This is a genomic window from Sandaracinobacteroides sp., assembly GCF_057137845.1.
This window is the reverse complement of sequence record NZ_DBNHFX010000116.1, coordinates 1-50,355: the sequence shown is the minus strand read 5'-3', so window position 1 is coordinate 50,355 and position 50,355 is coordinate 1. Positions and strand designations below refer to the sequence as shown.

The following is a 50,355-nucleotide window of genomic DNA, read 5'->3' as shown; positions in this document are numbered from 1 at the left end:
ACCAGAATTCCGCCTTTCATGCGCCGTCAACATAACTAGAACCGCCGGCTGCGGCGGCACCGATCAACAGGCGCTGGCGGGGATGCCCCGCCGACTGCGGGCAGGCCGGACCACGGTCTGCCCGTTTTGCAATATCCTGTGCCTGCACGGCGCGGCGGCATTATCTTGCGTTGCAAGGGTAGTTGATCCACAAACCTTGCATGACAAGGGACAGCAGCGATTCGGCCGACCAGACAGCGCGTTGGGAAGTGCAGTTGCGCAAGGGCGTCCTGGAATTCGCGATCCTTCTGACGCTGCGCGACCGCGAGCATTACGGCTTTGAATTGACGACCAGCCTGACATCGCGGGCGCAGATCGACGTTCCCGAAGGCACGATCTATCCATTGCTGCTGCGGCTGGCGAAAGACGGCTTGATCGAAGCCGAGTTGCGCGACGGTGAGGGCGGCGCCCCGCGAAAATACTACACGCTGACGGCCGACGGCCTTGCTTTGCTTGAAGCGATGATTCCGCGCTGGACGCGGCTTTCGTCCTCGGTCGACACCCTGCTTGCCGGAGAAAGACCATGACGGCGCCATTCGAGGATTCGGCGGCAGCCAGAATGTGGGATGCCTATTTCGCCGTGTTCGACCGCCACAGCGCCCCGCTTGGCGACGACGCCGATGCATTGCGCGCCGACCTTCAGCAGCATGTGCTGGACAGCATGGCCGCCCAGACCGGCCCGGAGGATCCGTTGCAGTGGCTGGAAGCTGCGCTTGCCCGCCTTGGCGCCCCGATCGACTATCTTCGCCCGTTGCTGGCCGACCATCACATCCAGCAGGCAACCCGCAGCTACAGCCCGCTGGCGGTGGGCAGGGGCTTGTTCCACACAGCGCTTGCAGGCGGCGGCCGGGTGGCGGGGGCAACGCTGTTTGCCATCGGCTATCTGTTCATCGCCGCGTTCATCGCAGTGGCGGTGTCGAAACCTTTTCTGTCGGACCGGGTGGGCCTGTTCCGCTACCCCGACGGCAGCATCGCGGCCGGGATCGTGGCAAGAACCGCCGAGGCCCAGGAACTTCTGGGGTGGTGGTCGATCCCGGTGTCACTGGGGCTGGCTGCGTTGATCTATCTTCTGCTGACAAAGGGCCTGCGCCGGCTGATGCGCCGGCCATGATCCCATCGGCGCCCGGTTCATTTATCCAAAAACATTGCAATACAAGGATTGCAAAATGAGAATCCGAGATCTCCGTTCCGGCGGTTTTCCATGGGGTTTTGTGCTGGGCACCTATGCCGGAAGCTGGGCGATCTGGATCGCCGGCTGGTATCTCGTCGGGCAACCCCGGCAGATCGATGCGCCGGGCGGCATGATGATGGTGGTGCTGGCAGGCTCGTTCGTGCCGGGGCTGGCTGCGGCCATCACAACGGCCTTCGAAGGCGGCGGCGCTTTGAAGGCATGGTTCCGGGCGTTCATCCATGTGCGATGCGGATGGCGGGCCTATGCCGCCGCGCTGGTGCCGTTCCCGGCTGCACTGCTTCTGCTGACTGCGGTATTCGGTTACACGCCGATCCCGGCGGCTTCCGGCGGCATGACGCCCGCGCTGTTTTATCTGACCATCTTCCCGGTTTCGATCCTGAACGGGCTTGCCACCGCCATCGTGGGTGCCGGCCCGGTCGGCGAGGAAGGCGGGTGGCGCGGCTATCTGCTGCCTCGCCTGATCGTGAAGCATGGGGAACTGCGGTCGTCGCTGGTCGTCGGCATGGTCTGGGCGCTGTGGCACCTGCCGATCATGGCCATATTTCCCGATTGGCGCGACGGCATTCCATTCTGGACCTACCTGCCGATCTATGTTGGCGGAGTGATGGCGCTGTCGTTGCTGATGACCAGGGTGTGGCGCATCGGTGGTGGCAGCCTGGTGCCGGTGATCTGGCTGCACGGGATCGTCAATGCGGCGGGTTCGATCGCGTTCAACCGCAAACTGTGGGAAAGTGGCTGGTCGGCGGAATTCGGGGCCGTTCTGTTTGGTGTGGCGGCGTTTGCGGCGGCAGCGGTGCTGTATGCGGTGAAGCCGCCGGTTCGCCGGTAACCTATGATCCTTGAGGAATCGACAGCGGCAGCGCGCTGCGGCAGGAATGTCGGCGCGCGCCGTTCCGGTGCGCCGACAGCCACCAAAGGGGAGAGAGATGTTCAGCCACATCATGTTGGGCGCCAACGACACGGCGAAATCCAAAACATTCTATGACGCCATCTTTGCAGCGATGGGTATTGCGCCCGGCGCCGAAGACGACAAGGGCCGGGTGTTCTGGATGACGCCGACCGGCATTTTCGCAATCACCAAGCCACTGGACGGCCAGCCCGCCTGCTGCGGCAACGGCTCGACCATCGGCTTTGCCATGGCCTCGCCCGAGCAGGCCGACGCATGGCACGCGGCGGGCGTGGCAGCGGGCGGCACGAGCTGCGAGGACCCGCCGGGCGTGCGCGACGGCGGTGCGATGAAGCTTTATCTGGCCTATCTGCGCGACCCGGCGGGCAACAAGCTCTGCGGGCTGTATCGGATGCCTGCCTGAACGACCTTGCGGCAGCGGCGGCTTTGGTTGCCGCTGCCGAACGGTTGGCAGGCTATTCCAGTTCCGGTTTCAGCGGGCGGCTGAGCAGCCGGTCGGTCACTTCGGCGACGCTGGCGCGGCCTGCCAGCAGATCGGCAACCGCACGGGCGATCGGCATCTCCACTCCGGCCGCATCCGCTGCCTCCTGCAATACCGGCGCCGTCATTGCGCCTTCGGCAATGCTGCGCTTGCCCGCCAGCGCCTGTTCCGCCGATTGCCCCTGCCCCAGCGCGATCCCCAGAGACATGTTGCGCGACTGCGTGGAACCGCAGGTAAGCACCAGATCGCCAAGCCCTGAAAGCCCGGCTAGCGTTTCCGGCCGCCCGCCACGCGCCACGCCGAACCTGGTCATCTCGGCGAAGCCGCGCGCGATCACCGCTGCGCGGGCGTTTTCGCCAAGCCCGGCGCCGATCACCACGCCGCAGGCGATCGCCAGCACATTCTTGACTGCGCCGCCGATCTCGCAGCCGACGACATCGTCCGACGCATAGGGACGAAACGACGGCCGGGCGAGGCGTTCCGAGAGTGCAACCGCCTGTTCCAGCGATGCGGCGGCCAGCGTCACGGCGGTTGGCAGGCCGCGCGCCGCTTCGGCGGCAAAGCTGGGGCCGGACAGCACGGCAAGATCGGAATGCGGCGCGGCTTCGGCGGCTACCTCGGCCATCAGCCGGTGGGTTCCCGCTTCGATGCCCTTGGCGCACAGCACCAGTGTCGGCCGGTGGGCAAGCGGCGCCTGCGCCAGCACACGGCCCAGAAACTGCGCGGGCGGTACCACCAGCCAGAGGTCCGCCATGCCAAGTGCGCCCGGATCGTCGGTCGCCCTGATGCGCGGCGACAGGCTGATCCCGTTCAGGAACAGCGGATTGCTGTTGGTCCGGTTCACTGCATCGACGACTTCGGCTTCGCGCGCCCACAGCAGCACATCGGCCGACTGCGCCATCACATTGGCAAGCGCGGTTCCCCAGGCGCCTGCACCAACGACTGCGATCATGCTTTCACTCCTGCTCCGCGTGCGGGTTCCGCAGTCGGATCCAGCGGCCAGCGCGGCCGCGCCTGCGGGTCTGGTTCGGGATCGAGGCCGGCCTGCATTCGTTCAAGCGCCGCCCATGCGATCATCGCCGCGTTGTCGGTGCACAAGCGCAACGGCGGGGCGACGAACGGCAGATCGTTGGCGCGCGCCACATCTTCGAGTGCGGCGCGCACGGCCCGGTTGGCGGCGACACCGCCCGCCACCACCAGCGCCGTCGGCCCGGCCATGCGGCGCAGGGCGATACGGGTGCGGTCGGCAAGGCAGTCGGTGACGGCGGCCTGAAAGCTGGCGGCAATGTCGGCCGGGCGGAACTGGCCGCTTTGGTGGGCGCGCAGCACTGCGGTTTTCAGCCCGGCGAAACTGAAATGCGGCTCTCGGGAACCGACCAGCGGGCGCGGCAGCGGCACGGCGCGGCTGTCGCCCTGCTGCGCCGCGTGCTCGACGGCGGGGCCGCCGGGAAAGCCCAGCCCCAGCATTTTCGCCACCTTGTCGAAGGCTTCACCCGCCGCATCGTCGATGGTGGTTGCAAGGCGGCGATAGCGGCCGACAGCTTCGACTGCGATCAACTGGCAGTGACCCCCTGAAACCAGCAGCAGCAGATAGGGAAAGCGCAGCGCCGGATCGACGAGGCGCGGCGACAGCGCATGGCCTTCCAGATGGTTGATGCCCCAGAGCGGCTTTGCGGCGGCAAAGGCAAGTGCCTTTCCGGCAACCAGCCCCACCATCACCCCGCCGACGAGGCCCGGACCGGCGGTTGCGGCGATCCCGCTCAATTCGCCGGGCTGCACACCGGCTTCGGCCAGCACGTCGCGCAGCATCGGGCCGATGCGTTCGGCGTGCGCGCGCGCCGCCAGTTCAGGCACCACGCCGCCGAACGGCCGGTGCGCTTCCTCCTGGCTGGCGATGCGCTCGGCCAGAATCCGGCGATCGGCCGTCACCAGCGCGACGGCGGTTTCGTCGCAGCTCGACTCGATGCCGAGCACCAGCGTCATGCGTTGCCGGCGTCGTCGCCTTCGCCGCCCTCGGCGCCTTCGCCGCCCTCGGCGCCTTCGTTCGTGTCGCCGTCGTTGTCGCTGTCGTCGTCGCTCTCGCGGATGCGGGCCGCCGACACCACATGTTCGGCGTCGGCGACGCGGAACAGGGTGACGCCCTGCGTTGCGCGGCCGGCGATCCGGATGTCGCCCACCGGCATGCGGATCAGCTTGCCCTGATCCGTCACCAGCATCAGTTGCTCGGTCGGCTCTACGGGGAAGCTGGCGACGACATGGCCGTTGCGATCCGAGGTGTCGATGTTGACGATCCCCTTGCCGCCCCGGTTGGTGCGCCGGTATTCGAACGCCGAACTGCGCTTGCCATAGCCGTTGGCGGTGATCGTCAGGATGAACTGCTCGGCCTCGGTCAGATAGGCGAACCGCTCGTCGTCCAGCCCCTCAAGCGGTGCCGGATCGGACTTCCATGCGGCCGACTTCAGATAATATTCGCGTTCCTCGGTGGTGGTGCCCACCCGGCGCAGGATCGAAAGCGAGATGACTTCGTCGCCCTGTTCCAGATCCATGCCGCGCACGCCGGTCGATGTCCGGCTCTGGAACTCGCGGACGGCCGTCGCTTCGAAGCGGATTGCCTTGCCCGACCGCGCCGCCAGCAGCACGTCCTGCGATTCATGGCAGAGCGCGACGCCGATCAGCCGGTCGTCCGAGCCTTCCTCGAAGCGCATGGCGATCTTGCCGTTCGAGGGCACGTTGGCGAATGCGTCCATGCTGTTGCGCCGGACAAGGCCGCGCGCCGTTGCGAACATGACGTGCAACTGGCTCCATTCGGCTTCGTCTTCGGGCAGCGGCAGCACGGTCTGGATGGTTTCGCCCGGTTCCAATGGCAGCAGGTTCGCCATCGCCCGCCCCTTGGACTGCGGCGTCCCCTCGGGCAGTTTCCAGACCTTCATCCGGTAAACCTTGCCGAAGGTCGAGAAGAACAGCACCGGCGCGTGCGTCATGGCGACGAACAGTTCGGTGATGACGTCTTCTTCCTTGGTCGCCATGCCGGTGCGGCCCTTGCCGCCGCGTTTCTGCGCACGATAGCTGTCGAGGCTGACCCGTTTGATCCAGCCCGAGTGCGTGACGGTGACCACCATGTCTTCGCGGGCGATCAGATCTTCGTCCTCGACATCGTCGGCCTGCACCAGTTCCGAACGGCGCGGCGTGCTGAACTGGTCGCGGACTTCGATCAGCTCGCCGCGCAGCACCTCGACGAGGCGCGCCCGGCTGGAAAGGATGTCGAGCAGGTCGGCGATGGTGGCTGCCAGCTCCTTCAGCTCGTCGCCGATCTCGTCGCGGCCGAGCGCCGTCAGCCGGTGCAGGCGAAGGTCGAGGATGGCGCGGACCTGTGCTTCGGAAAGGCGGTAGCCGTCGGCCATGTCGCCGGGCAGCGAGGCGTCGTCATCGATCAGCGCCACATAAGGGGCGATTTCGGCGGCGGGCCACGATTTCGTCATCAGTGCTTCGCGCGCGTCGGCGGGTGTCGGCGATCCGCGGATGATCGCCACCACCTCGTCGAGGTTCGAAACAGCGATCACCAGGCCCAGCAGCAGGTGCGCCCGGTCGCGCGCCTTTGCCAGCAGGAAGCGCGAACGGCGGCCGATCACCTCCTCGCGGAACAGCACGAAGGCTTCGATCACGTCGCGCAGCGAAAGCTGTTCCGGGCGACCACCGCGCAGCGCCAGCATGTTGACGGCGAAGCTGGATTGCGCGGGCGTGTGCCGCCACAACTGGTTCAGCACCACCTCGGGGACAGCGTCGCGCTTCAGTTCGAGGACGATGCGGACGCCTTCGCGGTTGGATTCGTCGCGCAGGTCGGAAACGCCTTCGACCCGCTTGTCCTTGATGGCGTCGGCGATCTTTTCCACCAGGCCGGCCTTGCCGACCTGATAGGGAATTTCCGTCAGCACCAGTTGCTGGCCCCGGCCCGCACGGTCTTCGAGGTCGTGGCGGCTGCGCATCATGATCGAGCCGCGCCCAGTGGTCATGGCGCTGGCGATGCCGTTGGTCCTGAGGATCAGGGCGCCCGTTGGGAAATCCGGCGCCGGGACATGTTCCATCAGCGCTTCCGAGGTGAGCGACCGGTCGTCGAGCCACGCGAGGCAGGCGTTCACCACTTCGCCCAGATTGTGCGGGGCGATGTTGGTCGCCATGCCGACGGCAATGCCGCCTGCGCCGTTCACCAGCAGATTCGGGAAACGCGCCGGCAGCACGGCAGGTTCCTGTTCCTGGCCGTCGTAGTTGGGGACGAAATCCACCGTGTCCTTGTCGAGGTCGTCGAGCAGGGCTTCGGCGGGCTTCGAAAGCCGGGCTTCGGTGTAGCGCATGGCCGCCGGCGGATCCGGGTCCATGCTGCCGAAGTTGCCCTGACCGTCGATCAGGGTGAGGCGCATCGACCAGTCCTGCGCCATGCGGGCGAGGGCGTCGTAGATGGCGCTGTCGCCGTGCGGGTGATATTTACCCATCACGTCGCCGACGATGCGGGCCGACTTGCGATAGGGCTTGTTGCTGGTGAAGCCGTTCTCGTGGCTGCCGAACAGGATGCGCCGGTGCACGGGCTTCAGCCCGTCGCGTACGTCCGGCAGGGCGCGGCTTACGATCACCGACATCGCATAGTCGAGATAGGAGGAACGCATTTCCTCGACGAGGTTGACGGGGGCGATGTCGCTGCCGGGGGCAGGAGGTTCGGTCGCAAGGGTGTCGGACATGCGATCTTCCCTAGTCGTCTGAAACGGGATTGGAAAGCGCGCGCGAAGGCGGCAGGATGGCGGCGCGACCACCCGACGGAGAATGATGCATGCGTTTTGGAACCACTGCCGTTGCCATACTGGCCCTTGCCGTCCCGGCTGCCGCCCAGAACAGCCATTGTGCCGCCCTGCCGGCATCCGCCCGCGTAGAGGTGCGCGGACCGGACAATGTGATTCCGGCGCAACTGACGCCGCGCGGCTTTACTTGCCCGCGCGGTTTCACCACGGAAAAGATCGGCCCCGTGACCCGCTGCCGCCAGCCCGGCCCGGCACGGGCGGAAACCCGCGAGCCCCGGCGCGACTGCTATGCCAGCCTGCAACTGGGTCCGGTGCGCTCGATCAGCGGGATGCAGCGGCCGACGTTGCAGTGCCCGACCAACCCGTCGATCGACAACATCGTCGCCGTTCGCGGCCGCAATGTCGGCTGGCAGGACATCACCCTGACCGCCCCGCCTGCGGCGGCGGTCTCGATCACGCACCTGCGCGCATCCGGCGGGCGCACGCCGGCGGCCGAGGATCCGGTGCTGAACGACTGTTTCCCGCATGATTGCCGGCTGATCCGCCTGACCACGCACAGTGCGACGCCCGCCCGCGTCGATCTGACGGTTGCAGCACCCGGCAACGCCGCCACCACCAGCTTCACCGTCCAGACCGAGGCGGCCTGCCCCGGTCGCTGATCAGCGCGGCAGATAGGCGAGCGGATCGAGCGTCCGCCGCCCCTGCCGCACCTGAAAATGCAGTTGCGGTTCGTCGACGCTGCCGCTGCTGCCGGCCCGCGCGATCGGCTGCCCGCGTTGCACACGGTCGCCCCGGTCGGCCAGCGCATCTTCCAGATGAGCATAGGCGGTGACGGTGCCGCCCGCGTGGCGCACCAGCATCATCAGGCCGAAACCGGCGATGGCGTCGCCCACATAGATGACTTCGCCGTCGGCGGCCGCCCTGACCGTGGCGCCACGCGTCGTCTTGATGTTGATGCCGTCGTTCACGCGTCCGCCGGCCTTTGGCCCGAAGCGCGACAGGATCACCCGCGCATCGACCGGCCAGGAAAGCGGCGGCACAGCGGCGACCGGTTGCGGTGCCGGGGGCTGCGGCCGTGGCGGCCCATCCGGGCGGGCGGCGACGGCCGGTGCCGAACCGGTGATCAGGTCGTCGATGTCGAGCTGGAACGACGCTGCGACTTCCTCGGGCGTGGCGCCGGGGCCGGGCCTTGGCCGTGGCTTTGCTGCGGGCCGGGCCGGGGCGGCGGCGGTGGGGATGAACAGCGCCTGCCCGATCTGGATGGTGGCGTCGCGGTCGATGCTGTTGGCGGCGGCGATCCGGCCCCACGGAACCCCATAGGCGTTGGCGATGGCGATCCCGGTTTCTCCGCGCTTGACGATGTGCCGCCTGCCGCCCGGCACGGCAGCGCCATCGGCGACGGCCGGCACCGCCCGCCAGCGCGGGCCGGAGGGTTTGGCGGCAGCGCGTTTGCCGGCCTGCGCCTTGCCGCGCGGCGGATAGCCGCGCGGAGGCGGCGGAGCCGAACAGGCCGCCACGGCAAGCGCCAGCAGGAAAACGGAAATCCGGGGGCAATTCATCCGCACGAAGCAGCCCTTAGAACAAAAATGCAGCGGTGGGGAATCGCTGGCAGGCGGCACCAGCCTGCCAATCCGGACGGGCCGGGCTGCACGGGCGACGGAATGCAGCGAAAATCCGCTGCGGGATGCCCGGTGGGGCCACAGCCTGTCGGAGAAATTTACAGGTCTGGCAAAGCGGGCTTGATTGCAAAATCGCAATATACTGGAATCACGCAGTATAATATTTTTGCGCAGGTTGGCACAGGACGTGCATCTCTTGGCGGGTTCGGCGGGGGCAACTGCCGACACGAGACAGGTTCGTCACCTGATCATGAGATCGTCACGGCGGGGGCGGCAGCGCGGGGGTGCTGCCGCCCCCTTGGTGTCAGAAGTCACCCGCCCGAGGATGGCGCTATAGGCCCAGTTTCGCCCGCGATTCGGCGGACGCCCAGTCCCGGTCGCCGGAATAGCGCCAGATTTCACGTCCGTCCGGGCCATAGAGGATGCTGATCGGCAGCCCCTTGGCCTTTACCTCGAACCCGAATTGCATGCGGCTTTCCAGCCGGGTTGCGAGGTTGGGGTATTTTTCGGGTGTGAAGGCGGTGCCGACTGCGCGCCAGCCCTCCATGTCCTGGCTGATCGGCACGACCAGCAGCCTTCCCCGGGTTTCGGCGGCCAGCCTGTCGAGGGTCGGCAGTTCCTTCAGGCAGGGGGCGCACCATGTCGCCCACAGGTTCACCAGCAGCGGCCGGCCGGGGTTCGCCTTCAGGATGTCGGCGATGGTTTCGGTGGCGCCATCCGGCCCGGTTTCCAGCGCCAGGCCGGGCGCGGCGGTTCCCGCATGGGACAGATCGAAGCCGGGGGCGGCTTTTTCTCCGGCTTGCGGGGCGGGCGGTTGCGCCTTAGGGCTTTGCCCGTCGCAGGCGCCGAGCGCCAGCAGTGCAAGGCAGGAATAAAGGGCAGACTTCATGGCATCCTCCGGCGACGAACAGGGCACGGGCACCGCAGGGCGCGCCAACGCGCTGTGGGGTGGCCGGTTCGAGGGCGGCCCGGCATCCGTGATGGCCGAGATAAATGCCTCGATCCCCTTCGACAAGCGCATGTGGCGGCAGGACATCCGGGGCAGCCGCGCGCATGTCGCCATGCTGGCCGATCGCGGCATCATCGATGCCGCTGCCGCCGCCGGCATCGCCGAGGGGCTGGCGGCGATCGAAGCGGAATATGCGCGTGACGGGGTTCCCGTCGATATCGCCCGCGAAGACATCCACATGACCGTCGAGAGCAGGCTTGCGGAAATCGTCGGCCCGGATGCCGGACGGCTGCACACCGCGCGCAGCCGCAACGATCAGGTGGCGACCGACTTCCGCCTGTGGGTGCGCGACGCGATCGACGGGCACCGCCACGCCATCCGCACGCTGGCCGCAGTGCTGGCGGCCCGCGCGACGGAACATCACGCAACGGTGATGCCCGGCTTCACCCACCTGCAGGTCGCCCAGCCGGTTACGCTTGGCCACCATCTTCTGGCCTATGTCGAGATGCTGAAGCGCGACCATGGCCGCTTCGGCGATGCGCGCGCGCGGCTGAACGAATGCCCGCTGGGGGCAGCGGCGCTGGCCGGCACCGGCTTTGCGATCGACCGGGCGCAGACCGCTGCCTCTCTGGAGTTCGACCGGCCGACCGCCAATTCGCTGGACAGCGTTTCCGACCGCGATTTTGCCATCGAGTATCTGACTTCGGCCTGCCAGACGGCGCTGCACCTGTCGCGGCTGGCCGAGGAAGTGATCCTGTGGGCCAGCCAGCCGTTCGGATGGGTGCGCCTGCCCGACCAGTGGTCGACGGGTTCCTCGATCATGCCGCAGAAAAAGAACCCCGATGCCGCCGAACTGGTGCGCGGCCATTCCGGCCGCATCCTTGGCCTGATGGCGGGCCTGATGGTGACGATGAAGGGCCTGCCGCTGGCCTATTCCAAGGACATGCAGGACGACAAGGAACCCGTGTTCGAGGCGCACGACCTGCTGGAACTGAGCCTTGCCGCCTGTGCCGGGATGATGGAAACCCTGACCTTCGTGCCGGATCGCATGCGCGCGGCCGCCGCCAGCGGCTATTCCACCGCGACCGACCTTGCCGACTGGCTGGTCCGCGAGGCCGGCGTACCCTTCCGCGAGGCACACCATATCACCGGGCGGGCGGTAAAGGCCGCAGAACAGGCCGGTTGCCAGTTGGACGGGCTGCCGCTTTCGGTGCTGGCCGCGATCGATCCGCGCATCGACGAACGGGTGTTCGATGTGCTGAGCGTCGAGGCCAGTGTATCCAGCCGCACCAGCCTTGGCGGCACCGCGCCCGCGAACGTGCAGGCCGCAGCACAGGCGGCAGCCGCCGGAATTGCCGCATGGGCCTGATGCGGGTGATCGTGGCCGGTGCGATGATGACCGGCCTTGCAGCCTGTGGCTACAAGGCGCCGCTGACGCGGCTCGATCCCGCAGACCCCGCACTGACCAAACCCGGGCGCAAGGCCGCACGCGCCGACGAACGCCAGCGCGTCGAAGCGGGGCTGGCGGTGCCTGCGAACGCGCGGCCCGCCCGTGTCGACGACCAGGAGGACCGGATGGGCAGGCGCGGCGACGATCCGTTTTCGATGCCGCCCGCAGGCACGCGCGGGGGCGGCGATCCCGCCTTTCCCGGCGACCCCGCCCCGAAAGACACCAGAACCCCTGAGCAGACGGCACCGCGACGCTGATGGACCATTTCCTGCTACGCAACGGCGAGATGTTCGCGGAAGACGTGCCGCTGGCACGGATCGCCCAGGAAGTCGGCACGCCGGTCTATGTATATTCGGCGGCGACGCTGCGCCGCCATGCGCGGGTGATGCGGGCGGCGCTGGCGGGCGCCGGCGATCCGCTGATCGCCTTTGCGGTGAAGGCGAACCCCAACATCGCGGTGCTGAAGCTGCTGGGGAAGGAAGGGCTGGGGGCCGATGTCGTTTCCGAAGGGGAAATGCGGCGTGCGCTTGCCGCCGGGATCCCGCCCCGCCGCATCGTGTTTTCCGGTGTCGGCAAGACCGATGCGGAAATGCGCGCGGCGCTGGAAGCGGGCATTCTGCAACTGAACGTCGAAAGCGAAGGCGAACTGGACCGATTGTCGGCGGTTGCCGCCAGCATCGGGCTGACGGCGGAAGTGGCGTTCCGGGTGAACCCCGACGTCGATGCCCACACCCACGCCAAGATCTCGACCGGCAAGGCCGAAAACAAGTTCGGCATACCGCTTGCCCGGATCGAGGCGCTGTATGCCCGCGCATCGTCGATGCCCGGCATTCGCCCGGTGGGGGTTGCAGCGCATATCGGCAGCCAGTTGTTCGATCTGGAGCCGCTGGCCGCTGCCTACGCCAAGCTTGGCGAACTGGTCGCGCGGCTGCGGGCGAACGGGCTGGCCGTCGAACGTGTCGATCTGGGCGGCGGGCTTGGCATCCCCTATGATCCGGCGATCGGCGCGCCGCCGACGCCTGCCGAATACGGCGCAATGGTGGAACGCGTAGTCGGCGGCTGGCCGGATCGCGATGGCGTTCGCCTGATCTTTGAACCGGGGCGGCTGATCGCCGGCAACGCCGGGGTGCTGCTGGCGCGCGTCGTCACCGTGAAGCAGGGCGAGGCAAGCTGCTTCGTGGTGCTGGACGCCGCCATGAACGATCTCATCCGCCCGACGCTCTATGGCGTATACCACGACATCCGCGCTGTCCGTCCGCGAGATGGCGAACTGGTGGCGACGATCGTCGGCCCGGTTTGCGAAACCGGCGATACCTTTGCGCAGGGCCGCCGCATCACGCCGGTCGAGGATGGCGACCTGGTGGCCTTGATGACGGCCGGAGCCTATGGCGCAACCATGGCCGGCACCTATAATTCACGGCCGCTGGTCGGCGAAGTGCTGGTCGAAGGCGACCGCTATGCCGTCGTCCGGCCACGGCAGACGCTGGAAGAACTGCTGGCGCTGGACCGCGTGCCGGACTGGCTTTGAATTTGGCGGCCATCTGGCCGGAATCGGGGGAATGCACGGATATGAAACCGGTCAGGAAGGCAGTTTTTCCGGTGGGCGGGATGGGCACGCGCTTTCTTCCCGCCACCAAGGCGGTGCCGAAGGAAATGCTGCCGGTCGTCGACAGGCCGCTGCTGCAATATGCAGTCGACGAGGCGCTGGCCGCCGGGATCGAGCAGATGATCTTCGTGACGGCGCGCGGCAAGGCGGCGATCGACGACTATTTCGACACTGCCTTCGAACTGGAAACGCTGCTGGCCGAACGCGGCAAGGACGCCGAGATGCGGGTGCTGGACGGAAGCCGTCTGGTGCCGGGCAGCATCGCCAGCGTGCGCCAGCAGGAACCGGCGGGGCTGGGCCATGCCGTCTGGTGCGCGCGGCACATCACCGGCGATGAACCCTTTGCCGTGCTGCTGCCCGACGAACTGCTGTGGAACCCGCAAGATCCCTGCCTGTCGCAGATGGTGCGGGCGCGCGATGCCGTCGGCGGGACGGTGATCGCGGTGATGGAAGTGCCCGACGAGCAGACGCATCGCTATGGCATCGTCGATCCGGGCCGGCAGGATGGCGCGCTGACCGTGGTGCAGGGCTTCGTCGAGAAACCGGCGCCGGGGACTGCGCCGTCGCGCCTTGCCGCCATCGGCCGCTACCTGATCGAGCCGGAGTGCATGGCCATTCTTTCGGAAGGGAAGCGCGGTGCGGGCGGCGAAATCCAGTTGACCGACGCGCTGGCGCGGATGATCGGCGACAAGCCGTTTCACGCACTTACCTATGCCGGCCGCCGCTTCGACTGCGGCGACAAGGCGGGCCACATCACCGCCAACATCGCGCTGGCGCTGGAACGCGCCGACATCGGCCCGGACGTTCGCGCATGGATCGAGGCGAACCTGCGCTAGGCGGCTGGCTGCGGGGGTTCCGCCTTCAGGGGTTCCACCTTCAGGATGGCGCCATCCGCACCGACGATGCGGACTTCGGTGCCGGGATCGGCGTCGGCGCCTTCGGCGATCCACTCGCTGTCGCCAAGCTGCACGCGGCCGCGCCCGGCACGGATCGCCTGGCTGACCACGCCGACCGAGCCTGACAGTTGTTCGGCGCGCCGGTTCAGCAGAGGGTTGTCGGCGGTGCCGCTGTTCCGGGGCTGCCAGCGCCTCGCCGCCAGCAGTGAAACCAGTATCCAGATGGCGAAAACCCCGAGCTGGCCATCGATCGTCAGGTTCAGGATGGCCGCCGTCAGCGCCGTCGCCAGCGCGGCGGCCGCGATCCAGATCAGGTAGGCGCCGGGCAGCAGCAGTTCCAGCCCGGCGGCAACGGCCGCCAGCGACAGCCAGCCCCACGGCGACAACAGGAAATCGCTGATCCCGTCCGGCACTGCCCTAGCCCTTGCGTCCGCCCGCCGGGACGCCGGCCAGCGCACCGGATTGCGCACCGGTCTGGCGCTGGCGGCTGTCATCGCCGACGGCTTTCACCAGTTCGGCGATGCCGCCAACCGATCCGATCACGCTGGATGCATCGAGCGGCATGAAGATGGTCTTGGCGGAAGGTGCGTTGGCGAACTGGCCGAGCGCATCGACATATTTCTGCGCCACGAAATAGTTGATCGCCTGCACATCGCCCTTGGCGATCGCATCCGAGACCATCGCCGTTGCGGCGGCTTCGGCCTGTGCTGCCCGTTCGCGCGCTTCGGCATCGCGGAAGGCGGCTTCGCGGCGGCCCTCGGCCTCGAGGATCTGCGATTGCTTTTCCCCTTCGGCGCGCAGGATGGCGGCGGCGCGCAGGCCTTCGGCTTCCAGTGTGACGGCGCGCTTTTCGCGCTCGGCCTTCATCTGCCGGGCCATGGCTTCCTGAATGTCGCGCGGGGGCTGGATGTCTTTTACTTCGACCCGCGTCACCTTGATGCCCCACGGCGCTGTCGCATGGTCGATCACGGTCAGCAGCCGGGCGTTGATTTCATCGCGTTTCGACAGGCTTTCATCGAGATCGAGGCCGCCCATCACGGTGCGCAGGTTGGTCTGGGTGAGGGCGGTGACCGCCGCCGTCAGGTTGGCGACTTCGTAGGCGGCCTTTGCCGCATCGAGCACCTGAAAGAACACCACGCCATCGACCGACACCAGCGCATTGTCGCGGGTGATGATTTCCTGCGTGGGAATCGGGAGAACCTGCTCCATCATGTTCATCTTCAGGCCCACCCTGTCGACGAACGGGATGATCAGGGTGAAACCGGGGCGCAGCGTCGTGGTGTAGCGGCCGAGGCGTTCCAGAGTATATTCATAGCCCTGCTTGACGATGGTGACGGAACGCACCAGCACCAGCACGGCAAGCGCCACCAGAAACAGCGTGAAGACAAGCGCACCCACGATCAAATCCCTTCATGCCAGCAGGCGTTGCCGGCATAGTGGGGGCAAAACCCGCACTTGGAAAGGGGAGCATGGATGACCGACTTCCGCCCGCACCGCACGGCATTGTATCTTCCGGCATCGAACGCGCGCGCGATCGAGAAGGCGCGGACGCTCGGCGCCGATGTGGTGATCCTCGACCTCGAGGATGCTGTTGCGCCTGACGCAAAGGATGGCGCGCGCGCAGCGGCGGTAGCAGCGCTGGAGGGCGGTTTTGGTGCGTCGCTGGCCGGACTGCGGGTGAACGGTTTCGGTACGCCATGGCAGGACGCCGATTTTGCCGCAGCGGCGCGATCGGCGGCAGCGTTCATTCTGGTGCCCAAGGTAGATAGTGCCGACGAGGCGCGGGCGGCGGTCGGGCGGGCGGGCGGCAAGCCGGTCTGGGCGATGATCGAAACGCCACGCGCGGTGCTGGCAGCCGACGCCATCGCCGATGTGGCGGGCGTTGCCGGGCTGGTTGCGGGGTTTGCCGACCTGACCAAGGACTTGCGCGCGAAGCCCGGCGCCGACCGGCAGCCGCTGCTCTATGCGGCAAGCCGCATCGTGCTTTGTGCGCGGGCGGCCGGCATTCTGGCCTTCGACGGGGTGTTCACCGGCATCGGCGACGACGCCGGTTTGGAGGTAGAGGCGCGGCAGGCGCTGGCGATGGGGTTCGACGGCAAGACCTGCATTCACCCCGGTCAGCTTGGCGTGGTGAACCGGGTGTTCACGCCGACCGCCGAAGAACTGCAACTGGCCGAGGGGCTGATCGCGGCGCACGAAGCGGCGATGGCCGAAGGGCGCGGCGTTGCCACGTTCCGCGGCAAGATGGTGGAAGCCCTGCACGTGCTGGAAGCGCAGCGGCTTCTGGCGATGGCGGGCGCGCTGGAAAATCAGGACTGAAGCGCGCCTGCATCGAGCCACGCCGGACGCAGCAGTTCGACGGGTTCGCCGGCAACCGTCAGCGGCCCGGCCAGATCCTCGGTCCGCAGCAGGGCCATTTGCACGTCGCCATGGCGGCCGCCGCGCAGGCGGCCCGCTTCCCGCGCTCCGGCGAAGATGGGCGCGTCGGCGGCGTACTGGCCTGACAGCCTGACCGGAAGCAGCCGTTTGCGAAGCCGGTCGCGGTGGTGCATCCGCGCGGTGTTTTCCTGCCCGGTGTAGCAGCCCTTGGTGAAGCTGACGCCGTGCAGTTCGCGGGCGTTGGTTTCCAGCCACAGCAGTTCGTCGTGGCCGATCTCGTCGGCGTCGGGCAGGCCGAGCGCCAGACGGTGCGCGTGCCACGAAGCCGCTGGCGCCGATTGCCCGGCCGGGGCGGCAAGGAACCGGCTGCCCGCCAGCGGTGTGCGCGGGTCGGCCGGGTGCGTGGATGCCTCGCCCCATTGCTGCCAGACGCCAAGCCCCGGTTCGGCGGCGATTCCGACCTGCCGGCGCAGGCGGAACATGCCCAGGCGCCGGACCAGCGCGTCGGCGTCGGCGGCTGCGACGTCCAGCAGGATGTCGGCGCCGTCCTCGAACAGGAATAGCTGGAACAGCGTCTTTCCCTGCGGCGACAATAGCCCTGCATAGAGCGGCGCAACCGTGGAAAGCGCAGGGACATCCTGTGTGACGAGGCCTTGCAGGAAGGGGCGGATGTCGGGACCGGACAGGCGCACGAGCGCGCGGTCGGCAAGCAGGGTAAGCGGCATGACAGGGGCAGACTAGGCCCACCGCGCGCAAACGCCAAGGCCGGTTTCGGGAAGCCAGAAATATCTGGAAAGCCGTTGTTCGCAGTGCCATGTAGTAGCGTGTGCGCGGCAGGCTCGCCGCAACAAGAGTGCATGGGAGTATCCAATGACCAGCGTGAACTATGCAGCAGGCCCCGACCTCAACGACGCAGCGGCCCTGGTGGTGTTCGTGGGCGAGGGTGGCGAGCTTTCTGCCGGCGCCAAGGCGGTGGATGCAGCAGGGGCAGGCCAGTTGGGCCGCGCGCTGAAGGCGGCGAATTTCACCGGTAAAAAGGGCAAGCTGGTGCTGCTGCTGGCGCCTGCCGGAATCGCGGCATCGCGGGTGCTGGTGGCAGGCATCGGCGAACCGGCGAAGGCTGATGCGCGCCTGTTCGAGGATCTGGGCGGCGACGTCGCCACCAAGCTGCTGACGACCGACGAGCATGTCGTGGCGGATTTTTCCGGCATCGCCGATCTTGGTGTGCCGACCGAAGTGGCGGCAGCGCATTTTGCCCATGGTGTCGAGCTGCGGAGCTGGCGCCTCGATACCTATCGGACCCGGCTGAAGGACGAACAGAAGCCGAAGCTTGCCGCTGTCACGCTGGCGGGCATCGGCGATGGCGCGAAGCCGCTGGTTGATCGCCTGCAAAAGGTGGCGCAGGGCGTTGCCTTCACCAAGGAACTCGTCACCGAGCCGGGTAACGTCATTTATCCCGAAAGCTTCGTCGAACGGGTGCGCGCCAAGGTCGAGCCGCTGGGCATCAAGGTGACGGTGCTCGACGAAAAGGACCTGAAGAAGCTGGGCGCCGGCTCGATGCTGGGTGTGGCGCAAGGGTCGGTCAGGCCGCCGCGCCTGCTGGCGCTGGAATGGAACGGCACCGGCAACCCGGATGCAACCCCGCTGGCGCTGGTCGGCAAGGGCGTCACCTTTGATACCGGCGGCATTTCGCTGAAGCCGGGGCCGGGCATGGAAGACATGAAGTGGGACATGGGCGGCGCTGGCGCCGTCGCCGGGATCATGGTGGCGCTGGCCGGGCGCAAGGCCAAGGCCCGCGTGGTCGGCGTGTGCGGCCTCGTCGAGAATATGCCTGACGGCAATGCCCAGCGGCCGGGCGATATCGTGACCTCGATGTCGGGGCAGACGATCGAAGTGCTGAACACCGACGCCGAGGGGCGGCTGGTGCTGAACGACTGCCTGACCTGGGTGCAGCGCACCTACAAGCCGAAAACGGTGCTGGATTTCGCCACCCTGACCGGCGCGATCATCATCAGCCTCGCACATCAATATGCAGGCGTCTTCAGCAATTCCGACGCGCTGTGGACGAAGCTCGATGCGGCGGGTAACGCGGTGAACGATCTGGTGTGGCGGCAGCCGCTGTCGGAAGTGGGCGGCCACTATGACCGGCTGCTGGATTCGACCATCGCTGACATGAAGAACCTCGGCCCGCGCGAAGGCGGTTCGATCACGGCGGCGCAGTTCCTGCAACGCTATGTCGACGAGGGCGTGGAGTGGGCGCATGTCGATATCGCCGGCACCGTCTGGCGGCCGAAGGGCGGGTCGCTGCACGACAAGGGCGCAACCGGGTTCGGCGTACGCCTGATCGACGAACTGGTGGCCCGCCACTTCGAGGGCTGAGCCGCGCCTTGGCCGTAGAGGTTGGTTTTTATCACTGCACGCGCGATCCGGCGCCGGTGGTGGCCGTGCGTCTGGCGGCGAAGGTCCATGCCAGCGGCCAGCTGCTGCTGCTGGTTGCGGACGGGGAACGGCTTGTTGCGATCGACCAGCATCTGTGGACGTTCGACGACGCCAGTTTTCTGCCGCATGGCGTTGCCGGCAGCGGCCACGACGACGAGCAGCCGGTGCTGCTGGCGCCTTCGGTGCCGGACCATGCGGCGAACGGCGCGCGGCTGCTGATGCTGGTGGAAACCGGCCTGCCCGCCGGGTTCGAGGGCTATGACCGGGTGTTGAACCTGTTCGGCGACGGCACGCCCGCCCATCAGCGCGCGCGCGCCGACTGGAAGGCGATCGGCGGCCGCGATGGCGTGGAACGGGTTTACTGGCAGCAGACGGAGCGGGGCGCGTGGGAGCGCGCCTGATCGCCCCGGCGCTGGCGCTGGCGCTGGCCGCGTTGCCGGTTGCGGCGGCGCCGATCGCCGACGGAACGCTGCTGCGCGCCGATGATCCGGCGCAGGTTGCCGACTATCTGCGCCAGATCGGCTATCGGCCCGACCTTACCACCGACCAGACCGGTGATCCGCGCATCGTCATCGGCTTTGCCGGAATGCAGGGCAGCATCTGGTTCAACGACTGCAACGAACAGGGCCGCCAGTGCGAGAGCATCCGCATGCAGGTGGGTTTGCTGACCGATCACAAACTTTCATTGCAGCAGGTGAATGAATTCAACGCGTCGTGGCGTTTCGCCACCCTGTCGCTAGACGAGGAGAGCGATCCGCTGCTCAATCATGATCTGTGGCTGGCGAAACCGGGCATTCCGGCGGGCGTGGTCGGCCGCACGGTGCAGCAGTTCGAAGCCGTCGCCGCAACACTGCGGGACATGGTGAACGCCCACGAGGCTGCGGGCAAGAAAGCGAAATAGCGGCCCGCCTGTCCTACATTCAGTAAACAATATACCAAATTGGTTATTTCACATGATGGAGATAGCCAATGAGGACTATTCTTTGTGCGGCCTGCCTGTTGCTGCTTGCCGGGTGCACCAGTGTTCCGATGCCGCAACCGGCAGGCCCGGCGCTGATGCTGATCGTCGGTGACTTGTCGGCCGCGGTCGAATCGGTGCTGGCGGCAAGCCCCGACGCCGCACCGGAGGCGCTGGCGCGGGCGGCGGCCCAAATCGATGCCGCGCGGGCGGAAGTGGTGGCGCGTCTGGCGGCGCCGGGCGATGGCCGGGGGCTTGGTGCGGCGGCCGCGATCGGGGCGCTTGGTGCGACCATCGCGCTTTGTGAAGACGGGCTGGCACGGCTGGGTGCTTTGCAACGGGCTGGCGCCGACACAGCTATACCCGAGCGCCGCCTTCGCCTGTCGTGCCTGCTGCCGCTGGGGCTGATGCGGGCGGCGGGCTGAACCGTTGGCCAAAGAAAAAGCCGGCGCGCTGGCCGGCTTTTTCGTGCCGGGCGGGCCGGCAGCAGCTTTACCGGATCATTCGTAATCCGGCCCGAGGTTCTGGTTGCGCGGCGGGGCGGCCGCCGTCACCCGCAGGGCCTCGGCCGACGCCGCAAGCGATCCGACATCGTCGGCCACATCGTCCTCGTCGATATGGACCTTCTGCAGGCTGGAGACGATCCGGTCGGAGAGCGCCTCTGGCGACACGGTTTCCTCGGCGATTTCGCGCAGCGCGACGACGGGGTTTTTATCGCGGTCGCGCTCGAGCGTCAGGTCTGCGCCGCCGGAAATCTGGCGTGCGCGCTGGCCGGCCAGCAGCACCAGCTCGAATCGGTTGGGCACCTTCTCGATGCAGTCTTCAACGGTGACGCGGGCCATCGACGTCTCTCCTGGGAACGGGAATATCGGGATGCCGGTAAATGCCGGGCAGGGCAGCGCAGATAGCCGCAGCACGGGCCATGGTCAAGGATTCTCGGGCTGTCGCACCTTGACCGCGATGCCGGTCGGCGCTAGTGGGCGCGGCTTCTCGCATTCGGCCCCGCATGCCCGGTGAAGCGGTGGCCCGAATTACCTGATGGTGGTTCGCGCGGGTCCGGGCTGGCCTTGGGTTTGCCGATGCGTCGGTGATCCGGGGCGCGCCGCAGGGGCAATTCCGCCCCCGGCCAGCGAAGGATGATACCATGTCGAAGCGCACAAGCGCCAAGTACAAGCTCGACCGCCGCATGGGCGAAAACGTCTGGGGCCGCCCGAAAAGCCCGGTCAACCGCCGCGAATACGGCCCCGGCCAGCACGGCCAGCGTCGCAAGGGCAAGATGTCGGACTTCGGTCTGCAACTTCGCGCCAAGCAGAAGCTGAAGGGCTATTACGGCGACGTCACCGAAAAGCAGTTCCGCAAGGTCTATGCCGAAGCGGTGCGCATGAAGGGCGACACCTCGCAGAACCTGATCGGCCTGCTCGAGCGCCGTCTGGGCATCATCGTCTATCGCGCCAAGTGGGCGCCGACCGTGTTTGCCGCGCGCCAGCTTGTGAACCACGGCCATGTGCTGGTGAACGGCCGCAAGTGCAACATCGCTTCGGCGCTGGTGAAGCCGGGCGACGTGGTCGAAATGTCGGCCAAGGGCCAGCAGATGGTGCTGGTGATGGAAGCCGCGCAATCGTCCGAGCGCGACATTCCGGAATATGTCGGCGTCGATGGCTGGAAGGCGACCTATGTGCGCGTGCCGACCCTCGATGAAGTGCCGTATCCGGTGAAGATGGAACCGAATCTGGTGGTCGAATTCTACAGCCGCTGATCCGGCTTCGACCCGTTCGGGACATGCAGAAAGGGCGGTGCGAAAGCGCCGCCCTTTTCGTTTGCGCAGCTTTTTCCACCATCTGCCAAGAAAAGGCTCCACAAAGGGGGGCGTTGTCCGGCATGATCGGCGGCGATGCTGCGCCAATATGAACTGGTCGAGTTGGTCCGGAGCTATGATCCGGATGCGGACGAGGATCTGCTGAACCGCGCCTATGTGTTTTCGATGAAGGCGCACGGCAGCCAGTTGCGCGCCAGCGGCGACCCCTATTTTTCGCACCCGATCGAAGTCGCCGGCATCCTGACCGACCTGAAGCTCGACGACGAGACCATCGCCACCGCCATCCTGCACGACACGATCGAGGATACCGTCGCCACGCCGGAGGATATCCGCCGGATGTTCGGTGCCAATGTCGCGCGGTTGGTGGAAGGCGTGACCAAGCTTTCGCGAATCGAGGCCCAGAGCGAAAGCGAACGCGCCGCCGAAAACCTGCGGCGGTTCCTGCTGGCGATGTCGGATGACATCCGCGTGCTGCTGGTCAAGCTGGCCGACCGTCTGCACAACATGCGGACGCTGAAGCATCTGAAAAACCCGGAAAAGCGCCGCCGCATCGCGCGCGAAACGATGGACATATACGCCCCGCTTGCCGAGCGCATCGGGCTGTATGGCTTCATGGACGAACTGAAGGAACTGTCGTTCGCCGAGCTTGAACCTGAGGCCTGCCAGTCGATCGTGCGGCGGCTGGAGCGGCTGCGCGCCGATGGCGGCGACGCCGTCAGCCGCATCGAGGCGGCGATCCGGCAGACGCTTGGAACGGCGGGCATCGAAGTCGATGACGTGCGCGGCCGGGAAAAGCAGCCGTGGTCGATCTTCCGCAAGATGCAGGACCGCGACGTCGCGTTCGAACAGCTTTCGGACGTGATGGCGTTCCGCGTCATCACCCGCAACACCGAGGATTGCTATCGCGCGCTGGGCGCCCTGCACCGTAGCTGGCCGATGGTGCCTGGCCGCTTCAAGGACTATATCTCTACCCCCAAGCGCAACGGCTACCGGTCGCTGCACACGACGCTGGTCGATCGGTCACGGATGCGGATCGAAGTGCAGATCCGCGACGCCGACATGCACGCGCGGGCCGAGTTCGGCATGGCCGCGCACTGGGCCTACAAGCAGCGGCAGGGTGCGGGCGGCACCCAGTATCCGTGGCTGACCGACCTGCTGGAAATCCTCGAAAGCGCGCAATCGCCCGAGGAAATTCTGGAACACGCCCGTATCGCCATGTTTCAGGATCAGCTTTTCTGCTTCACGCCGAAGGGCGAACTGGTGCAGTTGCCGCGCGGCAGTACGCCGGTCGATTTTGCCTATGCCGTCCACACCACGCTTGGCGATACCTGCGTCGGCGCGCGGGTGAACGGCAAGGTGGTGCCGCTGCGCACACGGCTTCGCAACGGCGATCAAGTGGAAATCCTGCGGTCGTCGGCGCAGACGCCCGATCCCGCGTGGGAGCAGTTTGCGGTAACCGCCAAGGCGCGTTCGGCGGTGCGGCGCCACATGCGGATGAAGCAGCGCGCCGCCCAGTTGAAAACCGGGGAAGCCCTGTTCCACGACGCCGTCGACCGGCTGAAGGTGGATATCGGATCGGAAGCGATCTCCGGGGCGTTGCGGCGGCTGAAACTGCCGGACCAGTCGGCGCTGTTCGTGGCGCTGGCGACCGCTGCCGTATCCGATGCGCAATTGATGGACGCGCTGGTGCCGGGGTCGGCGGCGCCACGGCGGGCACGGCGCGTAAAGGCGCCTGAACCTGCGGCCGGCGCAGTGCTGGCGGTGGGTAGCGCGCATTCGGGCAGCATGGAAATGGCGTCCTGCTGCATGCCGGTGCCGGGCGACCGCATCGTCGGTCTGCGCGTGCCCGGCCACGGGATCGACGTGCACCGGATCGACTGCCCGCTGCTGGCCGCCGCCGAGGATGGCGACTGGGTCGATCTGAAATGGGCGCCCGATGTCGGCTCGGGCACGGCGCGGATCGCCGTGGTGGTGATGAACGAACCCGGCGCGCTGGCGCAGGTGACGGCGATCCTCGGGCAGCAGGGGGCGAATATCGTAAACCTGCAACTGAAGGACCGCGACCGCGCCCACCATCGTTTCGTCATGGAAGTCGAGATCGACGACCTGAAGCATCTTCTGGATCTGGTTACGGCGCTGCGCGCGCCAAGCCTGGTTGTTGCAGCCGAGCGGTTGCAGCCCGATGTGCCGGTGCCGCAGCCCTTTCTCGAAGCCACGCAGCCCGGATAGCGCCGGTTCAGCGGGCGGGGCGGGCCTCTTGCGAAAGCCGCGTCATCAGGATGGCGGCGCGCTTCGCCTGCTTCCAGAGGCTTGGCACGTCGATCCATTCCTTTTCGGAATGGTCGCCGCCGCCCGACGGCCCGAAACCGACCAGACCGGAGACATCGGCTGCGACGAAGCCGATATCTCCGGCGCCGCGCTTCAGCGGGTCGAGTTCCGGCATTTCGGCCAGCCCGAGGTCGCGGTTGACGCCGTTCAGCGCCGCCAGCAGCGCGCGGTTGCCGGCGGTTGGCGCCATCGGCGGATAGCCTTCGTTGAAGCGGATTTCGGCGCCGGCTCCGGGGCTGTGGCGGGCGACGATCGCCTGCATCCGGCTGCGCACACGGTTGGTCTGTTCGGCGGACAGCGTGCGGAAATCACCCTGCGCCAGCGCGATGCCGGGGATGATGTTGGATTTCCCCGTCGCTTCGGCGCGGGTCGCCTCGTCGGCGAACGCGGCAGTGGTTCCCCCGGCTACCATGCCGACGTTGAACGTCAGGCTGGGTTCCGGAAGCTCGGTGCGGAACGTAGACAGGATGCGCGCCAGTTCAAAGATGGCGCCGTCGCCGGAATGCGCGCTGAAGATCTGGCTGGAATGGCCGCTGTTGCCGGTGGTTTTCAGTTCCCAACTGTTCGACGACCGCCGGGCGATCGATCCCATGTCGCGGCCGTCCTGCCGGGCCAGCCCCTCGAAGTCCAGCGCGGCGTCGGCGCGCTTTCCGGCTTCGATCAAACCAGCCCGCGCGGTTGCGTGCGGCTGGCCCGCGTCTTCCTCGTCGCCGGTCAGCCATATCTCGATGTTGGCGTCTTTCAGCGTGCCCGCCGCCTGCATCGCCTGCAACGCCGCCAGCATCACGATCACGCCGCCTTTGTCATCGCCGACGCCGGGGCCGCGCGCGACATCGCCTTCGCGGCTATAGCGCTGGAAGCTGCTGGACGGCTCGAACACGGTGTCGGTGTGGCCGATCAGCAGCAGCCGCTTGTTGCCGGGCTTGCCCTTGTGCGTTGCGACAAGGTGCCCGGCGCGGCCGACTTCGTCCATCGGCACCCAGCGCACGTCCATGCCCAGCGCTTCGAAATGCGGGCGAAGCTGGTCGGCAACCTTGCGCACCCCTTCGACGTTCAGGCTGCCGCTGTTCTGGTTCACCAGTCGTTCCAGAAGCGCCAGATTGGCGTCGCGGTTTGCATCGACGGCAGCTACGATGCGGCTTTCCGCCGGAGCGAGCGCCGCCGACGCGGCAGCGGCCTGAACGCCAAGCAGCAACGCTGCTGCAAAGCTTGCAAGACGATGGTTCCGCATGGGCCGTTCTCCTCTGGGTGTGTCGTCAGCTACCGGCGCTGTCGGTGATGGTGGAATCCGGGTGTGGCGCGGTCGCTGGCGCGTGGCCCGGCAGGTTGTGGGTTTCGCGCTCGATCATGCGGTGCACCACCGGGCGGTCGGCGCCTTGATGCAGCGCCAGGATTTCCCGGCTGTTGTCGGCGTCGGCCCTGGTGCGGCGCTCGTTGTGGCGCACATAATCGAGCCATGTCGCGACGCAGTATCGTTCGGTCCAGGATTGCGGATCCGCAAGGTCGCGCAGGAGCGACCATTGCCGTGCGCCGTCGCGGCGGCGGATACGGCGGCGCTCGCTCATCACCGACAGGAAGGCGGGGATGTCGGCTTCGCGGATGCGGTATTCGATCGTCACCACGATCGGGCCGCTGCGCGGGGTGATCGAGACTTCGGTATCAGGCTCGTGCCAGAGGGCAAGCGGATCGAGATCCTTGTCGAGCGTTCGCGGCAGGGGCCGCGCGAAGCCGACGAGCATCGTCAGCAGTTGCAGCACGGCGGCCGAAACCAGCGCCGCCTTTGTGCCTTGCGCTTCGGCGATGGCGCCGAATATCCACGCACCGAACGCCATGCCGCCGAACGCGAACATCTGGTAAAGCGCCAGCGCGCGCGCAACCACCCAGCGCGGCGCCGACAGTTGCACCGTGACGTTGAAGGTGGAAAGCGCGATCACCCACCCGGCCCCCGACAAGGAAAGCGCCGGAATCGTCGCCCACAATGTGCTGCTGACGCCGGTGACTGCGGTGCCGATGGCGAACGCCAGCGTCGCGCCGCTGACCATCTGCTCGGTCGTCATGATCGTGCGCAGCCGCCTGACCAGCATCCCGCCGGCAACTGCCCCGACTCCGAATGCACCCAGCAGCGCGCCATAGGTAAGCGGGCCGCCTGCGACGCGGTCGCGCGCCACCAGCGGCATCAGCGCGGAAAGGGCGGCTGCCGCCAGGCCGAACAGCAGCGCCCTGACCAGCACCACACGAATGACCGGCGACATCGCGACATAGCGGACGCCTGCCGCCATCGCGAGATCGATGCGTTCGGGCGGCAGTTCGCGCGGAGGCAGGCCCGGCCGCCAGCGCGCCAGCACGATCACCAGCCCCACATAGCTGAAGGCGTTCACCACGAAGGCGGCGGCAGCGCCGGCAGCAGCGACGATCGCGCCGCCGATCGCCGGGCCGAGGCTGCGGGCGATGTTGAAGCCGACCGAGTTCAGGGCAACCGCCTGCGGCAGTGCCGGCCGTGCCACCATGTCGCCGACCGAGGCCTGCCACGCCGGGCCGTTCAGCGCGGTGCCGCAGCCGATCAGGAAGGTGAAGCAAAGCAGCGTCAGCGGCGAAAGCCACCCGGCCCACGCAACAGCGGCAAGCGCCGTCGACACGACCAGCATCATCGACTGCGCGAACAGCATGACGCGCCTGCGATCGAGATTGTCGGCGAGCGCGCCCGCCAGCAGCGACAGCAGCAGGATCGGCAGCGTGACCGACGCCTGCACCAGCGCCACCGTCTGTTCCGAGGCGGACAGCGACATCATCAGCCACGACGCGCCGACCGACTGGATCAGCCCGCCGAAGTTGGACACCAGACTGGCGATCCAGACCGACCGGAAGATCGGATAGGAAAATGGCGACGCGGTGTCGTCCGCGCCTGCCTGCTGTTCAGCTATGCCTGCCATGCCCACCGGTTGCCGCATCCGGCGGGCAAAGCCAAGCGTTCGTCATGCGCTGCGGTTCAGCAGGCTGTGGCGGCGGCTATAGGCGAAATAGAACGCCAGGCCGACGATGTTCCAGATGATGAACCTGACGATGGTGAGCGTCGGCAGGCTGGTGAGGAGATACAGGCAGCCGACGATCGCCAGCGTGCCGACGAGGTAGGGCGCCGGGCTTTTGAACAGCCGCTGGGCATCGGGTGCGGTGCGCCGCAGCACCATCAGGCAGGCGCCGACCGCGATGAACGCCAGCAGCGTGCCGGCGTTTGCCAGCTCGGCAATTTCATCCAGCCGGAACACACCCGCGACTGCCGCGATCGAAATGCCGGTGATGATGGTGATGCGCGTCGGCGAACCGGTGCGCGGGCTGACAGTAGACAGGGCGCGCGGCAGCAGCCCGTCGCGCGCCATCACGAAGAACACGCGGCTTTGCCCGTACATCATCACCAGGATGACCGACGGCAGCGCGACGATCGCCGCCAGCGCGACCACCTTGGCCATCATCGGCTGGCCGAGCGTGCGAAGCACCAGCGCCAGCGGTTCCGGGGAATTGCCCAGTTCCTGATAGGGGATGGCGCCGACGGCGGCGATGCCGACCAGCATATACACCATGGTGCAGACCAGCATCGAGCCGATGATGCCGATCGTCAGGTCGCGCTTGGGGTTCTTGGCTTCCTCGGCCGAGGTGGCGACGGTGTCGAAGCCGTAAAAGGCGAAGAACACGATGGCAGCGGCGGCCATCACCCCGCGCTTCACGCCGTCCACCTCGGTCGAGCCGAAGCCGTAGGGCATGAACGGCTTCAGGTTGTTGCTGTCGAAGGCGGGCATGGCGAACAGGATGAACGCGCCCAGCGCCGACAGCTTGATGATGACGAGGATGATGTTGAGCGTCGCGCTTTCGCGGGTGCCGGCGATCAGCATGCCCATCACCGCCAGCGCCACGAGGACCGCCGGCAGATTGATGATGCCGCCGGCATGCGGGCCGACCAGCAACGCCTGTGGAAGGTCGATTCCGGCGGCCTGTATCCAGCCGACGAGATAGCCCGACCAGCCGACGGCGACCGTCGAGCAGGCAAGCGAATATTCGAGGATCAGGCTCCAGCCGACGACCCATGCCGCCGTTTCCCCCAGTGCGGCATAGCTGAAGGTATAGGCGCTGCCGGCAGCCGGGATCATGGTTGCGAGTTCGGTGTAGGCAAGCGCCGCGCAGGCGCACACTGCGCCGGCGATCGCGAACGCCAGTATGACAGCAGGGCCGGCCCGGTCGGCGCCGACGCCCGTAAGGGTGTAGATGCCGGTGCCGACGATCGCCCCGACGCCAAGCGCGATCAGGTGCGGCCATGACAGCGTCTTCTTCAGCGAGTGGCTGGCGTCGTGCCGGGTGACATCCGCCAGCGACTTCTTCGGTCCGAACATGTTCTCCCCTTCGTGTCTGCGTCAGGCGTTTGCGCCGAATTGGTTCTTCAGGTCCGACCAGATGGACCGGATGTGCTGATCGAGCAATGCGCCGAGGCGCTTTGCGTCGCGCGCCAGATAGGCCTCCAGTTGCTCGCCATGTTCCTGGTGCGCGCGCGTGCCGCGGCCGGCGGGTTCCAGATGCGCATGCACATAGCGTTCGGCCATGATGGCCAGCCGCTCGACCACCTGCGTCGTGATCAGCCGGTTCGCCGAGCGGGTAAGCGCCACATGGAATTCCCGGTTGCGGTTCGGCACGGCCGACTTGTCAGCGGCGGCTGCGCTGTCGAGTGCGTCGAAGGCTGCCTGCACTGCCGCCCTGTCGTCGTCGGTTGCGTCGGTGGCGGCCTTTCCTGCGGCCGATGGTTCGATCAGCAGGCGCAGTTCGAAAATCTCGTCCAGCTCGGGCTGCGACATCGGCCTGACGAAATAGCCCCGGTTGGGCTGGCCGGTGATCAGCCCGTCCTGTTCGAGCCGGGCCAGCGCCTCGCGCAGCGGGATCTTGCTGACGCCCAGTTCGGTTGCAAGCGCGTCCTGCCGGATCGGCGCCCTGTCTGGCAGGCGTCCGCTGACGATCTGGTCGCGCACGATCTCGAACACACGGTCCGACAGGGTGCGCACGATCAGGCTCAAGCGGGCGTCCTCCTCATTTCACCTGAAAGCCCATAAAGAAGGGATCGGCGCGGTCAATCCAGATGGTGTTGAAGCCGGTCTGGATCGCCGACCCCTCGATCGAGGGGATGATGGCAGGCAGCCCGCCGACGGTGGTTTCGGCCTCGACGGTGCCGGTGAAGCGGCTGCCGATATAGCTTTCATGGACGAAGCGTTCGCCCTGCTTCAGCCGCCCCGCCGCATGCAGATGGGCAAGACGCGCCGAAGTGCCGGTGCCGCAAGGGGAACGGTCGATCGCGCGGTCGCCATAAAAGACGGCGTTGCGCCCCGATGCGCCTTCGGTTTTCGGCTGGTCGGCCCACAGCACATGGCTGACGCCACGAATGGTCTGGTCGATGGGGTGGACCGGTTCACAGACGGCGCGCACCGCTTCGCGGACATGGCCGCTGGCTTCGACGATGCGCGACGCGCCCATTGCGTCCAGCCCGGCGTAGGCGCCCTGCGGTTCGACGATCGCATAGAAATTGCCGCCATAAGCAACATCGACCGTCAGCGGCCCGAGGCCCGGCACGTCGATCGGGATGCCGGTTGCAGCAACATAGGAGGGGACGTTGGTGATCCTGACCGAAGTGACCCGGTCGCCTTCGGTCTGGTAGGCGATGTCGATCAGCCCGGCCGGCACTTCCAGCCGCAGTTTGCCGGGGGTTGCAGGTGTCACCAGCCCGTTTTCCAGCGCGAACGTAACGATGCCGATGGTGCCGTGGCCGCACATCGGCAGGCAGCCCGAAGTTTCGATGAACAGGATGCCCATGTCGGCGCCATCGAGGGTGGGCGGATAGAGGAAGCCCCCCGACATCATGTCGTGGCCGCGCGGTTCGAAGCACAGGCCGGTGCGGATCCAGTCGAAGCGGGCCAGAAAGTCCTGACGGCGTTCCGACATGCTGGAACCACGCAGCAGCGGCGCCCCGCCCGCCACCAGGCGGACGGGGTTGCCGGCGGTGTGGCCGTCGATGCAGAAAAAGCTGTGGCGCATTGGCGGCGCCCTTACGCCGCGCGGGCCTTGCCGGGCAATGGCCGTGTCGCGGCGGCTTTTTCCACCATCGCGATCACTTCGGCCCGGCGCGCGCCTTCCAGCGGCTGGCGCGGCGGCAGCACGCGTTCCGACCCGCGCCCCATCACCTGTTCCGCAAGCTTGATCGCCTGCACCAGATCGGGGTCGGAATCGAGGTGCAGCAGCGGCATGAACCAGCGATAGATTTCCAGCGCGCGGGCATGATCGCCCCGGCGGAACGCCGCCACCAGTTCGACCGATTCGTGGGGGAAGGCGTTGGTCAGCCCGGAAATCCACCCCTGCGCCCCCAGATACAGGCCTTCGAGCGCCACATCGTCGAGGCCCGCGAACAGCGTGAAGCGATCGCCGAAGCGGTTGGCGATATCGGTGAAGCGGCGGGAATCGGGCGCCGATTCCTTCAGCGCAACGATGTTATCGATGTCGGCGACGGCTTCCAGCACCTCGTTGGTGATGCTGGTACGATAGGCTGGCGGGTTGTTGTAGAGCATGATCGGCAAGCCGGTCTTTTCAGCGACGGCGCGGAAGTGCGCTGCCAGTTCGGCCGGTTTCGGCACATAGACCATCGGCGGCAGCAGCATCAGGCCGTCGGCTCCGGCTTTTTCTGCTGCCTGCGCATAGAGGATCGCCCGGCGTGCATCATATTCCGAAACCCCGGTGACGACCGGCACGCGGCCCTTCGTCACCTCGACGATCGCCGACAGGACGGCGACCTTTTCCGCATATTCGAGCGAGTTGTTTTCGCCTACCGTGCCAAGGGCGATGAGGCCGTCGACACCGTCGCGGATCAGGTCGTCGACAACACGCTGCGTGTCGGCGATGTCGATCGAGCAGTCGGCGCGCACCTGCGTGGTGACGGCCGGGAAAACGCCAGTCCATCCGATTGTCATGGTCATCGTCCTTATTTGACTTTGAATATGGTATACGATAATAGAAACGGCATGGCAAGGCCACGGGAAGGCGCGCTGGATATTCTGGTTCTGGGCGGCGGTGTCGTCGGCCTTTCGTGCGCTGTCGTGCTGGCGCAGCGCGGCCATCGCCTTACCGTGCTTGAACCGGACGCCCGGCATCAGGCGGCGTCGTGGGGGAATGCCGGGCATATCGCCACCGAACAGGTGGCGCCGCTGGCTTCGTGGGCGACGCTCAGGTCGGCCTGGGGCAGGCGCTTTGCCGCTGGCGGGGCGATGGATCTGCCGCTGGCGCAGATCCGGCACTGGCTGCCGTTTGCGCTGTCGTTTCTGGCGGCTGCCGATCATCACCGTTTCGAAGATGGCTGCCGCGCACTTGGCGGCCTGCTGGGCGATGCGCTGCCCGCGTGGCGGCGGCTGGCGGCGTCAGTCGGGCAGCCGGAAATCCTGCGCGAAGAAGGCCATTTCGTGCTGTGGGAAAGCCCGGCCAGTGCGCAGAAGGGACGTAGCACATGGGCTGCGGCCGACACCGGCACAGCGGTTTTCCGTGACGCGACCGCCGACGAACTTGCGGCAATCACGCGCCTGACCGGCAGGCCGCTCGGCGGCGGCATCCGCTTTGCCGGAAGCGCGCAGATCGCCGATCTGCCGACGCTCGCCCGCGCGCTGGAGGCAGCGCTTGCGGCGGCTGGCGGCAGGCTGCTGCACGAAGCAGGACGGCTGGTGACCGAGGGCGGGCGTGCGTCTGTTCCCGGCCATCCGGCCGATCTGGTGCTGGTGGCGGCAGGCGCGTGCAGTGCGCCGCTGGTTCGCGCACTGGGCCACAAGGCGCCGCTGATCGCCGAGCGCGGATATCACATCCGCACCGAGGCGGGCCTGTGGCCGGCCGACATGCCGCCGCTGGTGTTCGAGGACCGGTCGATGATCGTCACCCGTTTCGGCCACGAGGTGCAGGCGTCGAGTTTCGTCGAGTTCGGCGATGCCGACGCGCCCGCAGATCCGCGAAAATGGCTGCGGCTTGAGGCGCACATGGAAGCGCTCGGCCTGCCGACCGACGGGCACTGGCGGCGCTGGTTGGGCGCCCGGCCGACGCTGCCCGACTATCTGCCCGCGATCGGCCGCTCGTCGCGGGCTGGCAATATGCTGTATGCATTCGGCCATCAGCATCTTGGCCTGACGCTTGCGGCAACCACGGCCGAACTGGTGGCGGCGCTGGCCGAAGGCCGGGAACCTGCAATCGATATTTCGCCCTTCAGGCTGGAAAGATTTGGATGACCGACATGGTGGGTGGATCGACGGCCGCGCATGAACTGGCAACGCTTGGCCCATGGGAGGGGCGCGCGCCACCAATCACCGTCGCCGAGCGCGAGGAGCGGCTTTCGCGCGCGCGGGCGAGCCTTGGGGCGCTTGGCGCCGATGCGCTGCTGGTGAACGCGGGCGCCAGCCTGCACTATTTCACCGGGCTTACATGGCGGCCAAGCGAACGCCTCGTCGCGCTGCTGCTGCCGGAACAGGGGCGGCCGATTCTGGTGTGCCCGGCGTTCGAACGTGGCAGCATGGAAGCGGAACTGGCGATCGATGCCGACATCCGCCTGTGGGAGGAAGACGAAAGCCCGACCGATCTGGTGGCCGATGCACTGCCCGCCGGTGCGGCGCTCGCCGTTGATCCGCTGCTGGATTATGGTGCGGCAAGGCGGCTTGGCGGGCGGCTGAAGCTGCTGGATGGCGCGCCGCTGATCGACGGGCTGCGGATGCGCAAATCCGCCGCAGAACTGGCGCTGCTGCAACAGGCAAAGACCATGACGCTGGAAGTGCATCGCCGGGCGGCGCGCATTCTGGCGCCGGGCATTCGTGCATCCGAAGTGAAGCGCTTCATCGATGCAGCGCACCGGGCGCTTGGTGCTGCCGGATCGACTTTCTGCGCCGTCCAGTTCGGGGAGGCGACGGCCTATCCGCACGGGCTGCCGATCGACCAGCAGCTTCAGGAAGGCGAGATCGTGCTGATCGATACCGGCTGCACCATCGACGGCTATCATTCCGATATCACCCGCACCTATGCCTTCGGCCCGGTCGACGACGAAGCGCGCCGCATGTGGGCGCTTGAGAAGCAGGCGCAGGCCGCTGCCTTCGACGCGGTCGTGCCGGGCAATCCTTGCGAAAGCGTCGATCGTGCGGCGCGCCGGGTGCTGGAAGCAGCCGGACTTGGCCCGGACTACCGGTTGCCCGGGCTGCCGCACCGCACCGGACACGGCATCGGCCTTTCGATCCACGAACCGGCCTATCTGGTGCGCGGCGACCGCACGCCGCTGGCGCCGGGGATGTGTTTTTCCAATGAACCGATGATCGTGGTGCCGGGGCGCTTCGGCATCCGGCTCGAAGATCATTTCTTCGTCACGGAAACCGGGGCGCAGTGGTTCACCGAACCGCAGCCGTCGATCGACCGGCCGTTCGGCTGAAGCGGGTCAGCCGCGCCTTGCCGTGCGGCGCGGCGGCGCAGCCGCCAAATGCCATTCCCCCGCCCCGGGCGTTGCCTTGACGCCTTGCAGCGTCGCGGTCTGGCCCCGTTCCAGCCTTGCCAGCATGCGCTGCGCGGCGCTGCCGCGCGGTTGCGCCCCCAGTTCGGCAAGCCCGCGCAACAGCAGCCGCCGACGCAGTTCGGCCGGCAGCGCCTCGGCATGCAGGATCAGCACACCAGCGGCCCATCGGGCGCGGCTTTCCCAGCATCGCTGTTCCGCCCAGTCCAGCGCGGCCGATGCTTCGGCAAGATTGGCGGCGGAAGCGGCCAGCCGGTCCGGTGACAGCCACACTGTTTCCCCGAGCAGCCGCCGGGCGGCCGTCCGGTCGAAGCGCGGGTCGTCGTTCGAAGGATCCTGCACCGGCGCCCACCCGGCGGCGGCAACGATCGCCTGAAGCGCGGTGCGGCGAGTGCCCAGCAGCGGTCGCAGCACCTGTACGCCCGCGATGCGGGTGCTGGCGCGGATACCCGACAGGCCGCCGATGCCGCTGCCGCGCGCCAGCCGCAGCAGCAGTGTTTCCGCCTGATCGTCGATGTGGTGCGCCGTCAGCAGCCAGTCGATGCCCAGATCCTTGCAGCACGCGCCAAGCGCCGCATAGCGCGCCAGCCGCGCATTCGCCTGCACATTGGCGCCGCCCTCGATCGCCAGTGTCAGCACCCTTGCCTGCAGGCCGAGGGTCTGCGCCAGCCGGACCACTTCGGCGCATTCGGCGCGGGCATCGGCACGCAGGCCGTGATCTACCGTCAGCACATGCGTTGCAGCGCCGAATGCCGCTGCCGCCAGCCACATCAGCGCCAGCGAATCGCCGCCGCCGGACACGGCGACCGCCAGTTTCGTGCCATGCCCGAAGCCCGGCTGGCCCAGCCGCAGCACTTCGGCGGCGAAGGCAGCGGCGGCTTCTGGTGCGGGAAGATCGGGCATCGCGGTCGCCGGATCGGCCTTCCCGCCCTCAGGCGGTGCGGAAGGCGTTGGTGATCGGATAGCGGCGGTCGCGGCCGAAGGTGCGCGGGCCGATCTTCACACCGGGCGGCGCCTGCCGGCGCTTGTATTCGGCAATATAGAGCAGCCGTTCGATGCGGCGGACGGTTTCCACATCGGCGATTCCGCGCGCCGCGATTTCGGTTGCCGAAAGTTCCTCCTCGACCAGACCGTGCAGGATCGGGTCCAGTACGTCGTAGGGGGGCAGGCTGTCGTCGTCGCGCTGGTTTTCCCGCAACTCGGCGGTCGGCGGCTTGGTGATGACACGTTCCGGCATCACCGGCCCGTCGCTGCCCAGCCCCAGCCTCGGCCTGACGATGTTGCGCCAGCGCGACAGCCGGAACACCGTCGTCTTGTAGGCGTCTTTCAGCACATTGTAGCCGCCCGCCATGTCGCCGTAGATGGTGGCATATCCGACCGAAAGCTCGCTTTTGTTGCCGGTCGTCAGCAGCATGTGGCCGAATTTGTTGGAAAGCCCCATCAGCGCCACCATCCGCAACCGCGACTGGGCGTTTTCCTCGGCGAGGCCCGTTGGTGTGCCGGCGAACTGCCCCGCCAGCATCATTTCGATGGCGCCGACGGCCGGTTCGATCGGGATGTTATCCAGCCGGACACCCAGCATCCGGGCGCAACCGGCGGCATCATCCAGGCTTTCGCGGCTGGTGAAGCGGCTGGGCAGCATCACACACCAGACCTTGTCGGCGCCAAGCGCATCGACCGCGACCGCCGCCGCCAGCGCGCTGTCGATGCCGCCGGAAAGCCCCAGCACCACGCCCGGAAAGCGGTTGCGGCCGACATAGTCGCGCAGGCCGACCAGCATGGCGTGGTAGATTTCCTCCTCGTAGCTGTCGGGCGGGGCGATCGTGGTTTCCACAAAGCCGCTGCTGCGCGACCATTCGACCGGCACGACGGCTTCGTCCCAGTCGGGCAGGCGGGCGGCCATGCGGCCATCGGCATGCAGGGCAAAGCTGCCGCCGTCGAACACCAGTTCGTCCTGCCCGCCGGTGCGGTTCACATAGAGCAGCGGCAGCCCGGTTTCGGCAACGCGCCTGCGGGCCAGTTCGAGGCGACGGCCTTCCTTGCCAAGCTCGAAGGGGCTGCCGTTGGGGACGATCAGCAGGTCGGCGCCCTGTTCCTTCAGCCGGGCCGAAACTTCCGGGCGCCACATGTCCTCGCAGATGGGAATCCCCAAGCGGACGCCGCGAAAATTCAGCGGTTCGGCGGGCGGGCCGGGCACGAACACGCGCTTCTCATCGAATACGCCATAGTTCGGCAGATCGGTTTTCAGGGCGACACCGGCAATCCTGCCCTGATCGAGCAGCACATGGCCGTTGTGCAGGCCGGAATCGGTTGCCCATGTGGTGCCGACCAGCATCGCCGGGCCGCCATCGGCGGACGCCTGCGCCAGCCGGTCGAGTTCCGCCATCGCTGCTGCATGCAGGGCGGGCTTCAGCACCAGATCCTCGGGCGGGTAGCCCAGCAGCGACAGTTCCGGCGTCACCAGCAGGTCGGCGTCGGCCGAGGCCGATCTTGCGCGCAATATGGCGGTGGCGTTCCCCGCCAGATCGCCCATCGAGGGGTTCAGTTGCGCGGCGCTGATGCGAAGCCTGTCTGCCATGGACCCAGCATTAGGCGAGCGCGCCGCCGCCCTCAATGGGCTGTGGCCGCCCTTGCCTTTTCGGCGGCAACATCGCGGCGCACCGATTCCAGGAGCATCGGCGCATCGAAGACGATCCCGTCGCGGATGGTCCAGCGGACGCCGCCGACCCGCTTCTGCTGGTTGGTCGCGTCGTCGAGGCGTTCATGGCCGGTGCCATACAGCGTCTTCAGGTTCTGCAACGGGTTCTCCGGCACGATCACCAGATCGGCGCGCATGCCGGGGCGGACCAGCCCGAAATCGGGTTCCAGACCCTTCGGTTCCATCAGCGTTTTCGCGCCGTTGGTGGTGGCGGCCTCGATCACTTCCAGCGGCGAGAAACCGGCTTCCTGCAGCAGTTCCAGTTCGAGGATGTAGCCGAAGCCCCAAGTCTGCCAGATGAACCCCGAATCCGAACCCGTCGTCACCCGCCCGCCCATGTTCTTGTAGTCGTTGATGAGGCGCATGAAGCGGCCATAGAAATTGCGCCACGTCACTTCGTTCGCCGTGGTCCAGTCGAAGAAATAGCTGCCGTGATTGTCGCGGTTGGATTCGAAGAAGCGCAGCAGCGACGGCGGGGTATATTCGCGGTGCCAGTCGGCGTTGCGGGCGCGCATCAGGTCGCGCGATGCGGAATAGATGTTGAAGGTCGGGTCGAAGGTGACGCCGTTTTTCTTCTGCTCCTCGAGGTAGGCGATCCATTCCGGCCCGCCCGGCTCGTAGATCTGGTCCCAGATGTCGGCGATGCCGCCAAAGCGCGCCTGCTCGTCGTTGTAATTATAGCTGTAGGGCGTGTCCTGGATCCGGCGGTTCTTCAGCAGGCTTTCGAAATGGCCGTAGAAGTGCGTCAGCGTGCCAAGCCCTGCTTCGCCTGCCTGCCTGCCGTTCAGTTCGACGATGTTCGGCTGTGACAGGTGGGCGACGGTGCCCAGCCCCTGTTTCTTGGCTTCGTCCATTGCGGCGCGGGTGATGGCGCCGGTTTCATCGCCGCGATTGAAGAACTTGATGCCGTCGATCCCCTGCGCCTTTGCCCAGCGCACCCAGGCGCGGGCCTTTTCCGGCGTGTTGGTCGGCCCTTCCTTCCAGCCGCTGCCCAGCGTCTGGTACACGAAGAAGCGGGGTGCGGTGATTTCTCCGGCGGCGCTGCGGCGCTTGTCGGCAAGCGAGCGCGCCGGATCCCAGAACAGCGACACCCCGCGCACCGTCGTCACGCCGTGGGCCAGCCACAGCCGATAGCCGTAGCTGGGGTCGGGCGCCTTTTCCGGGTCGCCGTTGTGGCCGTGCGTGTCAACGAAGCCGGGCAGGACATACATGCCGGTGGCGTCGATTTCGCGCGTGGCGCCGTGCGGCGGGCGATCTGCCTTCATTTTCAGGCCGGGGGTGCCCGCAGGAAGGATTTCGGCGATGCGTCCGCCCTTCACCACGATGTCGGCCGGGCCATAGGGCGGCCCGCCGTTGCCGGTGATGATGGTTGCCCCGCGAATGACCAGTGTCTCATAGGGGCCTTGCGCCTCCTGCCCGCGCGGCGGTGTCGGCAGCATGCCCTGCGCCGCAACCGGCGCGGCAGCAGCGAAGGCAAGGGCGATGGCGGCGATCCAGTTCTTCATTCGGTCGTTTGCTCCACTGCGGGCAGGCGCCATGTTCCGGCAAGGATCGGCTGATCCGGCAGGTAGGCGCGGAATATCAGGGTGAACAGCCGTCCCTTGGGCGCTGGCAGCCAGTTTGCGGCGTCGGCGGGTCTGTCGGGCTGGATCACCAGCGTCAGGCTGCCGTCGGCGTTCCGTTGCAGACCGGGCGAACGGTTGCCGACGGCATAGCGATCGATCGGGTTTTCGACATAGAACAGCCGGCCGTCGGCCAGCCGTTCGTAAAGCGACATGCTCCAGAAGGCGCGCACCGGCACATCGGCGGGGATGGTCAGCCGGTAGCGTTTCGAACCGTCGAGTTCCTGCCCCTTGCCGTCGATGACAGCAGACCAGTAGACCGCTTCGTCTGCCGGCAGGGCGCCAAGGCCCGCCAGCGCAATCGCCGAACGCAGGGCGGGCGTTGCGGCCGAAGTGCCGATCCCCGGCGGCGTTTTGGCCCAGCCGTCTCCGGTAGTGCGGGCGCCTGCTGCAATCGCCGATTTCATCCGCTCGAAGATGCGCGGCAGCATTGCGCGCCACAGCCATTGCCGCCACATCGGCAGCTTGTCGAACGCGTCGGCGCTGCCGCCATAGCCGGTGGCGGCAAGCGCGGCGTCTTGCAGGTGCGGGCTTTCGGCGATCACCGGATTCGCCCGCCTCAGCAGCATCGCCGGATCGGGCAGCACCGGCAGCGCAACGGCTTCCTGCGCCGGGCGCCGGCTGACTTCCGGCATCAGCAGTTCAAACCCGCTTTGCGCGGCGCGCGCGGCCTCGAGGTCGGCGGGTCCATCGACCAGCGTGCGCACCAGAAGCCATGCCTGCGGGGTGGTCAGGCGGTGCAGCCGGGCATTGCCGGCATCGGCGGGGGGCTTGTCGCCGTAATAGAACAGCAGTTCGCCGCCGGTTCCGCCGTCGCGCGTGCCGGCGACGACGATATTGTCGGTCTGCGCATCCATCACCGCGACCGAATGATAGCGGGCCGGCAGCGGCGGCATCTTCAGCCCGACCGGCCCGGCCGACAGGTCGAGGAAGGCCAGCGAATATAAGGTGTCGTTGTTCGGCGTGGTGACGAACCGGTCGCGCCAGTCCGACAGGTTGCGCCGGTGTTGCAGCCTGTTCGCGCCGTCCAGCCCCTGATGCCGGAAAAACAGCAGCGAATCGTTGCGGGTGCGGACGAAGCTGTAGACCGGATAGGCGCGGAGCGCCGCCTCGGTGGTTTGTGCAAGCGGCTGGCGCAGGAACAGGAACAGCCCGCCGGCGATGGCGGCAACGATGCCAAGTGTGACCAGCAGTTTGCGCATGGCGCGCGACTGTGCCTGCTTTTCCCGCCCGCGCAAGCCCCGATTGCCCAGGATGCCTCCACGATTGTCAGAGGGGACAAGCCTGCGACCACCGCGCATAACCGGCCGGATTGTCGGTTCCGAGGGGAGATTGTGAATGGGCACGGCCTATATCGTGAAAGCGCGGCGGACTGCGGGTGGCCGCAAGGGCGGACGCCTGCGCGACTGGCATCCGGCCGATCTGGCGGCGCAGGTGCTCGATGATCTGGTGGGCGCGCACGATCCCGCGCTGTTCGAGGACGTGATCATGGGTTGCGTGAACCAGTTCGCCCAGCAAAGCGCCAATGTCGCCCGCAACGCGGTGCTGTCGTCGAAACTGCCGGAATCGGTGCCTGGAACCTCGGTCGACCGCCAGTGCGGCAGCTCGCAGCAGGCGCTGCACTTCGCCGCCGCGACGGTGATGTCGGGCATGATGGATGTCGTCATCGCCGCCGGTGTCGAGAGCATGACGCGGGTGCCGATGGCCTTGCCGTTCAAGGCGGCGATGGACGCGGGCGCGGGCACCTATGTCAGCCCGGCGATGAAGGCGCGCTATCCCGGCGTGCAGTTCAGCCAGTTCGCGGGCGCGGAAATGATCGCCCGGAAATATGATCTGTCGAAAGATGATCTGGACATGTTCGGCTTTGATTCGCAGCGCAAGGGAGCGCAAGCCGCGCGCGCCGGCGCCTTCGCCGCCGAAATCGTGCCGGTTTCCGGCCTGGACACGGAAAACAACCCGGCGGTGCACGATGTCGATGAGGGCATCCGCTTCGAGGCGACGCTGGAGGCAACGAAGGCGGTGAAGCTTTTGAGCGAGGGCGGGCGGCTGACTGCGGCGACATCCTCGCAGATCTGCGACGGGGCGAGCGGCGTTGTCGTCGTGAACGAGGCCGGGCTGAAGAAGCTTGGCGTCGATCCGATCGCGCGCGTCCACAGCCTGACGGTGATCGGCGAGGATCCGGTTGTCATGCTGGAGGCGCCGATCAACGCGACGCGGGCGGCGCTGAAAAAGGCCGGCATGCGGATCGGCGACATCGACCTTTATGAAGTGAACGAGGCCTTTGCCTCGGTGCCGCTGGCGTGGCAGCGTGAACTGGGCGCTGATCCCAAGCGCCTCAATGTCAATGGCGGCGCCATCGCGCTTGGCCACCCGCTCGGTGCTTCCGGCACCAAGCTGATGACGACGCTGATCCATGCGCTGAAGGCGCGCGGGGGACGCTATGGCCTGCAGACCATGTGCGAAGGCGGCGGCCTGGCGAACGTGACCATCGTGGAGGCGCTGTGATGACCGACCGGCAGGAAACCAGCCTTGAAATCGCCGGCGGCATCGCCACGCTGACGCTGAACCGCCCCGACAGGATGAACGCCTTCACCGGCCGTATGATGCACGAGCTGATCTCGGCATTCGACGAGACCGACAGCCGCGACGACGTGAGGGTTGTGATCGTGACGGGGGCGGGCCGGGCCTTCTGCGCCGGCGCCGACCTGTCGGCAGGTGCCGCCACCTTCGACTATGAAAAGCGCACCGACGCCAACAACAGTCGTGCGGGCACCGGTTCGCCGATCCGCGCGGATGGCAGCGTCGATTATGCGCAGGAAGCCGTGCGCGATGGCGGCGGCCGGGTGACGTTGCGCATCTTCGAAAGCCTGAAGCCGGTGATCGGCGCGGTGAACGGTGCAGCCGTCGGCATCGGGGCAACCATGCAACTGCCGATGGACATCCGGCTGGCCTCGGCCGACGCCCGCTTCGGCTTCGTGTTTGCCCGGCGCGGCATTGTGCCCGAAGCCTGTTCGAGCTGGTTTCTGCCGCGTGTCGTCGGCATTTCGCGGGCGATGGAATGGTGCGCGACCGGGCGGGTGTTCGGCGCCGCCGAGGCGCTGGAGGCGGGCCTCGTCAGGCAGGTCGTGCCGCCTGAGGAACTGATGCCGGCGGCCATCGCCCTTGCGCGCGAAATCGCCGACAACACCGCGCCGGTTTCGGTTGCGCTGACCAGGCAGATGCTGTGGCGGATGCTGGGCGCCGACCACCCGATGGAAGCGCACAAGCTGGACAGCCGCGCCATCTATGCCCGTGGCCGCCAGGCCGACGCACGCGAAGGCGTGATGAGCTTTCTGGAAAAGCGCCCGGCCAGCTTCCCTGACCGGGTGTCGGCCGACATGCCCGACTTTTTCCCATGGTATGGCCCGCGCCCCTATGCATGACCGCGTGACAGAACGCGGCCCGGCGCCGCTGGCGCATCTGGGTGGCGCGGCGCCCGACGCGCCCGACTGGTTCGAAGCAGCGATATCCACCCCGTACGAGCGGCATCGGCTGCAAGTGGCGGGCGCCGAAGTCGAGTGGCTGGCGTGGGGCGACCGTGGCAAGCCCGGCCTGCTGCTGCTGCACGGCAACGGCGCCCACGCCGACTGGTGGCGGTTCATTGCCCCGTTCTTCGCGCAGACGCACCGGGTGGCGGCGCCCACCTGGTCGGGGATGGGCAATTCCGACCATCGCCAAAGCTATTCGCTGGATATTTTCGTCGAGGAAATGCTGGCCGTTGCCGCTGCTGCGGGGCTTGCCGATACCGGGCCGTTCACCGCAGTCGGGCACAGCTTCGGCGGCTTCCCGATGATGGCGCTGGCGAACCGGCCGGACGCGCCGCTGTCGCAGGCGATCATCATCGACACGCCGTTTCACCCGACGATGTCGCGCCGCCCGAGGCGGAGCGGCGGCGACGCCAGGCCGCACCATGTCTATCCGACGATCCCCGAAGCGCTGGCGCGGTTCCGCTGGGTGCCGCCGCAACCCACGGGCAATCTGTTCATCGCCGACTTCATCGCCCGCAATGCCCTGAGACCGGCCGACGGCGGCTTCGTCTGGAAGTTCGACCCGTTCCTCTGGAGCGACTTCAAGGCGCAAAGCGACCTCGATCCGCTTGCCGCGCCGCACTGCCCGGTGACGCTGATGTGGGGGGAAAATTCCGATCTGGTGACGGCAGGGCTGGTCGCCGACATGGCAAAGCGCCTGCCTGCGGGCAGCAGGCTGGTGCCCATCCCGGAAGCGCATCATCATGTGATGGTGGACCAGCCGCTTGCACTTGTTTCAGCCATGAGGGCGCTCATTGCATGACGATCGACACGACGTTTCACCGCATCGGCGACCTGATCGCCAGAAATGCCGAACTCAGGGGCGACCGGCCGGCCGTTACCGTTTCCGGTGAAACCCTGACCTGGGCGGAGCTTGCACAGCGCGCGGGGCAGGTGGCCGCCAGCCTGCAACGCGACGGCGTGCAACCCGGCAGCGCGATTGCGATCATCGCCTACACCAGCAATGATTATGTCGCGCTCTATCTGGGGGCGCTGATCGCCGGGGTGGCGGTGGCGCCGATGCCGCCCAGCGCGACGCCAGAACAGCTTGCAGCGATGGTGGCCGATTCGGCAGCGCCCATCCTGTTTCTGGACGATGCGAACGCCAAGGCGCTGGCCGCGATCGGTTTTTCCGCCCGCGTGCAGCGAATCGAGGCGCTGGACGAATGGCTGGCGGACGGCCCGCCCGCACTATTGGCGATCGACGACGCGGCACTGCTGCCGATGCCGTTCAACATCATTTATTCCTCGGGCACCACCGGCGTTCCCAAGGGGATCGTGCAAAGCTGGCAGATGCGCTGGAGCCACCTTCTGGGGGGCGCGGCATCGGGCTACGGCCCGGACAGCGTGGCGCTGCTGGCGACGCCCCTCTATTCCAACACGACGCTGGTGGCGGCGTTGCCCGCGCTTGCGTGGGGCAGCCATCTGGTGATGATGCCGAAGTTCGATGCGCACGGCTTTCTGGAACTGGCGCAGCAGTTCCGGGCAACCCACTCGATGCTGGTGCCGGTGCAGTATCGGCGGATCATGGATCTGCCGGACTTCGACCGTTTCGATCTTTCCTCCTATCAGTTGAAGTTCTGCACCTCGGCCCCGTTCGCCGCTGACCTGAAGGCAGACGTGCTGAAACGCTGGCCCGGCGGGCTGATCGAATATTGGGGCATGACCGAAGGCGGCGGCGGCACGGCGCTGCTGGCGCATGTTTACCCCGACAAGCTGCACACCATCGGCCAGCCGATGCCGGGCGCCGAAGTGCTGATCGTGAAAGACGACGGCACCGAGGCAGGCGTCGATGAAGTGGGGGAAATCATCGGCCATTCGGCGGCGATGATGACGGGCTATGCCAACCGGCCGGAGGCCTCGGCCGAAGCGATCTGGACCCATCCCGACGGCCGCCGCTTCATCCGCACCGGAGATCTGGCCCGCCGCGATGCCGACGGCTTCATCGAGCTGATGGGGCGCGCCAAGGACATGATCATTTCAGGCGGTTTCAATATCTACCCGATCGACATCGAACAGGTGATCGCGCGGCATCCCGCCGTGCGCGACGTGGCGGTGGTGGGCGTGCAGTCGCGCGCGTGGGGGGAAAGTCCCGTCGCCTTCGTGGTGGCGCCCGGCGCCGACCCCGAAGAAATCCGCGCGTTCGCCAACGGCCTGCTTGGCAAGGTGCAGCGGCTGGCGGCGGTGCAACTGGCGGATGAACTGCCCCGCAGCGCCATCGGCAAGATCATGAAGCGCGAACTGCGCGAACAGTTCACCGGCGAAATCCCATGAGTTTCGATGCGCTGCTGGCCGATGGCCGTACCGTTGCCGACCTGCTGATCGAGCGCAGGCAGCGGCTTGCCGTCGCCGAAAGCTCGACCGGCGGGCTGATCTCGTCGGCGCTGCTGGCGGTTCCCGGCGCGTCGGCCTTCTATCTGGGGGGCGGCATCATCTATACGCCGCGCGCCCGCCACCGCCTGCTGGATTTGAAGCGCGAAGATGTGCGTGGCCTGCGCGGCGCAACCGAACCCTATGCGCGGGCGCTGGCGATGCGGGCGCAAGGCAGGTTCAAGGCAAGCTGGGGGCTTGGGGAAACCGGCGCTACCGGCCCTTCCGGCAACCCCTATGGCGATCCGCCGGGGCACTGCTGCATTGCGGTTGCAGGGCCGCGCTTCGTCGTTGCGCAGACGATCGAGACGGCCAGCAACGACCGTATGGGCAACATGCTGGCGTTCGCGCGTGCAGCGCTGGCGCTGCTGCAAACCCGGATTATGGCCGACGACGCACCCGAAGGCGCCTGAGCCGAAACGAAAAGGGGCGCCCGACCATCGCCGGGCGCCCCTTGTCGTTTTCGGACCAAAGCTCAGGCTTCGGCGTCGCCTTCGGCTTCGACCGGCGCTTCGGCGGTCGCGCCCGGCTCGGCGTTCGGATCATAGTCCTCGGTGAAGCCGGCTTCCTCGCGCTCGAACAGGTCGGCCGTCACGTCGACGCCCTGTGCCTGCAGTTCGGCTTCTTCCGGCGAACGGGCGACGTTCACCTTGGCGGTGACGCTGACTTCCGGGTGCAGCACCAGCTTCACCTCGGAGATGCCGAGCGACTTGATCGGACGGTCGAGGACGACCGCCGACTTCGCCACCTTGTGGCCGGCTTGCGCCATGGCTTCGGCGATGTCGCGGGCCGAAACCGAACCATAAAGCGCGCCGGCGTTCGAAGCCTGCCGGATGAGGACGACGATCACGTCGACCATGGTCTTCGACTGGGCTTCGGCCGCGTCGCGGCGGTGGGCGTTGTCGGCTTCGATCTGGGCGCGCTGCGCTTCGAACTTGGCCTTGTTGGCTTCGGTTGCGCGCAGGGCCTTGCCGCGCGGCAGCAGAAAGTTGCGGGCAAAACCGGGCTTCACCGACACCACTTCGCCGATGCGGCCGAGCTTTTCCACACGTTCAAGAAGGATCACATCCATCGGTCGCGTTCCTTATTTCACGAGGTAGGGCAGCAGGCCGAGGTGGCGTGCGCGCTTGATGGCCTGCGAAAGCTCGCGCTGCTTCTTCGCCGAAACGGCGGTGATGCGCGACGGAACGATCTTGCCCCGCTCAGAGACGAAGCCCTGCAGCAGGCGGATATCCTTGTAGTCGATCTTCGGCGCATTGTTGCCCGAGAAGGGGCAGCTCTTGCGGCGACGGAAAAACGGGCGTGCCATGGTTTACCAGGCTCCTTCTTCGGTGCGCGGTGCGCGCTCGCCACGGGGGGCGCGTTCGCCGCGCGGGCTGCGTTCGGAACGCTCACCACGCTCGCCACGCTCACCACGGTCGGATTTGCGCATCATCGCCGACGGGCCGGCTTCCAGCGCTTCGACGCGGATGGTCTGGTAGCGGATCACGTCCTCGTTCAGGGCGACCTGGCGCTCCATCTCCTGCACGGCGGGGGCCGGTGCTTCGATGTTCAGCAGCACATAATGCGCCTTGCGGTTCTTGTGGATCCGGTAGGCGATGTTGCGCAGGCCCCAATATTCGGTGCCGGCAACCTTGCCGCCATTTTCGGTGATGATGTTGCCGAGTGCCTCGGTGATGGCTTCCACCTGCGCGGGGGCAAGATCCTGCCGCGCGAGGTAGACATGCTCGTAGAACGGCATGTGTCTCTCTCTTCTTCGGTGCCGATCGCTGGCCTCGCGGCGAATTCCGCGCATGGCCCCTCCGGCTTTCTTCGGGAGCGGCGCCCTTAGCGCAGCTTTGCCGCTGCGGCAAGGGTTGGCGGCCGGGAAGGGGGCAGCCCGCCGGGCCGCCCCCCAAGCTGTGGTCAGGCGCTGAGGACCGAGCGCGCCATCGCCGCCAGATGCGCGAGCATCGGCAGCGTCGGCACACCGGCGCTGCGGGCGCCGGCGATCGCCTGCGACAGCGTCGTGGCACGCCCGGCGTTGGCGGCCAGCCATTTTTCAACCGCTGCCAGCGGGTCGCCCGATGCAGGCGTAAGCTGGCGGATGAGGTCGAGGCGGATGGTCTCGAAGCCCCGAACGGTGCTGTCGGCCAGCAGCCGTTCCCAACTGTCGGCCGGTGCGAGGGTGCGCGCCGCGCCCTGCGCCCAGTCGACGCCAAGCGCTTCGCCAAGGCGGGTATAGGCTTCGGCGGTCTTTGATTCGTCGAGCGAAAGATCAGACGCAAGCGCCACCACGCCCGACGCGCCGGAAAGCGCGTGCAGGGTGGCGATCCAGTCGACCACATTCCCCGGCGCGCCTTCTGCCGCGAGGCGCTGGCGCACTGCCTCGACCTGCGCCTTTGGCTCGGGGCGCAGCAGGCGGTCGAGGCTGGGCAGCAGCCGCTTCAGCCCCGGCGCCAGCCGCTTCGACAGCGCCGTCGGGCTTTCGACGCCGCTGCGCCTGACCAGATCGCCGACCAGAATGCGTGTGGCGTCGGCGGCTTCGGCATGCAGCGCCAGCGCCCGCATCGCCGGCACGTCGGCCGCGTCGATCGCCTTCCACAGCCCCTCGAGGTCGAAGAGGGTGCGTGCGGCGACAAACGCCGCTGCGACGGTTTCCAGCGAGCAGCCGGCCTCGGCCGCCAGATCGTGGCCTAGGGTAAGCCCGCCCCGGTTGACGAGCAGGTTCGCCAGCATGGTGGCGATGATCTGGCTGCGCAACTGGTGGCTGCGAATCTCGTCGCCAAAGCGTTCGTGCATGGCAGGCGGGAACTCGCGGAACAGCAGGGCCTCGGTCAGCGGATCCTCGACCACCTTCGACACGAACAGCGCGTCTTTCAGTTCCATCTTGGTGTAGGACAGCAGGATGGCGATTTCCGGCCGGGTAAGCCCCTGCCCCAGACGCCGCCGCTCGTCGATCACCTGTGCGGTGGGCAGGCCTTCGATCTGCCGGTCCAGCCTGCCGGTCGCAGCCAGCAGCTCCATCAGCCGCACATGCGACTGCAACCGTTCGCGGGCGTGCGACTGTGCAACCGACAGCACCAGCGTCTGCGCGCTGTTGTCGGCAAGCACCAGCGCCGCCACTTCGTCGGTCATGGCGGCCAGCAGGCCGTTGCGTTCGGCCAGATCGATCCGGCCAGAACGCACGGCCGCGCCGAATGCGATCTTGATGTTCACTTCATGGTCCGAGGTGTCGACCCCGGCGGAATTGTCGACGAAGTCGGTGTTGATGCGGCCGCCGAGCAGCGCATACTCGATCCGCGCCGCCTGCGTGACGCCGAGGTTCGCGCCTTCGCCCACCACCTTTGCCCGCACGTCGCGGCCATTGATGCGGTGGGCGTCGTTTGCGCGGTCGCCGACGTCGGCGTTGGCTTCGCCCGAACCCTTCAGATAGGTGCCGATGCCGCCGAACCACAGCAGATCGACCTGCGCTTTCAGGATCGCCGACATCAGTTCGGTTGGCGCCAGTTCGGCTGCATCCACGCCCAGCAGTGCCTGGATTTCCGCCGACAGCGGAATCGACTTCTGCGAGCGCGGGAACACGCCGCCGCCCTTCGAGATCAGCTTTGCATCATAATCGGCCCACGAAGAACGCGGCAGTGCGAACAGGCGGGCGCGCTCTTTCCAGCTTTTGGCAGGGTCGGGGCTGGGGTCGATGAAGATGTGGCGGTGATCGAACGCACACACGACCTTCAGCGCCTTCGACAGCAGCATGCCGTTGCCGAACACGTCGCCCGACATGTCGCCGACACCGGCGACGGTGACCGGGTCTTTCTGGATGTCGATGCCCATTTCGGCGAAATGCCGCGTCACGGAAACCCAGGCGCCGCGCGCGGTGATGCCCATGCCCTTGTGGTCATAGCCGACCGAGCCGCCGCTGGCGAAGGCGTCGTCCAGCCAGAAATGCGCATCGGCGGCAAGGCCGTTCGCCGTGTCCGAGAAGGTTGCGGTTCCCTTGTCGGCGGCGACCACCAGATAGGGGTCGTCGCCGTCGCGGCGGAACACGTCGGCGGCCGGCACCACGCGCCCCTCGATATCCAGATTGTCGGTGATCGACAGCAGCGAGCGGATGAACACCTTGTAGGCGTCGCGCCCCTCGGTCGCCCAGGCGTCGCGGTCCTGTGCGGGGTCGGGCAACTGCTTGGGATAGAAGCCGCCTTTGGCGCCGGTTGGAACGATGACCGAGTTCTTCACCATCTGCGCCTTGACGAGGCCCAGCACTTCGGTGCGGAAATCGTCGCGGCGGTCGGACCAGCGCAGGCCGCCCCGTGCGATCGGCCCGCCGCGCAGGTGGATCCCTTCCACCCGTGGCGAATAGACCCAGATTTCACGCCACGGATGCGGTTTGGGCAGCCCCGGCACACGCGCCGAATCGAGCTTGAACGCCAGTGCTTCGGGACCTCCGGGAACGAAAGCGTTGGTGCGCAGCATGGCGCAGATCAGCCCGTCGAACAGCCGGAGGATGCGGTCTTCGTCGATCGCCTGCACAGCATCGAGCGCCTGTGCGAGCCGCTGGCGGGCGGGTTCTGCCGCCTTGTCGCTGGCGCGCGGCCCGAGGCGGGCACGGAACAGCGACAACAGCGCGAGCGTCGCCGCCTGGTTGCGCCGCAGCGTGTCGACGACCGTCTGGATCGAGTAGGAAATGCCGATCTGGCGCAGATACCGGAAACAGGCGCGCAGCCAGTTCGCTTCTTCGGCTGTCAGCCCGCACGACGGGATCAGGGCGTTGAACTGGTCGTTTTCCTGCACCCCGGTCAGCACCGCCTGCAACGCCGGGTTCACGACGGCACAGAACGACGCAAGATCGGCGGGGGCGTTCGGGCTGTCGAGGCGGAGGTCATGGACCCAGCCCAGCTCGCCGCCGGCCAGATCATAGGAAGTTTCCTCGACCACCCGGAAACCGAAGTTTTCCAGCATCGGCACCGAATCGGAAAGCGCGATGATTTCGCCCAGCCGGAAAATCTTCAGGCGGACGGTCGAATCGGCGTCGCCGGTGCGGCGATACAGAAAGACATGGCGATCATCCGGCGTCGAAAGCGCCGTCAGGCTGAGGATGTCGGCTGCGGCTTCCTCGGGCGTGAATTCGGCGCGATAGCCGGGCGTGAAGGCGCGGCCGTGCGTCAGCGCCAGCCGGGCAGCGCGAATCGGCTCGACATGGGTGGAAAGCGCTGCTTCCAGGCGGGCGTCCCAGCCGCGCGTCAGGTCGGTGAGGCACTGGTTCAGCCGGTCGGCGTCGGGCGCCTTCGAAAGCCCGTCCACCACATAATGCACGCGGGCCAGTCCCTCGGAGCGCAGTTCCGCATCGAAGGTGCCGATGGTGCCGCCCAGTTCCGCCACCAGCATGCGATCGACGCTCTGGCGCAGTTCGCCGGAATAGATTTCCCGTGGGAAATAGACGAGAATCGAAGCGCTTGCGGCGCGCGCATCCCAGCGCACGAACAGGTGCGGGCGCGGGCGGTCGCGCAGCGACAGCAGACCCCTTGCCATCGTCACCAGGTCGTCGTTGCCGATCTGGAACAGTTCTTCGCGGGGGAAGGTTTCGATCACATGCGCAAGCGCGCGCCCGGCGTGGCTGCGCGGCGCATGGCCGAGCTGTTCCGCTACTTCGGCCACCTTGCGGCGGACGAGCGGCACCCGGCGCGGGCTTTCGCGCAGCGCGGCGCTGGCGAACAGGCCGACGAAATGGCTGGCGCCCGCCACCTTGCCCTGCCCGTCGTAGCGGTGGACGGTGACGATGGTGAGCGGAACCGTCCGGTGCACGGTCGAGGTGAGGACCGACTTGCCGATCACCACCGGATCGGCGGAATCGGTGTCGTCGGGGGCCGGCCAGCGGGCGGCGTCTGCCAGAATGCCCAGCCGTTGCTTGCCGTCGGCAAAGCCGAGCAGGGTGAAATTGTCGGCGGCCAGCCATTCCAGAAACGCGACGGTTTCCGCCAGCAGGTGCGGCGCCAGCGGCGGCGGGTTGTCGTTCAGGCGGCGGGCGGCGTCGTGCAGCTCCTTCAGCATCGGCTGCCAGTCGGTGACGGCGCGGCGCACGTCGGTATAGATCGCATCCAGTTGCCGCGCGAGCTGGGTGCGGGTTTTCGCCGGCGCGCGATCGACGTTCATCACGATCAGGCTTTCGCGCGGCGCATCGGCATCGCCCAGCGCGACGACCTTGCCTGTCGCATCGCGGCGAACCGACAGAATCGGATGCACGAGGCGCTGGATATCAAGGCGGGCAGCGGCGATCGCCGCCGTTGCGCTATCGACGAGGAAGGGCATGTCGTCGGTGTTGAGGACGACCGCCATGTGGCGGCTGCCTGCTTCGCCCTCGGTGGTGCCGACATGCACCTTGTGGCCGTGCGGCGGGCGGTTGGCGAACGCCGCAAACGCCAGTTCGGCAAGCCGCGCCCGGTCGTCGGCGGAAAGCCCTTCCAGTTCGGATTCGGCGGCGCCGGCAAAAATCTGTTTTGCAAACGTCGCCCGCAGTTCCTTCGGGAAATCCCGCAGTTCCGCAAGTGCGTGGGAATCGGGCTGGTGGGCCGGCTTCGACATCAGATCACCTCTCGATGCGGCGGCTTGTGCCGCCTTGACGGTTGGCAATCGGGCCACAGGAACGCAGCCCGCGCATCCGTGCATCCTATGCGCCAGCAGGGCATGATGCCACAAGCAATCGGACTGCGGAACTTTGCGGCGAAAGCCGCAGAAA

At 67.2% G+C, this 50,355-nt stretch carries 46 protein-coding genes; 23 read left to right on the top strand and 23 right to left on the bottom strand.

Annotated elements, in window-relative coordinates; all coding sequences use genetic code 11:
• The first annotated feature begins 200 nt into the window (after positions 1-200).
• The 4 genes from AC16JP_RS06260 to AC16JP_RS06245 all read left to right on the top strand — a co-directional run bounded on the left by AC16JP_RS06260 (position 201) and on the right by AC16JP_RS06245 (position 2,541).
• A complete protein-coding gene (locus AC16JP_RS06260) occupies positions 201-566 on the top strand; it encodes a PadR family transcriptional regulator (protein ID WP_484339743.1) in 366 nt (121 codons plus the stop codon).
• Positions 563-1,150, top strand: a complete 588-nt coding sequence (locus tag AC16JP_RS06255; protein ID WP_484339742.1) for a hypothetical protein — start codon at positions 563-565, stop codon at positions 1,148-1,150. Before AC16JP_RS06260 ends, AC16JP_RS06255 begins: the two co-directional genes overlap by 4 nt.
• A 55-nt stretch (positions 1,151-1,205) precedes the next feature.
• Positions 1,206-2,060 carry a CPBP family glutamic-type intramembrane protease gene (locus tag AC16JP_RS06250; protein WP_484339741.1) on the top strand — a complete coding sequence of 285 codons (855 nt, stop codon included), beginning with the start codon at positions 1,206-1,208 and terminating at the stop codon, positions 2,058-2,060.
• A gap of 97 nt (positions 2,061-2,157) precedes the next feature.
• Positions 2,158-2,541, top strand: coding sequence for a VOC family protein (locus tag AC16JP_RS06245; protein ID WP_484339740.1), 384 nt, complete (start codon positions 2,158-2,160; stop codon positions 2,539-2,541).
• A gap of 52 nt (positions 2,542-2,593) precedes the next feature.
• Here the strand turns inward: AC16JP_RS06245 and AC16JP_RS06240 are convergent, their stop codons facing one another.
• From AC16JP_RS06240 to gyrA, 3 genes are read right to left on the bottom strand one after another with little or no spacing between them, the layout of a single operon-like run.
• Positions 2,594-3,571, bottom strand: a complete 978-nt coding sequence (locus AC16JP_RS06240; RefSeq protein ID WP_484339739.1) for an NAD(P)H-dependent glycerol-3-phosphate dehydrogenase — start codon at positions 3,569-3,571, stop codon at positions 2,594-2,596.
• Positions 3,568-4,602 carry a tRNA (adenosine(37)-N6)-threonylcarbamoyltransferase complex transferase subunit TsaD gene (tsaD, locus tag AC16JP_RS06235; protein ID WP_484339738.1) on the bottom strand — a complete coding sequence of 345 codons (1,035 nt, stop codon included), beginning with the start codon at positions 4,600-4,602 and terminating at the stop codon, positions 3,568-3,570. The genes AC16JP_RS06240 and tsaD overlap by 4 nt, the downstream gene beginning before the upstream one ends.
• Entirely contained in the window at positions 4,599-7,349 is a 2,751-nt protein-coding gene (gene gyrA / locus AC16JP_RS06230) for a DNA gyrase subunit A (RefSeq protein ID WP_484339737.1), read from the bottom strand. The genes tsaD and gyrA overlap by 4 nt, the downstream gene beginning before the upstream one ends.
• A gap of 89 nt (positions 7,350-7,438) precedes the next feature.
• On the opposite strand from gyrA, the gene AC16JP_RS06225 reads away from it, so the two are divergent.
• Positions 7,439-8,065 (top strand): hypothetical protein, encoded by a 627-nt coding sequence (locus tag AC16JP_RS06225; RefSeq protein WP_484339736.1) that lies wholly within the window; start codon positions 7,439-7,441, stop codon positions 8,063-8,065.
• Here AC16JP_RS06225 and AC16JP_RS06220 read toward each other — a convergent pair whose 3' ends face one another.
• Both AC16JP_RS06220 and AC16JP_RS06215 read right to left on the bottom strand, forming a co-directional pair.
• Positions 8,066-8,965 carry a peptidoglycan DD-metalloendopeptidase family protein gene (locus tag AC16JP_RS06220; protein WP_484339745.1) on the bottom strand — a complete coding sequence of 300 codons (900 nt, stop codon included), beginning with the start codon at positions 8,963-8,965 and terminating at the stop codon, positions 8,066-8,068.
• Positions 8,966-9,356: 391 nt separating this feature from the next.
• The gene (locus AC16JP_RS06215; protein ID WP_484339735.1) at positions 9,357-9,914 is read right to left on the bottom strand and encodes a TlpA family protein disulfide reductase; all 558 of its coding nucleotides are present in this window, start codon (positions 9,912-9,914) and stop codon (positions 9,357-9,359) included.
• A gap of 52 nt (positions 9,915-9,966) precedes the next feature.
• On the opposite strand from AC16JP_RS06215, the gene argH reads away from it, so the two are divergent.
• The 4 genes from argH to AC16JP_RS06195 are packed head-to-tail and all read left to right on the top strand — an operon-like array spanning position 9,967 to position 13,866.
• Entirely contained in the window at positions 9,967-11,343 is a 1,377-nt protein-coding gene (gene argH, locus AC16JP_RS06210; protein ID WP_484339744.1) for an argininosuccinate lyase, read from the top strand.
• The gene (locus AC16JP_RS06205; RefSeq protein ID WP_484339734.1) at positions 11,334-11,681 is read left to right on the top strand and encodes a hypothetical protein; all 348 of its coding nucleotides are present in this window, start codon (positions 11,334-11,336) and stop codon (positions 11,679-11,681) included. The genes argH and AC16JP_RS06205 overlap by 10 nt, the downstream gene beginning before the upstream one ends.
• Positions 11,681-12,952, top strand: coding sequence for a diaminopimelate decarboxylase (gene lysA / locus AC16JP_RS06200; protein WP_484339733.1), 1,272 nt, complete (start codon positions 11,681-11,683; stop codon positions 12,950-12,952). Before AC16JP_RS06205 ends, lysA begins: the two co-directional genes overlap by 1 nt.
• A gap of 41 nt (positions 12,953-12,993) precedes the next feature.
• Positions 12,994-13,866 carry a UTP--glucose-1-phosphate uridylyltransferase gene (locus tag AC16JP_RS06195; RefSeq protein WP_484339732.1) on the top strand — a complete coding sequence of 291 codons (873 nt, stop codon included), beginning with the start codon at positions 12,994-12,996 and terminating at the stop codon, positions 13,864-13,866.
• Here the strand turns inward: AC16JP_RS06195 and AC16JP_RS06190 are convergent.
• Together AC16JP_RS06190 and AC16JP_RS06185 are read right to left on the bottom strand one after the other, a co-directional pair.
• Positions 13,863-14,339 (bottom strand): NfeD family protein, encoded by a 477-nt coding sequence (locus AC16JP_RS06190; RefSeq protein WP_484339731.1) that lies wholly within the window; start codon positions 14,337-14,339, stop codon positions 13,863-13,865. The genes AC16JP_RS06195 and AC16JP_RS06190 overlap by 4 nt on opposite strands.
• A 4-nt stretch (positions 14,340-14,343) precedes the next feature.
• The gene (locus tag AC16JP_RS06185; RefSeq protein ID WP_484339730.1) at positions 14,344-15,324 is read right to left on the bottom strand and encodes an SPFH domain-containing protein; all 981 of its coding nucleotides are present in this window, start codon (positions 15,322-15,324) and stop codon (positions 14,344-14,346) included.
• A 75-nt stretch (positions 15,325-15,399) separates the two neighbouring features.
• Between AC16JP_RS06185 and AC16JP_RS06180 the strand changes: the two genes are divergently transcribed.
• Complete coding sequence (locus AC16JP_RS06180; RefSeq protein WP_484339729.1) at positions 15,400-16,245, top strand: HpcH/HpaI aldolase/citrate lyase family protein; 846 nt, start codon at positions 15,400-15,402, stop codon at positions 16,243-16,245.
• Here the strand turns inward: AC16JP_RS06180 and ygfZ are convergent.
• On the bottom strand, positions 16,236-17,030 hold the full coding sequence (ygfZ, locus tag AC16JP_RS06175) for a CAF17-like 4Fe-4S cluster assembly/insertion protein YgfZ (protein ID WP_484339728.1): 795 nt from the start codon (positions 17,028-17,030) through the stop codon (positions 16,236-16,238). The two genes, AC16JP_RS06180 and ygfZ, sit on opposite strands and share 10 nt — an antisense overlap.
• A gap of 145 nt (positions 17,031-17,175) precedes the next feature.
• Here ygfZ and AC16JP_RS06170 point away from each other — a divergent pair, with 145 nt between their 5' ends.
• The 4 genes from AC16JP_RS06170 to AC16JP_RS06155 all read left to right on the top strand — a co-directional run bounded on the left by AC16JP_RS06170 (position 17,176) and on the right by AC16JP_RS06155 (position 20,127).
• Positions 17,176-18,684 carry a leucyl aminopeptidase gene (locus tag AC16JP_RS06170; protein ID WP_484339727.1) on the top strand — a complete coding sequence of 503 codons (1,509 nt, stop codon included), beginning with the start codon at positions 17,176-17,178 and terminating at the stop codon, positions 18,682-18,684.
• Between the two features lie 8 nt (positions 18,685-18,692).
• Positions 18,693-19,145 carry a DNA polymerase III subunit chi gene (locus AC16JP_RS06165; RefSeq protein ID WP_484339726.1) on the top strand — a complete coding sequence of 151 codons (453 nt, stop codon included), beginning with the start codon at positions 18,693-18,695 and terminating at the stop codon, positions 19,143-19,145.
• Entirely contained in the window at positions 19,130-19,645 is a 516-nt protein-coding gene (locus AC16JP_RS06160) for a YbjN domain-containing protein (RefSeq protein ID WP_484339725.1), read from the top strand. Before AC16JP_RS06165 ends, AC16JP_RS06160 begins: the two co-directional genes overlap by 16 nt.
• Before the next feature lie 68 nt (positions 19,646-19,713).
• Positions 19,714-20,127, top strand: a complete 414-nt coding sequence (locus AC16JP_RS06155; protein ID WP_484339724.1) for a hypothetical protein — start codon at positions 19,714-19,716, stop codon at positions 20,125-20,127.
• Between the two features lie 75 nt (positions 20,128-20,202).
• Here AC16JP_RS06155 and rpoZ read toward each other — a convergent pair whose 3' ends face one another.
• A complete protein-coding gene (rpoZ, locus tag AC16JP_RS06150; protein ID WP_484339723.1) occupies positions 20,203-20,544 on the bottom strand; it encodes a DNA-directed RNA polymerase subunit omega in 342 nt (113 codons plus the stop codon).
• Between the two features lie 302 nt (positions 20,545-20,846).
• Between rpoZ and rpsD the strand changes: the two genes are divergently transcribed.
• Positions 20,847-21,458 (top strand): 30S ribosomal protein S4, encoded by a 612-nt coding sequence (gene rpsD / locus AC16JP_RS06145; protein ID WP_484339722.1) that lies wholly within the window; start codon positions 20,847-20,849, stop codon positions 21,456-21,458.
• Between the two features lie 135 nt (positions 21,459-21,593).
• Positions 21,594-23,747 carry a RelA/SpoT family protein gene (locus AC16JP_RS06140; RefSeq protein ID WP_484339721.1) on the top strand — a complete coding sequence of 718 codons (2,154 nt, stop codon included), beginning with the start codon at positions 21,594-21,596 and terminating at the stop codon, positions 23,745-23,747.
• Positions 23,748-23,754: 7 nt separating this feature from the next.
• On the opposite strand, the gene AC16JP_RS06135 is transcribed toward AC16JP_RS06140, so the two are convergent.
• Genes AC16JP_RS06135 through AC16JP_RS06110 form a run of 6 tightly spaced genes read right to left on the bottom strand, consistent with a single transcriptional unit; the run spans position 23,755 to position 30,835 of the window.
• Positions 23,755-25,077, bottom strand: a complete 1,323-nt coding sequence (locus AC16JP_RS06135; protein WP_484339720.1) for a M20/M25/M40 family metallo-hydrolase — start codon at positions 25,075-25,077, stop codon at positions 23,755-23,757.
• Positions 25,078-25,102: 25 nt separating this feature from the next.
• The gene (locus tag AC16JP_RS06130) at positions 25,103-26,776 is read right to left on the bottom strand and encodes an MFS transporter (RefSeq protein ID WP_484339719.1); all 1,674 of its coding nucleotides are present in this window, start codon (positions 26,774-26,776) and stop codon (positions 25,103-25,105) included.
• 42 nt (positions 26,777-26,818) lie between these two features.
• Positions 26,819-28,225 (bottom strand): amino acid permease, encoded by a 1,407-nt coding sequence (locus tag AC16JP_RS06125; RefSeq protein ID WP_484339718.1) that lies wholly within the window; start codon positions 28,223-28,225, stop codon positions 26,819-26,821.
• A gap of 21 nt (positions 28,226-28,246) precedes the next feature.
• Positions 28,247-28,897 carry a GntR family transcriptional regulator gene (locus AC16JP_RS06120; RefSeq protein ID WP_484339717.1) on the bottom strand — a complete coding sequence of 217 codons (651 nt, stop codon included), beginning with the start codon at positions 28,895-28,897 and terminating at the stop codon, positions 28,247-28,249.
• Positions 28,898-28,910: 13 nt separating this feature from the next.
• Positions 28,911-29,909, bottom strand: coding sequence for a 4-hydroxyproline epimerase (locus AC16JP_RS06115; RefSeq protein ID WP_484339716.1), 999 nt, complete (start codon positions 29,907-29,909; stop codon positions 28,911-28,913).
• A gap of 11 nt (positions 29,910-29,920) precedes the next feature.
• Positions 29,921-30,835 carry a dihydrodipicolinate synthase family protein gene (locus tag AC16JP_RS06110; protein WP_484339715.1) on the bottom strand — a complete coding sequence of 305 codons (915 nt, stop codon included), beginning with the start codon at positions 30,833-30,835 and terminating at the stop codon, positions 29,921-29,923.
• Positions 30,836-30,886: 51 nt separating this feature from the next.
• Here AC16JP_RS06110 and AC16JP_RS06105 point away from each other — a divergent pair, with 51 nt between their 5' ends.
• Positions 30,887-32,128, top strand: a complete 1,242-nt coding sequence (locus AC16JP_RS06105; protein WP_484339714.1) for an NAD(P)/FAD-dependent oxidoreductase — start codon at positions 30,887-30,889, stop codon at positions 32,126-32,128.
• Positions 32,125-33,309 carry a M24 family metallopeptidase gene (locus tag AC16JP_RS06100; protein WP_484339713.1) on the top strand — a complete coding sequence of 395 codons (1,185 nt, stop codon included), beginning with the start codon at positions 32,125-32,127 and terminating at the stop codon, positions 33,307-33,309. Before AC16JP_RS06105 ends, AC16JP_RS06100 begins: the two co-directional genes overlap by 4 nt.
• A 6-nt stretch (positions 33,310-33,315) precedes the next feature.
• On the opposite strand, the gene tilS is transcribed toward AC16JP_RS06100, so the two are convergent.
• The 4 genes from tilS to AC16JP_RS06080 are packed head-to-tail and all read right to left on the bottom strand — an operon-like array spanning position 33,316 to position 38,909.
• The gene (gene tilS / locus AC16JP_RS06095) at positions 33,316-34,290 is read right to left on the bottom strand and encodes a tRNA lysidine(34) synthetase TilS (RefSeq protein WP_484339712.1); all 975 of its coding nucleotides are present in this window, start codon (positions 34,288-34,290) and stop codon (positions 33,316-33,318) included.
• A 28-nt stretch (positions 34,291-34,318) separates the two neighbouring features.
• Positions 34,319-35,965 (bottom strand): NAD+ synthase, encoded by a 1,647-nt coding sequence (locus AC16JP_RS06090; RefSeq protein WP_484339711.1) that lies wholly within the window; start codon positions 35,963-35,965, stop codon positions 34,319-34,321.
• A 32-nt stretch (positions 35,966-35,997) separates the two neighbouring features.
• Entirely contained in the window at positions 35,998-37,590 is a 1,593-nt protein-coding gene (locus AC16JP_RS06085) for an amidohydrolase family protein (protein WP_484339710.1), read from the bottom strand.
• Positions 37,587-38,909 (bottom strand): DUF1254 domain-containing protein, encoded by a 1,323-nt coding sequence (locus AC16JP_RS06080; RefSeq protein WP_484339709.1) that lies wholly within the window; start codon positions 38,907-38,909, stop codon positions 37,587-37,589. Before AC16JP_RS06080 ends, AC16JP_RS06085 begins: the two co-directional genes overlap by 4 nt.
• Before the next feature lie 136 nt (positions 38,910-39,045).
• Between AC16JP_RS06080 and AC16JP_RS06075 the strand changes: the two genes are divergently transcribed.
• From AC16JP_RS06075 to AC16JP_RS06055, 5 genes are read left to right on the top strand one after another with little or no spacing between them, the layout of a single operon-like run.
• Positions 39,046-40,212 carry an acetyl-CoA C-acetyltransferase gene (locus tag AC16JP_RS06075; RefSeq protein WP_484339708.1) on the top strand — a complete coding sequence of 389 codons (1,167 nt, stop codon included), beginning with the start codon at positions 39,046-39,048 and terminating at the stop codon, positions 40,210-40,212.
• Positions 40,212-41,129: a crotonase/enoyl-CoA hydratase family protein gene (locus AC16JP_RS06070; protein ID WP_484339707.1), complete on the top strand. Its 918-nt coding sequence runs from the start codon at positions 40,212-40,214 to the stop codon at positions 41,127-41,129. The genes AC16JP_RS06075 and AC16JP_RS06070 overlap by 1 nt, the downstream gene beginning before the upstream one ends.
• Positions 41,130-41,133: 4 nt before the next feature.
• On the top strand, positions 41,134-42,036 hold the full coding sequence (locus AC16JP_RS06065) for an alpha/beta fold hydrolase (RefSeq protein WP_484339706.1): 903 nt from the start codon (positions 41,134-41,136) through the stop codon (positions 42,034-42,036).
• Positions 42,033-43,547, top strand: a complete 1,515-nt coding sequence (locus tag AC16JP_RS06060; protein WP_484339705.1) for a class I adenylate-forming enzyme family protein — start codon at positions 42,033-42,035, stop codon at positions 43,545-43,547. Before AC16JP_RS06065 ends, AC16JP_RS06060 begins: the two co-directional genes overlap by 4 nt.
• Positions 43,544-44,056 (top strand): CinA family protein, encoded by a 513-nt coding sequence (locus AC16JP_RS06055; protein ID WP_484339704.1) that lies wholly within the window; start codon positions 43,544-43,546, stop codon positions 44,054-44,056. The genes AC16JP_RS06060 and AC16JP_RS06055 overlap by 4 nt, the downstream gene beginning before the upstream one ends.
• 62 nt (positions 44,057-44,118) lie before the next feature.
• Here AC16JP_RS06055 and rplI read toward each other — a convergent pair whose 3' ends face one another.
• The 4 genes from rplI to AC16JP_RS06035 form a co-directional block, all read right to left on the bottom strand.
• Positions 44,119-44,715, bottom strand: a complete 597-nt coding sequence (rplI, locus tag AC16JP_RS06050) for a 50S ribosomal protein L9 (protein WP_484339703.1) — start codon at positions 44,713-44,715, stop codon at positions 44,119-44,121.
• Between the two features lie 12 nt (positions 44,716-44,727).
• A complete protein-coding gene (rpsR, locus tag AC16JP_RS06045; protein ID WP_140929080.1) occupies positions 44,728-44,952 on the bottom strand; it encodes a 30S ribosomal protein S18 in 225 nt (74 codons plus the stop codon).
• 3 nt (positions 44,953-44,955) lie between these two features.
• The gene (rpsF, locus tag AC16JP_RS06040; RefSeq protein ID WP_484339702.1) at positions 44,956-45,384 is read right to left on the bottom strand and encodes a 30S ribosomal protein S6; all 429 of its coding nucleotides are present in this window, start codon (positions 45,382-45,384) and stop codon (positions 44,956-44,958) included.
• 164 nt (positions 45,385-45,548) lie between these two features.
• Positions 45,549-50,201, bottom strand: a complete 4,653-nt coding sequence (locus AC16JP_RS06035; RefSeq protein ID WP_484339701.1) for an NAD-glutamate dehydrogenase — start codon at positions 50,199-50,201, stop codon at positions 45,549-45,551.
• Between the last annotated feature and the right edge of the window lie 154 nt (positions 50,202-50,355).

Bases quoted from the DNA above. Each gene is read 5' to 3' on its own strand.
- AC16JP_RS06115 (WP_484339716.1), bottom strand. From the start codon at position 29,909: ATGCGCCACAGCTTTTTCTGCATCGACGGCCACACCGCCGGCAACCCC.
- AC16JP_RS06125 (WP_484339718.1), bottom strand. From the start codon at position 28,225: ATGTTCGGACCGAAGAAGTCGCTGGCGGATGTCACCCGGCACGACGCC.
- AC16JP_RS06195 (WP_484339732.1), top strand. From the start codon at position 12,994: ATGAAACCGGTCAGGAAGGCAGTTTTTCCGGTGGGCGGGATGGGCACG.
- AC16JP_RS06100 (WP_484339713.1), top strand. From the start codon at position 32,125: ATGACCGACATGGTGGGTGGATCGACGGCCGCGCATGAACTGGCAACG.
- AC16JP_RS06080 (WP_484339709.1), bottom strand. From the start codon at position 38,909: ATGCGCAAACTGCTGGTCACACTTGGCATCGTTGCCGCCATCGCCGGC.
- AC16JP_RS06090 (WP_484339711.1), bottom strand. From the start codon at position 35,965: ATGGCAGACAGGCTTCGCATCAGCGCCGCGCAACTGAACCCCTCGATG.
- AC16JP_RS06035 (WP_484339701.1), bottom strand. From the start codon at position 50,201: ATGTCGAAGCCGGCCCACCAGCCCGATTCCCACGCACTTGCGGAACTG.
- AC16JP_RS06085 (WP_484339710.1), bottom strand. From the start codon at position 37,590: ATGAAGAACTGGATCGCCGCCATCGCCCTTGCCTTCGCTGCTGCCGCG.
- AC16JP_RS06070 (WP_484339707.1), top strand. From the start codon at position 40,212: ATGACCGACCGGCAGGAAACCAGCCTTGAAATCGCCGGCGGCATCGCC.
- AC16JP_RS06180 (WP_484339729.1), top strand. From the start codon at position 15,400: ATGACCGACTTCCGCCCGCACCGCACGGCATTGTATCTTCCGGCATCG.
- rpsR (WP_140929080.1), bottom strand. From the start codon at position 44,952: ATGGCACGCCCGTTTTTCCGTCGCCGCAAGAGCTGCCCCTTCTCGGGC.
- AC16JP_RS06240 (WP_484339739.1), bottom strand. From the start codon at position 3,571: ATGATCGCAGTCGTTGGTGCAGGCGCCTGGGGAACCGCGCTTGCCAAT.
- AC16JP_RS06130 (WP_484339719.1), bottom strand. From the start codon at position 26,776: ATGGCAGGCATAGCTGAACAGCAGGCAGGCGCGGACGACACCGCGTCG.
- AC16JP_RS06215 (WP_484339735.1), bottom strand. From the start codon at position 9,914: ATGAAGTCTGCCCTTTATTCCTGCCTTGCACTGCTGGCGCTCGGCGCC.
- AC16JP_RS06155 (WP_484339724.1), top strand. From the start codon at position 19,714: ATGAGGACTATTCTTTGTGCGGCCTGCCTGTTGCTGCTTGCCGGGTGC.
- AC16JP_RS06140 (WP_484339721.1), top strand. From the start codon at position 21,594: ATGCTGCGCCAATATGAACTGGTCGAGTTGGTCCGGAGCTATGATCCG.
- AC16JP_RS06250 (WP_484339741.1), top strand. From the start codon at position 1,206: ATGAGAATCCGAGATCTCCGTTCCGGCGGTTTTCCATGGGGTTTTGTG.
- AC16JP_RS06110 (WP_484339715.1), bottom strand. From the start codon at position 30,835: ATGACAATCGGATGGACTGGCGTTTTCCCGGCCGTCACCACGCAGGTG.
- AC16JP_RS06205 (WP_484339734.1), top strand. From the start codon at position 11,334: ATGGGCCTGATGCGGGTGATCGTGGCCGGTGCGATGATGACCGGCCTT.
- rplI (WP_484339703.1), bottom strand. From the start codon at position 44,715: ATGGATGTGATCCTTCTTGAACGTGTGGAAAAGCTCGGCCGCATCGGC.
- AC16JP_RS06225 (WP_484339736.1), top strand. From the start codon at position 7,439: ATGCGTTTTGGAACCACTGCCGTTGCCATACTGGCCCTTGCCGTCCCG.
- AC16JP_RS06105 (WP_484339714.1), top strand. From the start codon at position 30,887: ATGGCAAGGCCACGGGAAGGCGCGCTGGATATTCTGGTTCTGGGCGGC.
- rpsF (WP_484339702.1), bottom strand. From the start codon at position 45,384: ATGCCGTTCTACGAGCATGTCTACCTCGCGCGGCAGGATCTTGCCCCC.
- lysA (WP_484339733.1), top strand. From the start codon at position 11,681: ATGGACCATTTCCTGCTACGCAACGGCGAGATGTTCGCGGAAGACGTG.
- AC16JP_RS06055 (WP_484339704.1), top strand. From the start codon at position 43,544: ATGAGTTTCGATGCGCTGCTGGCCGATGGCCGTACCGTTGCCGACCTG.
- gyrA (WP_484339737.1), bottom strand. From the start codon at position 7,349: ATGTCCGACACCCTTGCGACCGAACCTCCTGCCCCCGGCAGCGACATC.
- ygfZ (WP_484339728.1), bottom strand. From the start codon at position 17,030: ATGCCGCTTACCCTGCTTGCCGACCGCGCGCTCGTGCGCCTGTCCGGT.
- AC16JP_RS06075 (WP_484339708.1), top strand. From the start codon at position 39,046: ATGGGCACGGCCTATATCGTGAAAGCGCGGCGGACTGCGGGTGGCCGC.
- tilS (WP_484339712.1), bottom strand. From the start codon at position 34,290: ATGCCCGATCTTCCCGCACCAGAAGCCGCCGCTGCCTTCGCCGCCGAA.
- AC16JP_RS06260 (WP_484339743.1), top strand. From the start codon at position 201: ATGACAAGGGACAGCAGCGATTCGGCCGACCAGACAGCGCGTTGGGAA.
- AC16JP_RS06245 (WP_484339740.1), top strand. From the start codon at position 2,158: ATGTTCAGCCACATCATGTTGGGCGCCAACGACACGGCGAAATCCAAA.
- rpsD (WP_484339722.1), top strand. From the start codon at position 20,847: ATGTCGAAGCGCACAAGCGCCAAGTACAAGCTCGACCGCCGCATGGGC.
- AC16JP_RS06170 (WP_484339727.1), top strand. From the start codon at position 17,176: ATGACCAGCGTGAACTATGCAGCAGGCCCCGACCTCAACGACGCAGCG.
- rpoZ (WP_484339723.1), bottom strand. From the start codon at position 20,544: ATGGCCCGCGTCACCGTTGAAGACTGCATCGAGAAGGTGCCCAACCGA.
- AC16JP_RS06135 (WP_484339720.1), bottom strand. From the start codon at position 25,077: ATGCGGAACCATCGTCTTGCAAGCTTTGCAGCAGCGTTGCTGCTTGGC.
- AC16JP_RS06255 (WP_484339742.1), top strand. From the start codon at position 563: ATGACGGCGCCATTCGAGGATTCGGCGGCAGCCAGAATGTGGGATGCC.
- tsaD (WP_484339738.1), bottom strand. From the start codon at position 4,602: ATGACGCTGGTGCTCGGCATCGAGTCGAGCTGCGACGAAACCGCCGTC.
- AC16JP_RS06220 (WP_484339745.1), bottom strand. From the start codon at position 8,965: ATGAATTGCCCCCGGATTTCCGTTTTCCTGCTGGCGCTTGCCGTGGCG.
- AC16JP_RS06060 (WP_484339705.1), top strand. From the start codon at position 42,033: ATGACGATCGACACGACGTTTCACCGCATCGGCGACCTGATCGCCAGA.